The 46,282-nt window shown below is 63.2% G+C and carries 44 protein-coding genes and 3 pseudogenes; 28 read left to right on the forward strand and 19 right to left on the reverse strand.

Annotated elements, in window-relative coordinates:
* Positions 1-788: pseudogene (locus ABEA18_RS20365) on the reverse strand (transposase); the annotation flags it as partial.
* Between the two features lie 720 nt (positions 789-1,508).
* Between ABEA18_RS20365 and ABEA18_RS20370 the strand changes: the two are divergent.
* Complete coding sequence (locus ABEA18_RS20370; RefSeq protein ID WP_345452229.1) at positions 1,509-1,742, forward strand: hypothetical protein; 234 nt, start codon at positions 1,509-1,511, stop codon at positions 1,740-1,742.
* A 223-nt stretch (positions 1,743-1,965) separates the two neighbouring features.
* Here ABEA18_RS20370 and ABEA18_RS20375 read toward each other — a convergent pair whose 3' ends face one another.
* The 3 genes from ABEA18_RS20375 to ABEA18_RS20385 form a co-directional block, all read right to left on the reverse strand.
* A complete protein-coding gene (locus tag ABEA18_RS20375; RefSeq protein WP_345452231.1) occupies positions 1,966-2,343 on the reverse strand; it encodes a YybH family protein in 378 nt (125 codons plus the stop codon).
* Positions 2,344-2,639: 296 nt separating this feature from the next.
* Positions 2,640-3,008 carry a nuclear transport factor 2 family protein gene (locus ABEA18_RS20380; RefSeq protein ID WP_345452233.1) on the reverse strand — a complete coding sequence of 123 codons (369 nt, stop codon included), beginning with the start codon at positions 3,006-3,008 and terminating at the stop codon, positions 2,640-2,642.
* Between the two features lie 115 nt (positions 3,009-3,123).
* Positions 3,124-3,321, reverse strand: coding sequence for a hypothetical protein (locus tag ABEA18_RS20385; protein WP_345452235.1), 198 nt, complete (start codon positions 3,319-3,321; stop codon positions 3,124-3,126).
* A 62-nt stretch (positions 3,322-3,383) separates the two neighbouring features.
* On the opposite strand from ABEA18_RS20385, the gene ABEA18_RS20390 reads away from it, so the two are divergent.
* On the forward strand, positions 3,384-3,836 hold the full coding sequence (locus ABEA18_RS20390) for a hypothetical protein (protein WP_345452237.1): 453 nt from the start codon (positions 3,384-3,386) through the stop codon (positions 3,834-3,836).
* A 157-nt stretch (positions 3,837-3,993) separates the two neighbouring features.
* Here the strand turns inward: ABEA18_RS20390 and ABEA18_RS20395 are convergent, their stop codons facing one another.
* From ABEA18_RS20395 to ABEA18_RS20425, 7 genes are all read right to left on the reverse strand, one after another.
* Complete coding sequence (locus ABEA18_RS20395) at positions 3,994-4,308, reverse strand: hypothetical protein (protein WP_345452239.1); 315 nt, start codon at positions 4,306-4,308, stop codon at positions 3,994-3,996.
* Positions 4,309-4,504: 196 nt separating this feature from the next.
* Positions 4,505-5,206, reverse strand: coding sequence for an HAD family hydrolase (locus ABEA18_RS20400; protein ID WP_345452240.1), 702 nt, complete (start codon positions 5,204-5,206; stop codon positions 4,505-4,507).
* A 112-nt stretch (positions 5,207-5,318) separates the two neighbouring features.
* Positions 5,319-5,957 (reverse strand): bifunctional 4-hydroxy-2-oxoglutarate aldolase/2-dehydro-3-deoxy-phosphogluconate aldolase, encoded by a 639-nt coding sequence (locus tag ABEA18_RS20405; protein WP_345452241.1) that lies wholly within the window; start codon positions 5,955-5,957, stop codon positions 5,319-5,321.
* A gap of 54 nt (positions 5,958-6,011) precedes the next feature.
* A complete protein-coding gene (locus tag ABEA18_RS20410) occupies positions 6,012-6,974 on the reverse strand; it encodes a sugar kinase (protein WP_345452242.1) in 963 nt (320 codons plus the stop codon).
* Positions 6,971-7,879 (reverse strand): carbohydrate ABC transporter permease, encoded by a 909-nt coding sequence (locus tag ABEA18_RS20415; RefSeq protein ID WP_345452243.1) that lies wholly within the window; start codon positions 7,877-7,879, stop codon positions 6,971-6,973. Before ABEA18_RS20415 ends, ABEA18_RS20410 begins: the two co-directional genes overlap by 4 nt.
* Positions 7,880-7,881: 2 nt before the next feature.
* Positions 7,882-8,886, reverse strand: a complete 1,005-nt coding sequence (locus ABEA18_RS20420) for a carbohydrate ABC transporter permease (protein ID WP_345452245.1) — start codon at positions 8,884-8,886, stop codon at positions 7,882-7,884.
* A gap of 76 nt (positions 8,887-8,962) precedes the next feature.
* On the reverse strand, positions 8,963-10,258 hold the full coding sequence (locus ABEA18_RS20425; protein WP_345452247.1) for an ABC transporter substrate-binding protein: 1,296 nt from the start codon (positions 10,256-10,258) through the stop codon (positions 8,963-8,965).
* Between the two features lie 270 nt (positions 10,259-10,528).
* Here ABEA18_RS20425 and ABEA18_RS20430 point away from each other — a divergent pair, with 270 nt between their 5' ends.
* The 11 genes from ABEA18_RS20430 to ABEA18_RS20480 all read left to right on the forward strand — a co-directional run bounded on the left by ABEA18_RS20430 (position 10,529) and on the right by ABEA18_RS20480 (position 24,941).
* The gene (locus tag ABEA18_RS20430; protein ID WP_345452249.1) at positions 10,529-11,551 is read left to right on the forward strand and encodes a LacI family DNA-binding transcriptional regulator; all 1,023 of its coding nucleotides are present in this window, start codon (positions 10,529-10,531) and stop codon (positions 11,549-11,551) included.
* Between the two features lie 10 nt (positions 11,552-11,561).
* Positions 11,562-12,572, forward strand: coding sequence for a Gfo/Idh/MocA family protein (locus ABEA18_RS20435; RefSeq protein WP_345452251.1), 1,011 nt, complete (start codon positions 11,562-11,564; stop codon positions 12,570-12,572).
* Between the two features lie 18 nt (positions 12,573-12,590).
* Entirely contained in the window at positions 12,591-14,225 is a 1,635-nt protein-coding gene (locus ABEA18_RS20440; RefSeq protein WP_345452253.1) for an acyl CoA:acetate/3-ketoacid CoA transferase, read from the forward strand.
* Positions 14,226-14,258: 33 nt separating this feature from the next.
* Positions 14,259-16,526 carry a gluconate 2-dehydrogenase subunit 3 family protein gene (locus ABEA18_RS20445; RefSeq protein WP_345452255.1) on the forward strand — a complete coding sequence of 756 codons (2,268 nt, stop codon included), beginning with the start codon at positions 14,259-14,261 and terminating at the stop codon, positions 16,524-16,526.
* On the forward strand, positions 16,523-17,335 hold the full coding sequence (locus tag ABEA18_RS20450) for an enoyl-CoA hydratase/isomerase family protein (RefSeq protein ID WP_345452257.1): 813 nt from the start codon (positions 16,523-16,525) through the stop codon (positions 17,333-17,335). Before ABEA18_RS20445 ends, ABEA18_RS20450 begins: the two co-directional genes overlap by 4 nt.
* A gap of 46 nt (positions 17,336-17,381) precedes the next feature.
* Positions 17,382-18,899, forward strand: a complete 1,518-nt coding sequence (locus tag ABEA18_RS20455; protein WP_345452259.1) for an aldehyde dehydrogenase family protein — start codon at positions 17,382-17,384, stop codon at positions 18,897-18,899.
* Positions 18,900-18,927: 28 nt separating this feature from the next.
* A complete protein-coding gene (locus ABEA18_RS20460; protein ID WP_345452261.1) occupies positions 18,928-20,142 on the forward strand; it encodes a glycoside hydrolase family 88 protein in 1,215 nt (404 codons plus the stop codon).
* Between the two features lie 5 nt (positions 20,143-20,147).
* Positions 20,148-21,785 (forward strand): GMC oxidoreductase, encoded by a 1,638-nt coding sequence (locus tag ABEA18_RS20465; RefSeq protein ID WP_345452263.1) that lies wholly within the window; start codon positions 20,148-20,150, stop codon positions 21,783-21,785.
* Positions 21,775-23,223, forward strand: a complete 1,449-nt coding sequence (locus tag ABEA18_RS20470; protein ID WP_345452265.1) for an MFS transporter — start codon at positions 21,775-21,777, stop codon at positions 23,221-23,223. The genes ABEA18_RS20465 and ABEA18_RS20470 overlap by 11 nt, the downstream gene beginning before the upstream one ends.
* 74 nt (positions 23,224-23,297) lie before the next feature.
* Entirely contained in the window at positions 23,298-24,320 is a 1,023-nt protein-coding gene (locus ABEA18_RS20475) for a LacI family DNA-binding transcriptional regulator (RefSeq protein WP_345452267.1), read from the forward strand.
* A gap of 60 nt (positions 24,321-24,380) precedes the next feature.
* On the forward strand, positions 24,381-24,941 hold the full coding sequence (locus ABEA18_RS20480) for a heme-degrading domain-containing protein (protein ID WP_345452269.1): 561 nt from the start codon (positions 24,381-24,383) through the stop codon (positions 24,939-24,941).
* Between the two features lie 66 nt (positions 24,942-25,007).
* On the opposite strand, the gene ABEA18_RS20485 is transcribed toward ABEA18_RS20480, so the two are convergent.
* Together ABEA18_RS20485 and ABEA18_RS20490 are read right to left on the reverse strand one after the other, a co-directional pair.
* On the reverse strand, positions 25,008-25,130 hold the full coding sequence (locus ABEA18_RS20485) for a hypothetical protein (protein WP_345452271.1): 123 nt from the start codon (positions 25,128-25,130) through the stop codon (positions 25,008-25,010).
* Positions 25,131-25,529: 399 nt separating this feature from the next.
* Positions 25,530-25,817, reverse strand: a complete 288-nt coding sequence (locus ABEA18_RS20490) for an alpha/beta fold hydrolase (RefSeq protein WP_345452273.1) — start codon at positions 25,815-25,817, stop codon at positions 25,530-25,532.
* A 452-nt stretch (positions 25,818-26,269) separates the two neighbouring features.
* On the opposite strand from ABEA18_RS20490, the gene ABEA18_RS20495 reads away from it, so the two are divergent.
* The 6 genes and pseudogenes from ABEA18_RS20495 (at position 26,270) to ABEA18_RS20520 (ending at position 30,555) form a co-directional block, all read left to right on the forward strand.
* Entirely contained in the window at positions 26,270-27,025 is a 756-nt protein-coding gene (locus ABEA18_RS20495) for an HAD family hydrolase (RefSeq protein ID WP_345452275.1), read from the forward strand.
* A 208-nt stretch (positions 27,026-27,233) separates the two neighbouring features.
* Positions 27,234-28,193 (forward strand): ATP synthase subunit B family protein, encoded by a 960-nt coding sequence (locus tag ABEA18_RS20500; RefSeq protein WP_345452277.1) that lies wholly within the window; start codon positions 27,234-27,236, stop codon positions 28,191-28,193.
* A complete protein-coding gene (locus ABEA18_RS20505; protein ID WP_345452279.1) occupies positions 28,190-28,615 on the forward strand; it encodes a phage holin family protein in 426 nt (141 codons plus the stop codon). Before ABEA18_RS20500 ends, ABEA18_RS20505 begins: the two co-directional genes overlap by 4 nt.
* Complete coding sequence (locus ABEA18_RS20510; protein WP_345452281.1) at positions 28,612-29,187, forward strand: DUF3618 domain-containing protein; 576 nt, start codon at positions 28,612-28,614, stop codon at positions 29,185-29,187. The genes ABEA18_RS20505 and ABEA18_RS20510 overlap by 4 nt, the downstream gene beginning before the upstream one ends.
* A 90-nt stretch (positions 29,188-29,277) precedes the next feature.
* Positions 29,278-30,118: pseudogene (locus ABEA18_RS20515) on the forward strand (YihY/virulence factor BrkB family protein).
* A gap of 47 nt (positions 30,119-30,165) precedes the next feature.
* A complete protein-coding gene (locus ABEA18_RS20520; RefSeq protein WP_345452283.1) occupies positions 30,166-30,555 on the forward strand; it encodes a lipopolysaccharide assembly protein LapA domain-containing protein in 390 nt (129 codons plus the stop codon).
* 254 nt (positions 30,556-30,809) lie between these two features.
* Here the strand turns inward: ABEA18_RS20520 and ABEA18_RS20525 are convergent, their stop codons facing one another.
* Both ABEA18_RS20525 and ABEA18_RS20530 read right to left on the reverse strand, forming a co-directional pair.
* Positions 30,810-32,177: an MFS transporter gene (locus ABEA18_RS20525; RefSeq protein WP_345452285.1), complete on the reverse strand. Its 1,368-nt coding sequence runs from the start codon at positions 32,175-32,177 to the stop codon at positions 30,810-30,812.
* A 122-nt stretch (positions 32,178-32,299) separates the two neighbouring features.
* On the reverse strand, positions 32,300-33,235 hold the full coding sequence (locus tag ABEA18_RS20530) for a dihydrodipicolinate synthase family protein (protein WP_345452286.1): 936 nt from the start codon (positions 33,233-33,235) through the stop codon (positions 32,300-32,302).
* A gap of 162 nt (positions 33,236-33,397) precedes the next feature.
* Here ABEA18_RS20530 and ABEA18_RS20535 point away from each other — a divergent pair, with 162 nt between their 5' ends.
* A complete protein-coding gene (locus ABEA18_RS20535) occupies positions 33,398-34,420 on the forward strand; it encodes a LacI family DNA-binding transcriptional regulator (protein ID WP_345452288.1) in 1,023 nt (340 codons plus the stop codon).
* 190 nt (positions 34,421-34,610) lie between these two features.
* Here ABEA18_RS20535 and ABEA18_RS20540 read toward each other — a convergent pair whose 3' ends face one another.
* Positions 34,611-35,234, reverse strand: coding sequence for an NADPH-dependent F420 reductase (locus tag ABEA18_RS20540; protein ID WP_345452290.1), 624 nt, complete (start codon positions 35,232-35,234; stop codon positions 34,611-34,613).
* Positions 35,235-35,349: 115 nt separating this feature from the next.
* The gene (locus ABEA18_RS20545) at positions 35,350-36,084 is read right to left on the reverse strand and encodes an SDR family NAD(P)-dependent oxidoreductase (RefSeq protein WP_345452292.1); all 735 of its coding nucleotides are present in this window, start codon (positions 36,082-36,084) and stop codon (positions 35,350-35,352) included.
* A gap of 125 nt (positions 36,085-36,209) precedes the next feature.
* Here ABEA18_RS20545 and ABEA18_RS20550 point away from each other — a divergent pair, with 125 nt between their 5' ends.
* The gene (locus ABEA18_RS20550) at positions 36,210-36,809 is read left to right on the forward strand and encodes a TetR/AcrR family transcriptional regulator (protein ID WP_345452294.1); all 600 of its coding nucleotides are present in this window, start codon (positions 36,210-36,212) and stop codon (positions 36,807-36,809) included.
* Positions 36,810-36,862: 53 nt separating this feature from the next.
* Here ABEA18_RS20550 and ABEA18_RS20555 read toward each other — a convergent pair whose 3' ends face one another.
* Entirely contained in the window at positions 36,863-37,885 is a 1,023-nt protein-coding gene (locus tag ABEA18_RS20555; protein WP_345452296.1) for a helix-turn-helix transcriptional regulator, read from the reverse strand.
* A gap of 206 nt (positions 37,886-38,091) precedes the next feature.
* Positions 38,092-39,249 carry an ROK family transcriptional regulator gene (locus tag ABEA18_RS20560; RefSeq protein WP_345452298.1) on the reverse strand — a complete coding sequence of 386 codons (1,158 nt, stop codon included), beginning with the start codon at positions 39,247-39,249 and terminating at the stop codon, positions 38,092-38,094.
* A 250-nt stretch (positions 39,250-39,499) separates the two neighbouring features.
* Here ABEA18_RS20560 and ABEA18_RS20565 point away from each other — a divergent pair, with 250 nt between their 5' ends.
* The 7 genes and pseudogenes from ABEA18_RS20565 to ABEA18_RS20595 form a co-directional block, all read left to right on the forward strand.
* Positions 39,500-40,666: a Gfo/Idh/MocA family protein gene (locus ABEA18_RS20565; RefSeq protein ID WP_345452300.1), complete on the forward strand. Its 1,167-nt coding sequence runs from the start codon at positions 39,500-39,502 to the stop codon at positions 40,664-40,666.
* A 1-nt stretch (position 40,667) separates the two neighbouring features.
* Positions 40,668-42,095, forward strand: coding sequence for an ABC transporter substrate-binding protein (locus ABEA18_RS20570; RefSeq protein ID WP_345452302.1), 1,428 nt, complete (start codon positions 40,668-40,670; stop codon positions 42,093-42,095).
* A gap of 39 nt (positions 42,096-42,134) precedes the next feature.
* A complete protein-coding gene (locus tag ABEA18_RS20575) occupies positions 42,135-43,115 on the forward strand; it encodes a carbohydrate ABC transporter permease (RefSeq protein WP_345452304.1) in 981 nt (326 codons plus the stop codon).
* A complete protein-coding gene (locus ABEA18_RS20580) occupies positions 43,115-43,975 on the forward strand; it encodes a carbohydrate ABC transporter permease (protein WP_345452306.1) in 861 nt (286 codons plus the stop codon). The genes ABEA18_RS20575 and ABEA18_RS20580 overlap by 1 nt, the downstream gene beginning before the upstream one ends.
* The gene (locus tag ABEA18_RS20585) at positions 43,976-45,025 is read left to right on the forward strand and encodes a zinc-binding dehydrogenase (protein WP_345452308.1); all 1,050 of its coding nucleotides are present in this window, start codon (positions 43,976-43,978) and stop codon (positions 45,023-45,025) included. It abuts the gene before it with no gap.
* A 39-nt stretch (positions 45,026-45,064) separates the two neighbouring features.
* Positions 45,065-45,925: a sugar phosphate isomerase/epimerase family protein gene (locus tag ABEA18_RS20590; protein ID WP_345452310.1), complete on the forward strand. Its 861-nt coding sequence runs from the start codon at positions 45,065-45,067 to the stop codon at positions 45,923-45,925.
* A 117-nt stretch (positions 45,926-46,042) separates the two neighbouring features.
* A pseudogene (locus tag ABEA18_RS20595) lies at positions 46,043-46,282 on the forward strand (sugar phosphate isomerase/epimerase); the annotation flags it as partial.

Raw genomic sequence — 46,282 nt, forward strand, 5'->3', positions numbered from 1 at the left:
GACCACGTCGGAGGCCTTGAAGGACCGGCGCGGAATGACTGCCAGGGCGGTGCGGGTGTATTCGTCGATGACATTGAAGAACCGTATGTGCCGGCCGCAGGAGGTCACGTCGGACTGGAAGTCGAAGCTGACCACGTGCATCGGATACTGGGCGGTGAGGCGCTTCTGTTCCCGGGCGCCGGGCCCGGTCCTGCGCCTCTTCCGTGCCCTGGGTTTACAGGCCAGGCCTTCGTCACGCCAGAGTCGGCGGACCCGCTTCCTGTTCAGCGCCACCCCGTCCCATGAAGGCTGGGCCAGGAGGTGCCAGCGGGCCTTCCGCCAGCCCCACGCGGGATGCTTCACGGCCACGGCCCTCAGGTCCGCCCGCAGCTGGGCCTCCTGGAATCCCATGTCGGGTTTCTTCTTGCGGAACGCGGACCGGTTCTGGCCCAGAATTCTGCAGGCAAGGCGCTCGGACGCCCCGAACTTCTCCACTGCCATGCGCACGGCACGACGGCGCGGTTCGGGGCTCAGAATTTTCCCTTCGCGACCTCGTTCAGGATGTCGATGGCCAGTTCCTTCTCAGCCAGCAGCCGCTTGAGCCGGGCGTTCTCCTTCTCCAGTTCCCTGGTCCGCCTGGATGCCTCGGCGTTCTTCTCGGACCCGTACTGATTCAGCCACCGGTACCAGGTCGCCTCGGTGATCTGGAGTTCCTTGATGACTTCGACCATCGGGCGTCCGTCGTTGAGCATTTTCTGCCCCTGCCGGACCTTGGCGATGACCTGCTCGGGGGTGTGTCTGCGTGCCATGATGCGTGAAATTCCTCCTGCGTCCATTCTCGGACACGAAACTCACACAAACACTGGACTCCTACCCGGGGACCCAGCCAATAGCGCCACCCTCGACATTTAGGATGCTAGTCATGTTCACGTGCAAGTTGCCCGTTATCAGTCAGAGCGGCATAGACCTCACGGTCCAGACTTTGGAGACTACCGAGACCCATCTCCTCATTCGCCTCAGATCAGAGGCCCGAATTCCATCTAGGCATCGGGCCGAGACAACTCTTGCAGCGGCGCATGAGCGATTTACGATCACAGATGCGCACGGCACGACGCTGATGAAAGAGCATGGCAGCTCGCTTTCGGAGGGTCCGTTCGGAGGAATTCTCGACCTGGCCTTCCCTTCAGATGGCCGGCTCGATCTAGGCTCTCCGCTCACCCTCAAATCCGAGAATGCCCAAGTGACATTCCAACTCTTATGCAAGATTAGGTGTGGGGGCATACGGGTTGGCAGGGCCCAACACCTATCTTAAATCTGTGGCCGTTCCGTGCGCTGCACGAAGATATCTCGCCGAAGAGCCGCTGCCGATGATGGGCCGATGAGGACGTTATCGAGCTCTAGGCTCTTCTTGTTGAAGAGACCGTGACCCGGCTCCTCACTGGTCTGGCAGGGTATGGCCCTGCGTGTTCGGGCGCACTAGTGTGTCGCACATGAGGGTGGAAGCACGTCCTCGAAAGGATCAAGCGATCATGCAGTGGCTGTGGAACGCATACCGGTTCCCGAAACAGTCTGTCAGCGATCTCGTCTCGCTTGAATACGTGTATCTCATCATCGCTGTCGGCTGGACCGTGATCGGGATCTTTCGGCTTCCAGGGTGGCCGGGCTACTTGGACATCATTTATGCAATCTTCGTTGGCACCCTTTCTCTAGCGGCCAGAAAGGAGATCCGGCGGCGTCAGGAAAGTGGTCCACAGACAAAATGAATCCAGGGCCTACTACCTGGACCGGACCGACGGGGCGTGATCCGAGTCCTGTCGGGTTTGGAGTGCGCAGTTCACCGACGCCGCCAAGCAGCCGCTCTTCGACAGAGCCGCCCACGGAGACCGCAGCTTCGGATCAAGTCTTTCATGGTTCCGCTTCCCTGCTGCTCGTTCCAGCGGTGGCCGCCCGTCAGGTTTAGTGTTGGATCACAGAGTCAGCGGACTGTCACCCAACTCGTGGATCGGCGTGCCGGTGAAGGAGCTTCCACCCGTCCGCTTCGCGTCTGTATACGCACGTAACGCGGATCGCGACGTCGCTCAGGTCATCCTGTCCGCCGACCTTCACACGGAATCGTTCAATTTCCACGGTGTAGGCCAGAACCTCGCCGACATCCTTCGCGATCGTTTCGAAAGAGACCAGCTCTCCGTCCCGGAAGTAAGACGCCGCCCGTTCGAGCTGCTCGTAGACTGCAGCCTTGCCGCGCCCGAATCCACCGAAGGGATTCCCGAGCGTGATGTCTTCGCCCTCGGAGAAGATGGCCTTGTAGCCGCTCGGGTCGCCGTTGACGATGGCATTAAGCGCGGCCCTTGCCTGAACTAGCAATTCATCAAACTCGGTAGCTCCCTCGGCGCATCGTCTCCTTCGACCCCAACTTCCCACAGTTTGGCAGTGGTCAACAGCTCCTGCCCATAGATGATGGTCAAGTAGGAAAAGATGGTAGATCAGCAAGACGTCAGAGGCGACCCTGAGTGGCGCCGCGTCCGGTAAGGGATACCCTTACGGGCTGAAGGGTGACAAATAGCGTTGCGAAAAGACCACCACTTATCGCTGCGAGTCACAGGCGGGGGGAATCAATACAATCATTCCTCCCGGTGAGGATCTGCAGGAATTCCCAGCCTTCAGCTCAGCTGCGAGAACATGTCGTTCCCGCTTGCCGTCGTCGCTGGGACTTCCTGCAGCACGTCCCAGTGCTCGATGATCTTGCCGTCCTCACTGAACCGGAAAATGTCCACGCCTGCGGAGTTGAACGTCTTGTAGTGCGAGTGGACGGCGACGAAGTCACCTTCGGCGATCACACGATGAACTTCGACGTCGACCGGCCCGAACTGGGAGAAGAAGTCCTTTACCGCCTGCAAACCATCGCCGGCCTGCGGGTTGTGCTGCTTGTAGTCCTGCACGATCAGCTCGTTGAAGGCCTCGGTGTCTCCGGCCCGGAAGGCATCGAAGAGTCGCGCCACGGTCTCCTTGTTGGCTTCGCTTGTGGCCATGGTGAGTCCTCCTGACAGCCGGGGTGGTGTGGCTCATAGAGTACGCGCGACCTGCCTCGTCAACAAGGCTCCGCGTTGACTCATAAAAAACCTCCGCGTGGTCGGATACGTTGCCTCAGATCAAAACCTCCGGGAGGACCGGGGTGGAGATCCTTGAGGGATGGGATTGACGATGGGTGAACGGAAGGCTGCCTCGAAGCATCTGGCCGAGTCTTACCGGGCTGGTGACCGGGTCCGGATGGGGCGGATCCTGGACGAGCTGGTTGAGCTGACCGGCTGGCACCGGGACCACGCCCGGGCGGTGTTGCGGCATGCGCTGGATCCGCCGCGGCCCCGCGCGTGCGGCCCCGGCGCGTGCGGCCAGGACGTGCCCCGGTGTACGGGGCCGACCTGCAGGAGGGGCTGGTGATGTGCTGGGCGGTGCTGCGGGGGCCGGCGGGCGAGCTGCTGGCGCCGATGCTGCCGGATCTGGTGTCGATGCTGCGCGCCGAGAAGGCCCTGGACCTCACGGACGGGCAGGCGGAGCTGCTGGGACGGATGAGCGCGGCGACCATCGACCGTCGGCTGGCGGGGCGGCGGGCGAAGCTTTTACCGCGAGGCCGGTCCCATACCAAGCCCGGATCGCTGCTGAAGTCACAGATACCGGTGCGCACCTGGGCGCAGTGGGACAACGCGGTTCCGGGTTTCGTTGAGATCGATCTGGTCGGTCACGACAGCCGGCGTGCAACGCTCGACGGATACGACTACGGCGCGGAGGAGCAGCTCAACGAGGGTCGAATACGGAGCGCGTTTCGGGTCAGTAGAGGTGTCTGGCCAGCAAACGCTTAAGGCAGCAGCGGATCTGACGATCGGCGTTATCCGTGCCTATGACGGTGGCTATTTGGAGGAAACCTACACGGAGGTCCACCAACAAGCGTGGCCCGTGATTGGGCCCCAGTTTCCAGCATGCGATCGGACGATCCCGCGGCGGTATCGATTGACCTGATCAGGTGTGCATCACTTGTTGGTCGACCCAACGCTCCAACGGTGGCACGAGCAAGAGCACGAACACGCTGGCGACCATGAGGACATGGACGAAGGCGTTCCATGCCGTCGTGCCGACGGTTTCACCTCCGCCGACCGCCGCGATCCAGTACGGGACGAGAGTGATCAGACCCAATCCCGCTGAACTGATGGCAATCATCTCCCACCAGCCCTGACGCGCGAACAGCCCCCACGTGGCGATGACGAAGCCCACCATGGTCACCAGCCAGAGCACCAGCGTCACCACCCACAGCACGCCTCCCGCGAAAAGTTTCATGCTCAGAAGACGACTGCACTGAATCCCAGGCGTCTTACGGGCTATTGCCTGGACCTCCGAGCGGTGCGCTTGTCCACGTCGAGGGGGTCTCGTGGAGCGGATCTGGTCACTGGACTTCCCGCCGCGCCGACCATCAGGCGGGTGCCCAGCGGAATTGCGGGTTGAGAGTCTGACTTCAAAGAGTCCGGCTTCTTGTTCAACTGCCGGCTGCAGGCCGGTGGTCGCCGGCGCCCGGATCGCGGAGTATGCCGCGGAGGCTATCCACTGTAAGGTCCTCGAGTGACGCGATGAAGTGACGCCCGGGTCCGGGTGGCGGCTGCACGATCCCTGGCACAACTATGACTTCCATGCCAGCGGCTTGGGCGCTGGTGGTGCCACTGACTGAATCCTCCACGGCAACGCAGTTTGCGGGGTCAACGCCGAGGAGGTCTGCTGCGGCGAGGTATGGGGCCGGGTGGGGCTTACCCTGCGGGACGGAATCTCCGGCGACCACGGCGTGGAAGGTTCCGATGGGTGCGGCTGCGGCCACGCGGGTGGCGACGGGGCTGAAGGCCATGGTGACCAGCGCGGAAGGAATATGTTGGGCGACGAGTTCGCCGAGGATCCGTTCCGCACCCGGAAGCCAAGGGATCCCGCCCTGCAGGCTAGCGACAACGCGTTCGAGGAGGTCATCGATGATCTCGGTGACGGAGAGGGCCACCCCGCTTTCCCTTAGTATTGCCGCTGTCACGGGCATTGCCTGCCCGACTGTGGCCCGGGCGTCGTGGGTGGTCCACGTGATTCCGTGTTCTTGTGCGAGCTCTGTTTGGGCAGCCAGCCAGTAGGGCTCCGTGTCGACGAGCGTGCCGTCCATGTCCCACAGGACTGCCTGAAGGCGGTCCTCGTTGTCAGAGGTCATGGCGGTGTCCGTTCTTGGGATGCGAGGCTCTGCGGTCATGTCGCGTTGAAGTGATGATAGTCCCGCGACTGCGCGGTTCGGGACCCTCGCTGGAGTCCCGGTGTGGATGGGTTTAGTGGGGAGCGCTCGTGCCTGAGATCGACGCGAGGAGATCGCGCACGGATGCTGCGGCGGCGTCGGAGGAGAAATCTGAGCTTAGCCCGACGACGCTGACTCCCGCAGAGAGGTACGTCGTGGCTGTCGCGGCTTTCATGCCTCCGGTCGCGACGAACTGAACGTCCGGGAAGGGTCCTTTCATGGCCCTGATCCATTCGGGTCCGAGCCCAGAGGCCGGGAACGCCTTGAGCCAGGTCAATCGGAGGGCGTTCGCCCGGAGTATTTCACTGGGGGTGGCCACTCCCGGCAGGTGCGGGAGACCGCGTCGGATGCTCTCCCGGAGGACCGTTTCATCCAGGCCTGGCGAGACTGTGAACGATGCGCTGGCTGATGCTGCGGCGTCCAGTTGTTCGGGGCGGATGATAGTTCCGGCGCCGACGGCGAGCCCTCTTTCTGCGGCTGCGCTGGCCACCGCGGCCAGGGTAGGGACGGCGTCTGGTGTTTCGATGGTGACTTCGACGTGTTCGACGCCGGCGTCCCATGCCCGCGTGGCGGACTTGACGGCTTCGACGGGGGTGAGGCCGCGGAGCACGGCGATCACCGGGACGCTGAAGAAGTCATCGGCAAACCAGTCGTTGGGGTGTTTGTGTAGCAAGGTGTTCTCCTTGGGAGGTGGTTCCAGCGGGGGTTGGGTTTCCGGCGGTGAGTCTCAGTTGGCGGCTGCCGGCACCTGCTTGGCACCGTAGCTGCGCGGCTTCGTGCCGTGACCTGGCCTGAAGTCCGCGCGGGTACCCAGGGTCCACGCTGCGAAGGAGTGGCCGAGGGCCAATCTCTCGACCGGCTCGTCTCCGCGGAGCAGCCCGGCGAGGTAGCCGGCGGCGAACGCGTCACCGGCACCGACAGGTTCAACGACGTCCACCAGGTGTGCGGGAACCCGGAACATCTGCTCGTTCTTGCCTGGTTCGCGGATGAACTCCACGGCTTCGTTGGCCGAATCCTTGATGACCAGGTGCCGGGGCCCGGGAAGGAGTGCCGAGACGTCTTCCGCGGTGGAGCAGCCCCACAGGGTTTCGGCTTCATCGAGGCCCACGAGGACCACCGTAGCCATGGAGGCCAGCTCGAGAAGCCTAGGCCCAGCCATCTCCACGTTCCATAATGCCGGGCGGTAGTTGACGTCGAAGGACACCTCGTACCCTGCGGAGTGGGCGTGTTTGAGAAGCTGCTCGGTGAGTTCCGAGCAGGTGCCCGACAAGGCTGGGTTGATTCCGCTCGTGTGGATCCAGCCGGTCTGCTCCAGGACCCAAGCGCTTGAATCCTCCGGCGCCATGCGGGAGGCCGCGGAACCTGCCCTGTAATAGAGGGTGCGGGCTCCGTGACCAAGATCCGGGTCTTTAAAATACACTCCCGTACTGGACGCCGGATCCCGGACCACCCTGCTGACATCCACACCACGGGCGGTCAGGCCCTCCGCGATGCGGTCCCCGAACGGATCCATCCCTAACCGGCTGGCCCAGCCTGCACGGCACCCGAATTCGGCCAGGTGAGCGGCGACGTTGGACTCCGCTCCCCCGTAACCAAGCAGGCATTCCTCGGCTTCGCGTAGTGGTTCGGCTTTCGCAGGGGTGACGACGGCCATGGTTTCGCCGACACACAAGACATCAAGCACAGTCATTTCACGGCTCCAGCGGTGAGGCCGCTGACGAAGAACCTGCCCAGGACGAGGTAGAGCAGGACAGTGGGGGCGGCGACCAGCACGGCGCCGGCCATCAGTTCGGAGTAGTTGACGGTCGTCGTGCCGATGAGGTTGTTCAGCGTAACGGTGGCCGGCCATGCGGCCGGGGAAGCCAGGATGAACCCGAAGAGGAAGTCGTTCCAGATGTTCGTGCATTGGAAGATTCCTGCGACGACGAACCCGGGAACCGACAGCGGGAGCATCACCCGGAAGTACGTCTTCCAGATCCCGGCGCCGTCGATGGCTGCGGCCTCGATGATGGCGCTGGGGATACCTTCGTAGTAGTTGCGGAAGATCAGCGTGGTGATCGGGATGCCGTAGATGATGTGGACCACGATCAGGCCGGCGATGCTGCCTTGGAGGTGCAGCATGTTCAGGAACTGGAAGACCGGGATGATGACGGCCTGGAACGGGATGAACATCCCCACCAGGAGGACCGTGAAAAGGGCGTTGGACCCCTTGAACGGAAACTTGGACAGGATGTATCCGTTGATTGAACCGAGCAGGCACGAAATCAATGCCGCAGGGAGGGTGATCTGGAGTGAATTGATCAGGGATCCGTGAAGCTTTGTCCATGCCCCTTTGAAGGCGTCAAGGCTTGGCGCGTCGGGGAATGCGAGGAAGAAGTTGGGTGCTCCACTGCTTCCTGACAATGCCGTGGAGATGATGACATATACCGGCATGAACATGCCGAGGGTGGCTACGGCGCAGACTGCTAGGACGATCCAGCCTCCGGGGGTCTTGGGGATTTTCCACGAACGGGGCTTACGCCTACCTGGAGCCAAACGCCGGCGTGAGGAGTTGCTTGGGCTGGGCGTTGTCGGTTGAAGTGTTTCGACGGCCATTTCTATGCCTTCCGCTCTTTCCGGTAGCCGCGGATGAGGTAGGGGACAATCACCACGAGCGTCAGCAGGAGCAGGATGATCGCCATCGCTGAGGCTTTGTCGTAGCGGCTGGTGAGGTAGTTGTAGATGTAGATGCCGGGGACATCGGTGACGAATCCGGGGCCGGAGCCTGACATTGCTATGACGAGATCGAAGATCTTCAATGCCACGTGAAGCAGGAGCACGAAGCAGGTGATGGTTGAGGGCCACAGCTGGGGAAGGACGATGTGGCGTAGGCGTTGCCAGGTGTTGGCACCGTCGACGCTTGCGGCTTCAAGGTGTTCTTCCGGAATGGAGGCAAGCCCGGCCAGGTACATGGCCATGGCGAAGCCAACGAGCTGCCAGGCGGCGGCGAAGATGATGGGCAGCAGGGCGACGGGAATACCGAACTGGACCTTGAGGAAGTCGGTGCCGGTGGGGTCGTTCAAGGCACCTAGGACGGTGGTGTCGGTAGTCCAGCCGGGAGGATTCTGGATGCCCAGGTTCCGCAGGATTTCGTTGACGCCGGTGGAGGGCGAGAAGATCCAGCGCCAGGCGACACCGGTGACGATGAAGGACAAGGCATAGGGCAGGAGGAAAACGGTCCGGAAGAGGCCTTTGCCTACCGCGACGTGGTGGATGAAGAGGGCTGCAACGAGTCCGCCGAGGATGGCCAAGACCAGGAAGACAATTGTGAAGATCACGACGTTGCGGATATCGGCCTGGAAGCGTTGTTCCTGGACGATCTCGCCGTAGGTGCCACCGAACGGCTGGCGGATGCTCAGATCGGGACTTGTGCCGATCTTCCAGTTCGAAAGCGAGATATAGACGGTGATGCCGATGAAGACGTAGACGAAGACGAAGCTGACCAGGAGGCTGGGAGCGAAGATCCACGCGGCTCGCCGGGACGTCTTGACGTTGTGGGGTACCTGTTTCTTGGACCGGGGTGAGGGGCTGACCGGCGCTGGAGGTGCTGTTGAGGTTGTCATGTGTGAACTGATCCTGTCCGGGGGGTGGCTGCGGAGGCCCGCAGCCACACCCGTTACGACGTGGTTGGAGTGCCGGCTACTTCAGCTGGCTCTTCTGCGCCTGCGTCATGCTGGCGGTGAAGGCGGCAACGTTGCCGCTGCCGTTGAAGGTGGAGACGGCGTCGGCATAGGTCTGGGCGAATTCAGCCGGAGCTGCCTGGGCGTGCGCCAGTGAGGAGACCACCGCCGCGGACTTGAAGCTCTTGGCGGCGGATTGCTGGTACGGCGACAGCCCGGAGACGTCAGCGGTGCTCAGGGCTGGGATGGATCCCTTTTTGGCCGCGAAGGCTGTCTGGATCTTCGGATCCATCAAGGTCTTCAGCCACGCCTTTGCCGCATCGGCGTGCGGGATGTTGTTGGCGGGGATGGAGAAACCGTCACCCACGTAGTCGAAGATGTCTTCTTTCCCGGGGAACACCACCCATGCGAAGTCCGTCCCCGGCTTTTTGCCGGCGTTGAGAAGTTCTCCGTAGGCCCAGTCGCCCATGAGGTTGACGGCGCAAGCGCCGTTGGTCATCTTCTTGGCGGCCTCGTCCCAGGTGATGGCCGAGTGGTCCTTGTTGGCCAGGGAGAGGATCGTTTTGTAGTCTTCCAGCGCCTGTTTCACTTCGGGGGCGTCGAAGGAGTACTGGTTGGTGAAGAGTTTCTTCCAGTTATCCGCGCCTGCCCGGGACATGATGAGGGACTCCAGCAGTTCCGCGGAGGCAAAGATGTCCTTGTCCCCCAGGCAAACCGGCGTTACACCCGATGCTTGCACCCGCTTGAGGCTGCTGATCAGGCCGTCGACGCCGGCGGCCGGGTCGATTGTGACGTTCGCCTTGGCGAGCACTGAGGGATTGGTCCACAGGACATTGCCGCGGTGGACCCCGATGGGAACCGTGTAGTACTTGCCGTTGACCTGTTGTGCTTCGGCGACGTCTTTGGGCATCTGGGAAGCCCAGTTTCCCTCGGTCCAGAGTGCCGTCAAATCGGCGGCCTGGCCCCCATCGACGTAGCTCTTGAGTTGCCCTGCCGGGTGCACTTGCCACGTGTCGGGCGGGCTGCCGGCCTGGAGTCGTGCTGCCAGCGCCTGCCTGGCGTTGGATCCGCCGCCGCCGGACACTGCGGCGTTGTCGACAGAAAGGCCAGGCGAGGCCTTTTTCACCCCGTCAATGAGCACGTTGAGCGCGTCCGCCTCTGAACCGGAGGTCCACCAGGACGTGATCTCAAGTTTGTTGGTGCCGGCCCCGCTCGAGCTTCCGGCGGGAGTGTTGGCGGCGCATCCGGTGACGGCGATGAGGCTTGCCGCGGCCGTTGCGGCCATTGAGATCTTGAGTTTGTTGGAAGAACGCATGACTACTCTCCTTTGGGTTGTCAGACGCCGGACAAGGCCGGCTTCAGCCTGCGTTGTGGTTCAGGTTACATATTTAAGTAGATCGATGCAATACTTTTCTTCACAAGCGGGATCATGCAGCCCCAATCGGCGGATCGTGATGAAGCCACGATGCGAATTGTCTCGAATTTCAGCAAACTATTGGCGGTAGATTTCTAGTAGATCGATCTATCGCAGTGGATGGAAACATGATAGAAATGTGAGACCAAGCACGAAAGGAGGTGCGGATCGATGAATAAGGTGACCCTGAACGATGTCAGCCGAGCGGCTGGAGTATCTCGATCTACCGCTTCGCTGGTGCTGCGGGGAAGCTCCCGCATTCCGGAAGCGACCTCGGACCGCGTCCGGCTGGCGATGGCAGAGCTGGGCTACGTCTATAACCGGCACGCGGCCAACATGCGCCGCAGTCAGTCGATGACTCTCGGACTGATCGTGACGGACATCCGCAACCCCTACTTTGCCGGGCTGACCATGACCATCGAGGAAGCCGCGCATGAAGCCGGGTACACGCTCCTGGTCGGCTACAGCCGGGATGACGTCGAGCGGCAGGCCCTTCAGCTCGAGACGATGGTCCAGCAGCAGGTCGATGGAATCTTTCTACTGCCCGCTGAGGGAACCGAGCTGGCCCCGGTCTGCCAGATCGTTGACCGCTCCTCGGTACCGGTCCTGCAGCTGGCGCGCTATTTCTCCGAAGAAATGGACTACGTCGGCCCGGACAACATTCTGGCCGGGCAGCGGCTGGCCAGGCATGTGTCCTCCCTGGGTGCAGCGTCGGCGGTGCTCATTGGGGGCCCTGAATATTCTTCGGCGCGTACCGAACGTATCAAGGGCCTGGAAACCGGCTTTGCGGGAAGCAGCGTGGCTTTCGACGCATCCTTGTCCGCCGCTACCACCACGAACAATGCTGCCGGCGGTTCCGAGGGCGTGGCCCGGGTGCTTGACCAGGGGATCTGGCCAGACTGCATCATCGCCTACAGCGACGCGGTGGCGCTCGGGATCTATGCCGAGCTGCGTCGGCGGAACCTGGAACCGGGACGGGACGTCTCCGTGGCGAGCTTCGACGACATCGCCATGGCCGAACTGCTGCTCCCGCCGCTGACTTCTGTGGCCACCTACCCGGAACTCATCGCCCGCAAAGCAGCGGAGATGCTGTTGAACCGCATAAGGGACTCTTCGCTGGATCCCCAACGATCCCTCATCGAACCGGCGCTGAAGATCCGCGCTTCCACCGCCCAATGGCGACCTAGAACCTAAGGAGAAATCAATGACAGCACTGAAATGGGGCCTCATCGGCGCCAGCGACATCGCTGCGACCCGAGTCATCGGCGCCATCCGCGCAAGTGGAGGCGACGCCGTCGGGATCTACAGCGGATCCGGAGACCGGGCGCGGGACTTCGCGGCCAGCCACGAAATGCCCAATGTCACCACCGCTCTGGACGAGCTTCTGGGCTGGGACATTGACGCGGTCTACATTTCCTCCACCAACGACAAGCATTTCGACCAGGCCATCAGGGCACTTCGGGCCGGCAAGCATGTGCTGTGCGAGAAGCCACTGGCCCTGAGCGTCGAGGAGGCAAGGGCGATGGTGGATTTGGCGGAGCAACGGGACCTGATCCTGGCTGCGAACCACCACCTGCCAGGCAGCCCGCTGCATGCGAAAGTCCGGGAGCTCGTGAACGCCGGAACCATCGGTACCGTCCTGTCGGCAAAGGTTGCCCACGCCGTTCTCCTGCCGGAACGACTTCGCGGTTGGCGGCTCGGTCAAGGCACCCCCGGCAGCGGGGTGATCCTGGACATCACCTGCCACGACGCCTCGGTCCTCAACCCGCTGCTCGGCACTCCGGTGGCGGTCAGCGCCGTCGCCGTCCAGCAAGCAGCCTGGAACACGGGCGGCCAGGAAGACGCCGCCATGACCGTGATCCGGTACGAGCGGGACGGCCAGGCTCCCGTCCTCGCCCAGACCCATGATTCCTTCACGGTCGGCTACGCGAAGACTTCCCTGGAAGTCCACGGCACCGCCGGCACCCTCATTGTCACCGACGCCATGACGCAGGAGACCGAAGGCCAGCTGGTCCTGACTACCGAGTCAGGAAGCCAAACCATCGACGTCGACTGCTCCGATGATCTTTATGTCATCAACCTGCGCGCCTTCACGTCCGCCGTCGAGGGCACGGGCATCCCGACGGCGAGCGGCAAGGACGGGCTGCTGGCCCTCAAAGTCGCCCTCGCAGCCCAGGAATCCGCGCTCTCCGGATGCACCGTCCACATCAACTAAGACCCCAGAAAGAACACCATGCAGAAGGTACAGATCCTCACGGCCCGCGAGGCAGCGGAGCTCATCAACGACGACGACGTCATCACCGTCAGTTCTTCCAGCGCCCTCGGGTGCCCGGACAGCGTTTTGGCCGGGATCGGCCAGCGGTTCGAGGAAACCTCCCACCCGACGAACCTGACGTCCGTGCATCCCATTGCCGCGGGCGACATGTACGGAGTGAAGGGCATCGACCACATCGCCCGCCCCGGTCTGCTGCACAAAGTCATCGCCGGGTCTTACCCCTCGGGACCCTCCAGCGCGGAGCCGCCCTTGATCTGGCAGATGATCGAGAGCGAGGAAGTGGAGGCCTACAACTTCCCCTCGGGCGTCATCTACCAGATGCACCGCACCGCGGCGGCGAAACAACCGGGAGTCTTCACGCAGGTAGGCCTGGACACCTTCATCGACCCCCGCCTTCAAGGCGGACGGATGAACAACACCACCCCCGCCGCGCACGTCGAGACAACCACCCTGGCAGGGCAGGAATGGCTGTTCTTCCCCTCAGTTATCCCCAACGTCGCCATCATCCGGGCAACCACCGCCGATGAATACGGCAACCTGACCTTCGAAGACGAAGGATCACCACTTGGGGCCCTGGATCTTGCCTACGCTGCCCATAACAACGGTGGCGTCGTTATCGCCCAGGTCAAGCGTCTGGCCGAAGCAGGAAGCCTGCACCCGCAGCACGTGAAAGTTCCCGGGATCCTGGTCGACGCCATCGTCATCGCCGAGGACCAGCTCCAGACCACCCTGACCGCGAACGACCCCGCCATCTCGGGGCAACTGCGCAGGCCCCTGAGCTCGCTCCCCCACGTCGCCTTCTCCATCGAGAAGATCACCGCCCGTCGCGCCGCCCAGGAACTCAAGGCCGGCGAGATCGTCAACCTCGGCTTCGGCGTCTCGGCACTGGTCCCCCACGTCCTCGTCGAAGAAGAGCAGGGACGGGAAGTCAGCTGGGTCATCGAACAGGGCGCCGTAGGCGGCATCCCCCTGCTGGACTTCGCGTTCGGATGCGCCCAGAACCCTGACGCAATCATGCCCAGCATCGACCAATTCACCCTCCTGCAAGGCGGCGGCTTCCACCGCTCTTTGCTGTCCTTCCTGGAGATCGACCGGCTCGGCAATGTCAACGTCCACCACCTGCCCAAGAAGCGCCACGTCACCGCGGGCGTCGGCGGCTTCGCCGACATCACGTCCTCGGCTCCCGAGATCATTTTCATGGGCGCCTTCACCGCCGGACGCCGCGACATCGTGGCCGGCGGGAACGGCTTGGACATCCGCGCCGATGGCCCCTTCACCAAGCTGGTCAACGACGTTTCGGCCATCACCTTCTCTGGGCCCCGTGCCTTGGCGCGCGGCCAGAAGGTCAAATACATCACCGAACGCGCGGTGCTGGAGCTCACCAGCAAGGGACTCGTCGTCACTGAAATCGCCCCCGGCGTGGATCTCCAAAAAGACGTCCTGGACCGCAGCGAGTTCCCGCTGATCGTCTCCGACAATCTACGGACCATGGACCTCGCCCTCTTCGCCGACGCACCGGTCGGCATCCACCTCCCGACGCTGCCGCTGCACGAGCGGATCGAACAGCGCACCCCTTCACTGGCCGCGCACTGACGCACGGCCGAAACACTTGAAAGGACTCCCGCGATGAAAAGCTTCCGCATTCTCACGCCCTACGAAACCGAACTTGCCGACGCGCTGTTCGAAGCCATGTTCCCTTCCGACGGGGAAAGCCCCGACGTCCGCGACGCCGGAGTCACCACCTACCTGGATCTGACCTTGGAAGGCTACGGCCGGAAGGAACTGCCCCGGTACCAATGGCTCTTTGGTGCCTTGGACCGGTATGCGGAGGACAAGCACGGCCGGAACTTCGCCGCGCTAACACTGGACGAACGCACCGACGTGCTGGTCTTGCTCGAACAAGGCGAACTGACCGATCAGCTTCCTGCGAAGGAACAGCGGGAGCTCTTCGGGCTGGTCGTCGCGCACCTGCAGGAAGGCCTTTTCGCGGATCCTGCCCACGGTGGAAACAAGGACGGTGTCGGCTGGAAGTTCCTCAAGCACCCCGGCGTCTGGTTGGAAAACTCGGCCGAGGAAAACCTCAGCACCGAACATGTGACCAAGGGTGGAGTGATCAAGACCCTTGCCGATGCCATGCGGGGGATCCCCCGGGATACCGAAGGACACCGGCTCAAGCAGCTTGGCTACGAGAACGCCGTGAACCCGCAAATGACCGAGGAAGTCGACGTCCTCCTCATCGGCGTCGGAGCCATGGGCGGGCTGAGCGCCCAGGTCTTCGCCGAGGCCGGCCTGAACGTGGTGGGCCTGGAAGCCGGACCGTTCCGTCCCCTGGACGAATTCCTCCCCGACGAACTCGAACACGCCTACTACACGCGAGGCGGCCTGGGACCCAAGTTCCAACAGGAGACCCCCCGCTGGCGCGAAACCGCGGAGGAAGAGGACAGCCGCGAAGCCACCTTCTCCCTGGGCCGGATGGTCAACGGCGTCGGCGGCTCCGCAGGACACTACGGATCCTGGCTGCGGCGCTTCCACCCCTGGCAATTCGCCCCCAAGAGCCACTACGACGGCCTCTACGGACCGGAAGCGCTCCCCGAGGACTGCACCCTGGCCGACTGGCCCGTCAGCTACGAAGACCTGGAACCCTTCTACACGAAGCTCGAACACCTGATCGGCATCGCCGGTGACGAATCCAACCCCTTCGTGCGGCGCAGCAAGCCCCTGCCGCTGCCGCCCACCCGGCCGTTCATCCTGGGCAACAAGTTCACGGAGACAAGCAAGGCCGCCGGACTGCACCCGCACCCCGTTCCCGTCGGATTCACCACCGAGTCCTACGGCGGGCGGCCTGCCACCGGTTACAGCGCGTGGAACAACGGCCTTGGATCCTTCCGCGGCGACCGCTGGCACCCCGGCCTAGGCCCGGTGCCTGCCGCCATCGCCACCGGCAACTTCGAACTGCGCACCCACTCCCGCGTCACCCGGATCATCATGGATGAGTCAGGTGCCGCCCGCGGCGTCGAGTGGGTCGATCCCCTGGGCAGGGTCCGCCGCCAGTACGCCCGGGCCGTCATCCTCTCCGCGTACACCTACGAAAACCTGCGCCTGATGTACCTTTCGGCCGATTCCCGTCACGAAAACGGCCTCGGTAACAACACCGGCCAACTGGGGCTTCACTACATGACCAAGATGTTCGGCCACGTGGATGCCCTCTTCCCGGGTATCGAATTCAACCGCCACACCGGCCCTGCCGCCCAGGGCGTGGTCTTGGACGACTACCTCTCCCCCGAATTCAGGTCCCTGGACCACGGCTTCATCGGCGGTGCGACCCTCGGCGCCGAACAGCAGGCCCTGCCACTGCAGATCGCCCGCGAAACCCTCCCCGAAGACGTCCGCCGCTGGGGCGCCGGCTACCGCGACCATTTAAAACTGTGGTCCCAGCAAGGAGTCATCCGCATCCAGCCCGACGCCCTCCCATACGCCTCGCACCGCCTGGAAATCGACCCACGGCACCGTGACTCCTCCGGACTCGGCATGCCTTTGGTCCGGGTGACATACAGGCTGCGCGAGAATGAGCGCCGACTGGCCGCCTGGATGGCAGACCGCGCAACCGGCCTGCTGAAAGACATGGGAGCAACGAAGACCTGGCAAGGCCCCTACTTCACCGGGGTCGGCTCCAGTCACGACCTCGGCGGTGCCCGCTTCGGCCACGACCCTGCCGGTTCGGTCTTGGACGAGCATCTCGCGGTCCACGACACCCCCAACCTCTTCATGTACTCCGGCGCGGCGTTCCCCAGCTGCCCCGGCATCAACCCCACCCTGACCATCTGGGCTATCGTCCTGCGCGCCGCCGAGCACTTGGCCGGCGAACTCGGCGGCCTACGAAAGGAGCAGCCATGAGCACCGAAACAGCACCGGTTGCCAAAGAAGCGACCGAACAGGTGACCGTGGAGTACTCCGCTGATGGATACACCGCGAACATTCTGATCGACCGCTCGGCCAAGCTCAACGCACTTACCCTGGGCCTGCTGGAGGACCTGGCCGCGGCAACCCGCGAAGTCGCCGCCTCCACGGCCCGGCTCGTCATCGTGCGCACCGGCGGTCAAAAGGTCTTCTGCGTCGGCGCGGACATCAACCACTTCGCCGATCTCTCCGCCGCCGGCATGTGGCGGGACTGGATCGCCACCGGCCACCGGGCCTTCGATGCGCTCGCCGGACTCCGGCAGCCCAGTATCGCCGTCGTCGATGGCCTCGCGTTCGGCGGCGGGCTGGAACTTGCCTTGGCGTGCGACTTCCGCGTCATCGCCGCCGAAGCACGCGTTGCCCTTCCCGAAACCGGACTCGGCACCGTACCCGGCTGGGGTGGCACTGAACGCACCACGGAACTGGTGGGCCGCGCACGAACCAAGGAACTTGTCCTGACCCGGCGGCAACTCTCGGGCGAGGAAGCCGTCGGCTGGGGCCTGGCCACCGCCGTCGCGCCCCAAGCGGAGCTTGAAAAGGCCGTCGCAAAGCTCAGCGCTGACTTGCTGGCCGGAGCCCCGCTGGCCGTGCAACTGGGCAAGCAGCTCGTCGACGCGGCTGCCGACGGCGCTCCGTCCCGCGTGCTCGAGGCCCTGGCCGGCGGCCTCGCGGCCGCCACCGACGACCTGGCCGAGGGTGTCGCAGCGTTCCGGGAAAAGCGCTCCGCGCACTTCACGGACAACTGACACCACGAGCCGGACACCCACACAACATCTTCTAAGGACACCCGAAATGGAAACAAGGAACTACACGCTCGACGACGTCGAGCCCACCTACCGGCCGATGATCATCGACGGTGAAGACGTCCAGGCCCGCAGCGGCGAGACCTTCACCCGGCTGAGCCCCGCACACGAGGTCGAGGTGACCTCATTCCCCCAAGGCGGAAAGGACGACGTCGACCGTGCCGTTCTCGCCGCACGAAAGGCGCTGGAGGGCGGCTGGCGGAAGTCCAGCGGATCCGAGCGCTCCAAGCTGCTGCTGAAAGTCGCCGACCTTGTCCGCCGCGACGCGGAAGAACTGGCATTGGCTGAAACACTCGAAACCGGCAAGCCCATCACCCAGTCCCGCAACGAAGTCGCCGGCACCGCCGAGTTGTGGGAATACGCCGCCAGCCTGGCCAGGAACACCCAGGGCGACGCCCACAACGCCCTGGGGCCTGACACCCTGGCGCTTGTGGTCCACGAACCGATTGGCGTCGTCGGGATGATCACGCCGTGGAACTTCCCGCTCCTCATCATCAGCCAGAAGCTCCCGTTCGCCCTCGCCGCCGGAAACACCGCGGTCATCAAGCCGAGCGAAAGCACCTCCGCCACCACCGTGATGCTGGGCCGCCTCATCCGCGAAGCCGGCTTCCCCGCAGGCGTCGTGAACATCGTCACCGGCGACCGTGTGGTCGGTTCGGCCATCGCTGAACACCCCGGCATCGACATGGTCAGCTTCACGGGCTCAACAGGTGTCGGCAAGAACATCGCCGCCACGGCCGGCCGGGACCTGAAGAAGGTCGAACTCGAACTGGGCGGGAAGAACCCGCAAATCATCACGCCCAACGCCGACTTCACGGCCGCAGTGGACGCGGGCGTGTTCGGCGGGTACTTCAACGTGGGCCAGTGCTGCAACTCCGGCAGCCGCCTCATTGTGCACCGATCAATTGCCGACGAGTTCGCCGCCGCCGTCGTCGAACGGGCACAGCACATGCGCGTGGGCGATCCGCTCAAGTCCGACACGCTGGTAGGTTCGCTCGTCAACGACACCCAACTCGCCGTCGTCGAACGCTATGTGGCCGAGGGCCGCGCAGCCGGGGCCCACCTGCTCACCGGCGGCGGCCGCCTCGACACCGGCCTGGACGGCCGTTTCTACCAGCCCACCGTCTTCACGGACGTCACGGCACAGATGTCCATCGCCACCGATGAGATCTTCGGCCCTGTCCTTTCCGTACTCCCCTACGACACGCTCGAGGAAGCGATTGGCATCGCGAACTCCACGTCGTTCGGGCTGTCAGCCGGGATCTGGAGCAACGACATCAACGAGGCCCTCACGGCTGCCCGCGACCTGCGCGCAGGGACCGTCTGGGTCAACCGCTGGATGGACGGCTACCCCGAAGTGCCGTTCGGCGGTTACGGCCAGAGCGGTATCGGCCGTGAGCTTGGCCGCCAGGCCCTCGCAGAATTCAGCGAACTCAAGACCATCCAGTTGCAGGTCGGCACCCGGCACACCCGGTGGGTCGACGCCCCCGACGCGCCCCGCGCCTGACCCCCGGAACCCTCCAAAGGAAACGAACATGACTGCCACCACAACCACCGCACCGGCGCACGCATCCGCTGTGCTGCCCGCCATCCTGCCTCTCACGCTCCCGACAGGCTACGAAGTCCCGTCGGGCTTCGCCGAAGCCGCCTCCAAAGCCTGGAAAACCGCCTCAGCCAAACTGACCGGACTCATCACCGCGCACCCTGACCGGTTTCCGCTGTATACCGAGGAAGGCAAATGGGTCGTCGATGGCGAAGCCTGGACCAACTGGTGCGAGGGCTTCCTCGGCGGCCAGCTCTGGATGCTCTCCCGCCGCGCCGACGAGGCAGACCGGCCACGCTTCCGCGCCGCCGCCGAGCACTACTCCGAACTCATCGAAGAACGAAAGAGCGATGACACCGTCCACGACCTCGGATTCCTGTTCTGGTCCACGTACCGTCGCTGGTTCGAAGCAACCGGTGACACCACCAAGCGCGACGTTGTGGTCGAGGCCGGTCGCACCACCGCAAGCCGCTACCGCGAAGCCGGAAAGTACATGCCCAGCTTCCGCCAGCCTGACAGCTTGTTCATCGACATCATGATGAACATCCATATGGCCCTCTACGCCGCCCAGCAAACCGGGGACCAGGACATGGCCCGCAAAGCCGTGGACCACTGCCTTACCACCCGGCGCTTCCTGATGCGCGGCGACGGTTCCGCTTCCCACGAAGGAATGTTCGACGTCGAAACCGGCGCGTTCCTGAAGCAGACCACCCAACAGGGCTACGCCGACGACGGCTCCTGGGCACGCGGGCAGGCCTGGGCCCTCTACGGTTTCGGCACCGTTTACCGCTTCACGGGCGACCGCCGCTTCCTCGAAACCGCCATCGCGGCAGCTGACTTCTACATCGAAAAGACCGGCGACCGTCTCGTGCCGCCGAACGACTGGGAAGAACCCAACCCCGTCCGCCTGTACGAGACCTCCGCTGCGGCCGCGGCGGCCGGCGGTTTCTGGCAGCTCGCAGGCCTCGTCCAGGACCGCACCAAAGCCGGAATCTATGCCGACTACGCAGTGAACATCCTGCAACGCCTGAGCGAGGACGACTTCCTGGCCAGTCCGGACGAGGGCTGGGAAGGCGTGCTCAAGCACGGCAGCTACCACGAAGGCAAGGACCTGGGCGTCGACGAATCCGTCATGTGGGGCGACTACTGGTTCCTGGACACCATGGACCAGATCCAGCAGTACGCCGAGGCACGGCAAGGCCGGTAAGCACCATGTCCTGGAAAACCATCGACGAGTCACCTCGTCCGGAGACGCCGGCAGAACCGGCGTACCCGGACGAGGTGATCCATACCGACATCGCCATCATCGGATCCGGCATGGGCGGCGGCACCATGGCCTACGCCCTGAAGGACTCCGGTGCCAAGGTCCTGCTGATCGAACGTGGCCACCGCCTGCCAGCTGAGCCGCAAAACTCCGATCTGGACGAGGTCTATCTCAAGGGCCGGTACAAGAACGCGGAGTCCTGGTTCAATGGCCGCACCGGCGAATCCTTCAAACCCGGCGTCTACTACTGGGTCGGAGGCAACACGAAGGTCTACGGCGCCTGCCTGCCCAGGTTCCGTGCCAGCGACTTCGAGGAAACACGGCATGCAGATGGGATATCGCCGGCGTGGCCTTTCAACTACGCGGACCTTGAACCGTATTACACCCGGGCCGAAAAGCTCTTCAAGGTCCGGGGCCAGATCGGCGAAGATCCCACCGAACCGGTTCACTCCGAGGGCTACCCCTATCCTGCGCTGGACCACGAACCCGCCATCCAGGGCCTGGCGGATTCCCTGCGGAGCCAAGGGCTCCATCCCTTCAGGATGGCCAACGGGCTCGACGCCGACACTCCGGAGAAGCGTGCTTTGTGCGCCACGAGCGACGGCGCGCCGAATGAAGCGGGACTGAAGTCCGACGCCGAGAAAGTCGCCATCGACCCCGCAGTGGAAGCCGGCGTCGCGCTGATGACAGACACCAAAGTCACCCGGCTGGTTCTCGGGGCCGACGGACGCACGATTGTCGCCGCCCTGGCAGAACGCAACGACCAAGTCATCCGCATCGAGGCTGCCAGGTTCATACTCGCTGCCGGGGCAGTCAACTCCGCGGCCTTGCTGTTGGGTTCCGCGACCACTGAACATCCGCGAGGACTGGCCAATTCCTCAGGGCTTGTGGGCAGGAACTACATGGTCCACAACAGCACCTTCTTCATCGGAATCAATCCATTCAAGGTCAACCGGACCCTCTGGCAGAAGACCCTCGGTCTCAACGATTGGTATGAGGCCGGCCCTACCACCCCCTATCCGCTGGGCAACCTGCAGATGCTCGGCAAGCTGCGGGCGAGCATGCTGAAAATGGCCCGCACCTGGGCGCCCACCCCGATCCTGAAGGCGATATCGGACCGCAGCATCGACATCTACCTCACCACCGAAGACCTGCCGCGGCGAAGCAACGGCATCAGCATCGTCAACGGCAAAATCCACGTCTGGTGGGAGCCGAACAACCTCGAGCCGCATGCAGAGCTGGTAAGGCGCGTCCGCCGGGCCGTCCGCAAAGCCGGATATCCCGCGGCCTTAACCCAACGCATGGGCATCGAGACCAACTCCCACCAATGCGGCACGGCCGTCGCCGGCGACGACCCCCGCACGAGTGTCCTCACCCCTGACTGCCGGGCACACGATCTGGAGAACCTCTGGATCGTCGACAGTTCCTTCTTCCCCTCCTCGGCAGCCCTCAACCCGGCCTTGACCATCGCAGCCAACGCACTTCGCGTCGCAGACACCATCCTCAAGGACCTCAGTCCCCGAACAGGTTCCGTTCATCAACCACATCCCACCCCACAGTTAGGTGCACTCCGTCGTGAGCCTTAGTCCCCCAACAACCCACCCGCAGGCGGTAGCCGCCAGAATTTCGACCCGGGACCTCGCCAGGGCAGCCTGGGCGAGCTCCCTCGGCAGCGCCCTGGAATACTACGACTTCGCCCTGTACAGCCTGGCCTCCGCCCTGGTGTTCAGCCCGCTGTTCTTCCCCGGAAACAACCCCGCGACCGGCCTGGTCCTTAGCTTCGGCACCTACTTTCTGGGCTTTGCCATCAGGCCTCTCGGCGGCATCATCTTCGGCCGCCTCGGCGACCGGCTCGGGCGAAAGTTCGTGCTGCTTACCACCGTCCTCCTCATGGGAGGAGCCAGCACGCTCATCGGCGTCCTGCCCACCTACAACGGCTCGGCCGCCGACTGGTACGGAACGGGCGCCGGAATCCTGGCGCCGATCCTGCTCATCGTGTTGCGCCTGATGCAGGGCCTGGGAGCCGGAGCTGAAATGGCCGGGGCATCCATCCTGATGACCGAATACGCTCCCGCACGCCGACGCGGTTTCGTCGCTTCCCTGCCCTTCCTGGGCGTCCAAATGGGCACCGTCGCCGCGGCGCTGGTGTACTTCCTGCTGTTGAACACCAACCAGGCCATCAAGATCACCGACACGTGGCTGTGGCGGGTACCGTTCCTCGCCAGCGTCGTGATCCTCGGCGTCGCTATCTACATCCGGCTGCGCCTCAAGGAATCCCCCACCTTCGCCAAGCTGGAACGGCACGAGCAGGTCACCGAAAGGCCCCTCAGGACCCTCATCAACCGCTCGGGGAAGACCGTCCTGCTGGGAATCGGACTGCGCATGGCCGAAAACGGCGGCTCGTCCATCTACCAGGCACTTGCGATTGCGTACGTTTCCAGTGCCGCGATCGGCATGAAGGGACCCATCGGGGCACTCTCGCTCGTCTTCGCCGCCGCGGTGGGCGCCGCCGTCGTGCCCCTCGCCGGCTGGCTGACCGACAAATACGGCCGCGTCCGCACCTACCGCGCCTTCGCCATCTTCCAACTGATCGCAGCCTTTCCCATCTGGTACGCGCTCAGCTTCGGCGACACCGTGCTGACCATCTTCGTGGTCTCCATCGGACTCGGTGTTGGCACATGGGGAATGTTCGGCGCGCAAAGCGCCCTCATGTGCGAACTCTTCGGCTCCCGGCAGCGATATTTGGGAGTGTCGGTCGCCCGGGAAGGATCCGCGGTCATCGCCGGCGGCATCGCTCCCCTGATTGGCGCCTGGCTGATGTCGCTCGCGGTCACCGCCGAAGGCGGGAGCGCGGTCCATGGTGCCGGGACCGGAGCCTGGCTCCCCATCGCGGGATACCTGGCACTCCTGACGGCCATCACCGTTGCAGCCACCTTCGCAGTCCCCGAAACCAAAGGGCGAAGCCTGGAAGACCCCAGGGACGCAATCCACGAGGAGCACGCCGCGCAGCTACAAGGTTCCTAGACCGCGGATTGGTAAGGTCGATAGGCGGGCAGCACCGCTATCCCGCCTATCGACCTCACCGGCAGGAACCTGGAATGACCCCGCGCATCACCCTCGAAGACGTCAGCAAAGCAGCTGGAGTCTCAAAGTCGACCGCGTCACTCGTTGTTCGGGGCAGCTCCCGTATCCCGGAAAGCACGGCCGCCAAAGTGCGCGACGCCATGGATCAACTCGGCTATGTCTACAACCGCTCGGCCGCGAACCTGAGGCAAAGCCGGTCCATGACCATCGGATTGGTCGTCACCGAGATCATCAATCCCTATTTCGCCGAACTGGCAATGGCCGTCGACGAGATCACCCACGATGCCGGGTACACGATCTTCATCGGCTACAGCCGTGACCTTGCCGACCGTCAGCACGAAATCATTGCGTCCATGATCGAACGGCAGGTCGATGGGCTCCTGCTGCTCCCGGCCCCGGACACCGACCCCCAAAAGCTCGCCAAACAGGTCAACGCGGCAGGTGTCCCGCTCGCACTGCTCGCCCGGCGATTCCCTGGATTTGACTACGTCGGCAGCAACAACGTCAAGGGCGCCACACTACTCGGGGAGCACCTGGCCGCTTTGGGTTGCAGAAGCGTCGCCTTCCTCGGGGGCCGCAGCGCTTCTTCCCTCACGGAACGGGAAGAAGGACTCCGCAAGTCGCTGGAACCAAACGGTTGCGAAGTATGGAGTTCGGATGAATTGCGCAGCCCCATCACTCCCGAGGGTGGCTCGGACGCCGTCAGCCGGCTCTTCGACTTGGGCAGGCTACCGGACGCGATCATTGCGTACAACGACATCGTCGCCCAAGGAATCTACGATGAAATGCGCAGGCGTGGCCTCGAACCCGGCCGCGACATCGCCGTCGCATCCTTCGATGACACACGCATCGCCGCCGGCCAAGTCCCTCCCCTGACGTCCGTCGCGGGATTCCCGCAACAGGTCGGCGCGAAAGGCGCCGAGATGCTCATGACCCGCCTTGCTGACGGCAACGCGGACATCCCCACCCAGCTGGCCCTCATCCAGCCCCAGCTCAAGATCCGGTCCTCAACCGCAACCTGGCGTACCCGCACCTAGGCACACCGAGTTATTGCTGAGGACTGCAGCTCGCTCCACCCGAGAGGAACAAAACCACTCATGGTCCACCACGCAATCCCTGGCTCCGAGCCGGAATTCGACCCGGACTCTCACGACGAACAACCCGAAGCCGCGCTGCACTCACTGATCGAACGCCTCGAAAACGAGGTCAGCGCCCTTCATCTGAACAGCTTCAACCAGGCTGACGCCCTGGCCCTGGGTCTATTGCTCGTGGAGCTCGCTACCAAGCGGAACCTCCCGGTCGCCATCGACATCCGCCGAAACGAACACGTCCTCTTCCACGTCTCCCTCCCCGGGGCGACTCCCGACAACGAGCTTTGGGTTCAGAGGAAGAGCAGAACGACTGAGCGGTACGCAGAACCATCACTGCTCGTTGGACTCAAAGGCCGGCTCGGCGGAGGCAGACTGGAAGACAACGGATGGTTCGATGAAGCGCGCTACGCCTCCCACGGCGGAGCATTCCCGATATTCGTCGAAGGCACCGGGCACGTCGCCACCGCAACAGTCTCTGGACTCCCGCAAAAGGCCGACCACGACCTCGTCGTCGAAGCACTGACCACATGGCGTCAATCAATAACGGTGGATTCAGGGTTGGCCTGACACTCCGGGCAGCGTGCCTTATTCAAAATGCGAGGTGGCCATTTTTGCGGTTCTCCCTTTCCAGTGTCACCAGGAGCGGCGGTCGGCGTAGCTCAGCGAGTCGGCGGCATCGAGGACCTCGAGCGATGTCATGCGTGCGGCGTTCGCGACGTCTTTGATAGGGGCTCCGCCCGTGACGGCCCTGGCCACCGCAGCCTGCAGTTCGGGCGCGGAATGCTCGGGTCGAAGTCCGCCGACATAGTAAAAGCAGCGGCCTCTTCCACTGCCCGGAGAGGATCAGTAGTCATGGCCTGGACTCGTTGACTTGCATTGGGTCTCCTCCGGAACGCGCGCCTGTAGAAAGCACTGCCGGGGTCCGGGGCAACAAATCCAATCCTAGGGGCACCGCGCGTCCCTGAAAAGGCCGCGGCCGGGAATATCCTCGATTAATAAATGTGCTTACTATGTCCCTAAGCGTGACTTTGGCGCTACGGCCCCTCGCACCAGACCTGGGGCGCCGGTTCTGCCTTCGATCCCCACTTCATGTAAGCAAGTCGAGCAGATGGCAGACGAAGGCGCGCGTGGTGCCACCGAGCCCCGCGTGTAGATTCAAACGCGGGAGATTGCGAGTATTCCAGCCGCCATCCGCACGGGCGCCCCGTGCTGGACGACGTGCGGTTTGCCGGGTATCTCAAGGAAACGCCCCTCCGGAACGATCGCGGCCAGTCTTTGGCACCCTATCGCTGCCAGCGTCCCGGCTATGACTTCGGCGCACTCGGCGACGGTAATCTGCCGGTCGGGTTTGGGGGTCCCGCCGAAACCGGGCAGATCGATAGCGTGAGTGTCCCCGTGCCCGGCCAAGACCGCTTGAAGCCTGCGGTGGTAGCGGTGGGACATTCCGATGCCGTGCAGCAGTACGAAAACCGGCCTCACCGAGCTGGGGGGCCGTCAGGGAGTACACATGCGACGTCCGGGAGCCCGTGGAGACGATCCGGACCGTCATTTTCGGCCTGGGACCGGCCAGGCGGCGGCCGTTGGATACGGGCTTTACACTTGGGCCTTGCGCCCGGACACTTTCATGCTCCACTGGATCTCCTTACGGCAACGGGTTCCTTGCCGGCGCCTTGCTATCCCTGGGTGGAGCGGGCCGCCGGGGCGCACTCGATCCTGACCGGCATGTCCGCGTCAACGGATTTCACTTCACCGTCGATCGCATTTGCAGTAAGTATACTTACCATATCCTGCCGCCCTAGGGGCTGGTGGGGCGGGCGCGGACCGTCGGCCCATGGTTGCCTCACCCGGAATCGCGTCCTGGCCGGGGCCTGCCAGCCAGAGAAAGGTTGCCGTTCATGAAGGACCAAACGAAGAGCGCGAAAGACGTCGGAGTCCTGTTCGATGTTGACGGAACCTTGGTTGACTCCACCTATTTCCACACAATGGCGTGGTGGCAGGCCTTCCGGCAACAGGGCCTGGAGGTGCCTATGGCCTCAATCCACCGCCACATTGGCATGGGTGGGGACAAACTGCTTGAGCGCCTACTCCCTGCGAACGCCGATCGAGAGACCCGCGTTACCGTCGAGCGCGCTCACGGCGCAATATTCTCGACATTTTGGCCGGCGATCCGACCCTTCGAATCGGCAAGGACGCTCCTGCGGGCGTGCGCGGAATCCGGTTTGGCCGTGGCGCTGGCTTCCTCGGCACATGAGCGCGATCTTCGGGTGCTCCGAAGCGTTCTCGATGCCGAACCCTGGATCGACTGCGCGACGAGTTCGGCCGACGTTGCTGAGAGCAAGCCTTCCCCCGACATTCTCCTGGCCGCACTTGAGAAGCTGCACTTAGAGGCGGCGGATGTGGCATTTGTCGGCGACTCCGTCTGGGACGTCAAGGCTGCCTCCCGGCTCGGCATCGAAACTATCGGGCTCACATGCGGAGGAACCAGCGCAGCCGAGCTTTTCGAGGCAGGAGCGGTCGAAGTCTATTCAGGACCAAGAGCGCTCCTCCAGCGTCTGGACGCCAGCTCCATTGGAAAACTTGCGCACCGAAACGATGGCGCGGAACCCAGCGGAGCCGGCCCAGGCACGCCCACGGACGATGCGTCGCGATAGTCGCTGCAGGAAGCATCGCCGATCGCCCTCCCCAACCCTCGACCGCGAACGCCCCGTAGGCCGGGGCCAATCCCCGGTTCGGTTCGTGGACCTCTCCGGCCATTCGTGGACAGGGGGTTACGCTCAGATGGTAAGCATGCTTACTATCTTAACTGCCAGTATTTCTGGTTCTTGATCCGCAGCAGACCTTCTTGGAAAGAGAGCGAAGATGACAGAGAACCAATGGGACGGGAACTACACGCCCCCGCCGGCCACCGCGCAACGAGCGGATGCGCAAATTCACCCGCCGCATACCCAGAACAGCGGCATGCCGACGACGGAAACCATCAAGGACGAAGCAGGGAACGTGGCCAAGCAGGCCGAGGACTCTGCGAAGAACGTCGTCGAAACCGCGAAATCCGAAATCGCGAACGTTGCCTCTGAAGTGAACTCAAGCGCAAGGGATCTGCTGGAGCAGGCCAGGCTGGACCTCACGGACCAAGCCGGAAAGCAGCAGCAAAAAGTCGCCGAAGGCCTTCGGTCCATCTCGGAGGAACTGCAATCCATGGCCAGCGCCTCGGAGCAACCCGGCGTTGCAACGGATTTGGTGCGGCAAGCCGCCGAACGGTCTTCATCCGTGGCGACCTGGCTGGAGGACCGGGATCCGGGCTCCCTGCTGGATGAAGTGAAGACCTTCGCGCGACAACGTCCTGGCACGTTTCTCCTCTTGGCCGCCGGGGCAGGCGTCCTGGCCGGCCGCCTGAGCCGCGGACTGGGCGCAAGCGCTGACGGCTCCTCACAAGGAACGGCCACCGGACGTGCCCCCGCCCAACCCGTCCAACCCACCGGCGACGAAGCCAAACCTTTCGTCCCCGGGCCAGGGATGACAGTGACCCCTCCCCGGGTCCAGCTCCCCGGCCCAACGGCCACGACTGCTGGATACTCGAACCCCGGCACCCTCCCGGGGAACGGGACCGTTGCGCCCACCGGCGCGCATGCCACCCTGCCTCAACCCGCACCGGTCAGCGAGCCGGAAGCCGATCCCTGGCCTAACGGCGGGATAAGCGAGGATCCACTCACCCGTGACCGTTCGCATCGTCTCGGTCCTCCTGCTCCCTTGGCGGGAAACGACGAGATCGACGGCGCAAGCAGGCCCGGCGTCGACCCCGCCAGCGGTGAGTCGCGATGACCGAGAGCCAAATCCCGCCGACGCCTGCGCACGCCAAAGCGGAATCGACATCGCTGGGAGACCTTCTGGGCGAAGTCACGCGGGATATTTCCACGCTGATGCGCCAGGAAGTAGAGCTGGCCAAGGCTGAACTGAAGCAGTCCACGGCGCAGGCAGGCAAAGGCGCCGGAATGCTGGCAGGCGCCGGCGTTGCCGGACATTTCGTGCTCCTATTCCTCTCCCTCGCCCTTTGGTACGCACTGGGCGAGCTGATGGGCTTGGGCTGGTCCGCCGTCGTCGTGGCTGTCCTGTGGGCGATCGCGGCGGCTGTCCTGGCGTCGATTGGCCGCAAGGAACTCAAAGCCGTCAAAGGCATGCCCCAGACGGCGGCAACAATCCAGGAAATCCCAGAAACACTCAAACCACGCGAGGAGCAACGATGAGTGAAAATCCGGATGATATCCGTTCCGAGATCGAGGAAACCCGCCGGCGCCTTGGCACCAACGTTGACGCAATGGCCGATAAGGTGACGCCGTCACACGTGGTCCGACGCCAAACCGAGAAAGTCAAAGATGCCGTCTTCGGCGTGAAGGAGAACGTCATGGGTACCGCTGATGAGCTGGCAGACGGCGGCCGATCAGCAATCGACGACGTCGGTGCGGCCATAGGTGACGCGCCCCACCGCCTCGCCGGCAAAACGCAAGGCAATCCGCTGGCTGCCGGGTTGATTGCCTTCGGGGCCGGGCTGCTGGTGGCTTCCCTGATCCCGGCAAGTGAGAAGGAAAAGGAGGCATCCGCGGCCCTGAAGGAAGCGGCCGAACCCCTGACCACCGAACTTGCCGCCGCGGCTCAGGACGTCGCCCGGGATCTCCAGGAACCAGCCCAGGAAGCGCTGGACAACCTGAAGTCCGCTTCGACTGAGGCAGTCGAAAACGTCAAGGAAGAATCCCAGACCGCTGTCTCAGACGTAACGGACAGCACCACAGCGGCCAGGGACAGGATCCAGCCCGCCTGATCCACACGGATCCACACGGAGGCGTGCTATCCGGCCAATACGGCATAAAGGACAGCGCGCCTCCAGCCCGCTTTGGAATGAGGGACATCCATGACGACGAACAGCCCCGCCGAAAGAAGCAAGGCCAAGGCAGCAACAGCCCCGGATGCCGATGATGCCAGAAAACCGGACAGGCCCACGGACATCGCCAAGCCAACCTGGACCTACATAACCAAGAGGACTTTCCGGGAGTTCGGCAAGGACCAGTGCCCGGACGCCGCCGCAGGGCTGACCTACTACGCGGTCCTTTCCCTTCCCATTGAAGAGCTCACCACCTCGACATCGGCCGGTTTCGCCCTGGTACTCGGTCTCATCGCCGCCCTGTGGTCCGCGTCCGGATATGTCGGAGCCTTCAGCAGGGCCATGAACCGCGTCTACGAAGTGGACGAAGGGCGCGGATTCATCAAACTCCGGGCAACCATGCTCGGAGTCACCGTGTTCGCGGTGATGCTCGTGGCCCCCTAATGTGAAGCAGCCGCGGTTCCGTTGGATGAGCATCGGCTCCTTCATCGCTTTGCTGGCATTCATCCTCGCATCGCTGGGCTTTGGCTTCTACGTGGCAAACTTCAGCAACTACAACAAGACCTACGGTGCAATAGGCGGCGTCATCGTGATGCTCCTGTGGTTATGGATATTGAACATGTCCCTCCTGTTCGGCGCAGAGTTCGACGCCGAAATGGAACGCGGGCGGGAACTGCAGGCAGGAATCGACGCCGAAGAAACCATCCAGCTCCCACCCCGCGGAACCAAGCGCAGCGAGAAACTAGAGAAACACGAAGAAGAAATCGTCGACGGCGAGAGGCTTAGCGCCCAGCACACCCGGGTGCGGACTGACCCGTCCCGGGACCGGGCAAAGACTCAATCGCACGACATATCTCCTGGAGCCGGCTAGGCGATGCTTGATAAGCAGGCAAAAAATCGACAAAAGGATGACCAATCATGACCTCGAACCAAGCGATACCCGAGAGACCCGATCCGCAGCCCGGCGGTCCCCCATTCTCTGGATCCACCTCACCGCCAGCCGGCGCGCCGCAGGGCGCTTCCGCTGCCCCAAAGCCGAGAACCACCCGTGCCGGCGTCGTTTGGGCCGCAGTCGTCGTGGGTTTGCTCGCGCTGATATTGCTGATCATCTTCATCCTGCAGAACCAGCAGCCGGTCAACGTCTTTTTCCTCGGACTGGCTGTCACGGTCCCTCTGGGCATGGCGTTGTTCATCGCCGCTGTCGCCGGAGGCGTCCTCGTAGCCGCGGCCGGTGCAGCACGGATCATTCAGCTCCGGTCCGACGCCCGCAAAATACGAAAGACGCGCAACAAGCCGAATCCAGAGTGAGTCGCAACTAGGTAGCTCGTCCTGCGTTGGCCTGTTGACAGGGCATTCCGCTGATTGAGACCGGGCCATCGGGGCGATCATTCACCTGTGGCCGGACGACAAAACGTCCGTTATCGCGGGTCATCCGCCAGGATACCCAGGATAATGCGCAGTCCCCACGGTCCCTTACGAGACGTTTGTTCCGTTGTTCACGGTGGAGCGCGAACAACGGAACAAACGAGTGCCTGGGTTTTCCTTTCTCCTACTTGTTGCCGCTATTCGAGGTCGGCGATGGTGCGGCCCGTGCGGTCGGGCGTGAGGACGGAGAAGAGCACGCCTGCCACGGGGCCGATGATGCCGAGTGCGAGGGCGAACGGGACGGTGCCGGCGAGGGTGAGTGCGAAGAGGGGGAAGACTCCGGCGCCAAGGCCACGTCCTACGTAGTAGCTGGCGCTGGATCCGGTGGAGCGGATGCGGGTGGGGAAGAATTCGGACATCCAGACACCGAGTACGCCGAATCCTCCGGCGCCGCCGGCGCACATCATGAGTGCCCAGAACGCGGGTGCTGTCCAGAACGCGCCGGTGATGTGTGCGTGTCCCGAGGTGAGCAGGGACAGGAACCAGACGAAGCCGACTGTTCCGAACACACAGGCTGCCGTGAATGCGTACTTGCGGCGGATGCGGTCGGAGATGAAACCGGTGGTCGAGTAGGTGATGATCGTGGAGACGTAGCCGAGAAGCACGATCAGGCTCGCGGTGTCCAGGGGCAGTTGCTGGGTCTTGAGCAAGTAGGTGGACAGGTAGGCCCCCACCGAGTTGGTGGTCAGGAACATCGCCGTCGAAAGGATCATGAACAGGACGGTCCCATAAGCGAAACGCGGGCGGAAGATGTCGATGACCGGAACTTTAGAGCGGTGCAGTTCCGGCGGGAGCGTGCCGTTCCTGCGGTGTTCCTGATAGGCGAGCCATTGCTTGGATTCGGGCAGCAGCTTCAGTGATGCTGCCCCGATCACGAGGCTGATCAGGCCGATCGCGATGTATCCGGCCCGCCAGCCCAGGTCGTGGCCCAGGGTGGACAGGAACAGGTAAATGAGGCCTGCCGTGAGGATTTCGCCGACGAAGTACATGGACTGGATGATGCCGCCCATGGTGCCGCGCTTTTTGGTCTGCCAGCATTCGGTAAACATCGAGAATGAAAGCCCGAAGAGGCCACCCATGCCGATGCCGGCGAGCACCCGGGTCAGAAGGAAGATTTCATAGTTGGTGGCCAGCCCGCCGAGGGTAGCGGCGACGCCGAATGCCAGGACGGAGATGGCGAAGGTGCGGCGCCGGCCGAGGGTGTCCCCGAGGGTGCCGAAAACGAATCCGCCCAAGATGGAGGCGAAGCCTTGCACCGTGGCGACCGTGATCAGGGCGATGGTGGAGACGTGCAGGCTGTCGGAGATGTACGCGAGCGGGAAACCGATCAGGTTCAGCTCGGCACCGTCGAACAGGGTTCCCAGCAGGGCGAAGGCCAGGATGAACCGGATTTCCCTGCGGGTGTAGAACGTGGACGTGCCGCCCGAGGGTGCGGCACCTGCTGCGGAGGCCGCCTGCGCCGGGTGGTCCTTGAGGGCGGGGGCGGTCTTGTTCAGCTCGCGCATTTGCGAGTCCTCCTTCTCCAGCTGCGGTGCTGGGGGTCGTCGTTGACCAAGATTGGAGAGAGTGAAACTTGGGGGGAAGGATGGCGGGCGCTTGGGCCCGCCATCCTTGGGATCGGGGAGGATCAGGCGGGAACGGTGACGCTGCCCAGGCTGGCGGACTTCAGGGCCCGTGCGATTTCATCGCCGGCGCCTTCGGCCAGGGGAAGCAGCGGGGGCCGGACGGTAGCGTGCTCAAGGATGCCGCGGGCGACGAGGCCTTCCTTGAGGGCGACGGTGCCTTCCATGTGGGACCCGCGGTGGTAGACGTTCTTGGTCACCGGCAGGAGGCGGTCGTGAATGGCGCGCGCCGCGGCGTAGTCCTTGGCCTTGCCGGCTGCGATTAGCTCCACGAGCGGCTCGGGGGCGAGTCCGCCGTAGCCGACCAGTGCGCCGTCGACGTCGAACATCGTGTGCAGCAGGTACTCGTCATGGCAGGTCAGGATCTGCAGCTCCGGGTAGGTAGCACGGAGAACGGGGATTTCGGTGTCCCAGCGCTTCATGTTCCGCACGCCGTTCTTGGTGGCGAACACCCCTTCCTGGCCGGCGATCTCCAGCTGGGTCTCAAGATCGTAGGTGGCCTTCGTGGCGTCCGGGTACTGGAAGAGAATGAGCGGCAGCCCGGACGTTTCGTAGATTTCCTTGTAGCGGGTCTGCGGTGCGCCCTTTTGGTATCCGAAGCGCAGCCAGCCGTGCGAGGGGTAGACGAGACCGGCAGATGCTCCGGCTTCGACCGCGCGCTTGGCTTCAAGGGCGGCAACCATGTTGCCCTCCCCCGTGATGCCGGCGATGATCGGGATTTCGCCATTGACGGCGTTCTTGAATTCCCGGATAACAAGGGCCTGCTCCTCCTGGGTGAGGAAGGTCCCTTCGCCTGCGTGGCCGAGGACCACCAGGCCTTTGACGCCCTCGACGCCGGCGAGCCAGCCACCCAGGCGGTGGATCGCGTCGACGTCGACGCTGCCGTCCCGGTTGAACGGGGTTACAGGTGCGGGAACGAGCCCGCGAAGATCGATGGTCATGAGAGCTTCCTCTGTTTTCTTGATCGTAGTCCCGCTACAATGTGAGAACGTTTGCGGGAACGTTTTCATTGTGTGGTGTGGTCCTGCTCACTGTCAAGGCCCTGCCAATCACAAGGAGGAAATAGAGTGTCTTCTAGGACAATCCCGAACAGGAGTATTCACATGGAACCGGCTGCATCAGGCGCAAGCGTCACATTGCGGGACGTTGCCGCGGCCAGTGGCGTGAGTCTTTCCACCGCCAGCCGTGCCCTTGACGAGCGAGGGCCGGTATCGCGCTCGGCGGCGGCCCAGCACGTACGGAAGATTGCCGAGGAACTCGGCTACCGCCGGAACTCCTTCGCATCAAGCCTGCGCCGCGGGGAGACCCGGACGCTAGGGGTGCTCGTGCCGCGCCTGAGCGACACCGTCATGGCACTGATGTTCGAGGAACTGGAACGCGCGGCGTCGGATCGCGGCTACTTTGCCATGGTCGCCACCAGCGGCGATGATCCCGAAGACGAACGCCGCGCCGCCGAAACCCTGCTGGACCGCAACGTCGACGGGCTGATCCTGGCAACAGCCCGGCTCGACGACGACCTGCCCCGCCTGCTGCGCAAACGCGGCGTCACGCACGCCCTGGTCCTGCGCACCGACGGCGTGAGCCCCTCCGCAATCGGCGACGACGAAGTAGGCGGATACCTCGCCGTCCGGCACCTCCTCGATCTGGGACACCGCCACATCGCGGTGGTGACCGGACCCTCCTTCACCTCCAGCGGCGTCGGGCGTCTCGCAGGCGCACGCCGGGCATTCGACGAAGCCGGCATCAACCCTCGCCAGGAATGGTTGATCGCGGCCGGCTACGGAATAGAGAACGGATTCACGGCCGGAGAGGCGCTGCTAGGCGGAGGCTCCGGGAAACGACCGACGGCCGTGTTCGCGGCCAACGACAACATAGCGCTGGGCATCATCGCTGCAGCGCACCGCTTCGGGATCACCGTCGGGAAGGAGCTGGCGCTCGTCGGATACAACGACACTCCCCTTTCGGCCAGGCTCTCCACCCCGCTGTCGTCGGTCCGGGTGCCCCTAGCCCAGATCGCCGGCACCGCCATCGATCTCATCGTCAACCCGGGCAAGGAACCCCACATCCGGAAATCCATGCCCACCCTTATCCCCAGAGAATCCAGCGGCGCCCCAAGACGCGCGTGAATGAAGAAACAAGAACACAGACCTACCGCCCTGCGCATACGAAAGGGGCACCCGCACCAACGGCCACCAACAAAAGCGGCGACGAAAGGGCCCATAAAGAAGCTGATTTGCGCACAGCCAGAGGGCCAAAGACCCCCTGACCTGCGGAAACCGGGCCGAACTCTTCGGGCTCGGCCCGGGGCCCAGGGGCTCAGCCGGTGAATTCGTTGGCACCGAGAGCGAAGTCCCAGTGGCCGACCCCGCTGCCGGCAAGGCCGACCGTGACCACACCCATTCCTTCTAGCCAGTGCGCCATTTTCAGGCCGCCGACGTCCAAGGGGCGTAGCCCGAGGCTCCCGATGAATGCCGCCACATCCGCCTTGGCGTGCGCATTGTCGCCTGCGATGAAGACGTCGGGCCGGCCCTTCTCCAGGACATTGCGGAAGACGGTATTGAATGCCTTCACCACGCTCGCCCCGGCCGGGGCCACCTTGGCGACTTCCTGCGCGATCGAGGTCTCCTCGCTGTGGGCCAGTCCGTCGAACGTGGCGTTGAAGGGGTTGCTGATGTCCACGATGACCTTGCGTGCGAGGGCGTCTCCGTACTCAAAGACGACCGGAAGGACTCCGTCGTACAACAGGGCCGTGATCACAATGTCCCCGGCGGGGACGGCGCCCCACTTGCCTGTCGTCGCACCGCCGCCCAGAGCCTTGGCCAAGCCATCGGCCTTGGACTGATCGCGTCCCATAACCTCGACGGTATTGCCGCCCGCCACCGCGAGCGTGCCGATGGTACGGGCCATGTTCCCCGTACCGATTAGTGTGATGCTGCTCATGAGGTGTGCTCTTTTCTTGTTCTCGAGTTGTCGATCTGTCTCATTCGTGCGCGTTCGAGGTCTGTAGTGGCGACGGGGTTGTTGAGGGGGTATGCCGCGGCATTCCTGGCGTGGTTCAGATCACTGTGGTGCCGCCGTCGACCACCAGCTCCATGCCATTGACGTAGCTCGAGTCATCGGAAGCGAGGAACAACGCGACCGACGCGATCTCTTCAGGGTGGCCCATCTCTCGCCGTGGGATCACGGATTCGAACTGCCCCTTCATCTGCGCGTCCATCACCTCCAGCATCATCGGCGTGGCGACCTGGCCCGGGGTCAGCACGTTCACGCGGATCTTCCTGTCCCTCAGTTCGGACACCCACACCCGTGCGTAGGCGGGCAGCACGGCCTTGCTCGCTGCGTACACACTCCAATCGGGGTAGCCCCGGAGGGACGCGTTTGACCCGGTCATGAAGATCGAGCCTCCGTCGTTGAACAGCGGCAGCGCCTTCTGGACCGTGAAGAGCGTGCCGCGCGCGTTCAGCGAGAAGGCGGCATCGAACTGCTCCTCGGTGATCTCGCCGAGTCTGCCCTGCTCTCCCGTCCCGGCACTTGCCCACAGCACGTCGATCGTGCCCTTTTCCTGCTTGACCATCTCGAACAAACGGTCCAGATCATCGAGGTCGGCCGAATCGCCCTGCACGCCGGTCACGTTCCGGCCGATCAGCTTGACGGCTTCGTCCAGCGCGTCCTTCCGCCGGCCCGAAATGAAGACGTGGGCCCCTTCGTCAACGAACAACTTCGCACCGGCCAGCGCCATCCCACTAGTCGCGCCTGTGATCACTGCAACCTTGCCATCGAGCTTTCCCATGATTACTCCATTCATGTGACTTGCCGATGTTATGTACACCGATCTGCGTACTTAACGTATCAACCGGTCGCGTGGGGCGCAAGCTATGCACACAGATCGGTACCCGATTGGGCTAAGCTGGGTGTATGACACAGTTGGAAAAGGGGCCGCGAGGCCTGCGAAGCGGCCGGGGCGCACGAGAGCGCATCCTCAGCACCTCACAACAACTGTTCCGAGACCAAGGCATCAACTGCACCGGCGTGGACCAGCTCTGCGCGGTGGCTCAGGTGTCCAAGCGGACGCTCTACCAGCACTTCGCCGGCAAGGACGAGTTGATCGCCGAGTACCTACGCCGATTCGATCCGGACATCCTGCCCGAAGTCTTCGACCGCACAGACCTCACACCCCGCGAACGGCTCCTCGCCGTCTTCGATATCCACTCGCCCTTGTGCCCGTTCATCGCGGCGGCCGTCGAGATCCCCGACCCGGGTCACCCGGCACGCGTACTCGCCAGTGACTACAAGAGGGCATTTGCCGGACGGCTCACCGAAACGGCCCGCGAGGCCGGCGCCACCAACCCCGAGCGGCTCGGCGAGCAACTGGCGCTGCTCCTGGACGGCGCCTCGGCCCGCAGCCGGGTCCTCAACACCGACACCTTCGCCACCGCCGCCGCCATCGCCGTCGCGCTCGTTGACAACGCCGTCCCCGCAGCATCGGCACCGGCCGCCGCTCCGCTCAGGAACTGACCAGCCTGCAACGCCGCCCAGAACCTGGGAAATCGGTCCTGCGGGCTCAGGCGCTAGGGGATCAGCGACTCCCGCAGCTGTTGCAGCGCAACACGAACTACGGTCTCGGATCGGTGGATCTCCCTCACATTCATCCCGGTAAACTCTTTCACGGCACGACGCATGCTTTGCACGTTGCTGAATCCGCACGAAGTCGCGATTTCTGAGAAGGTTATTTTTTGCGCGTCGGCCTGAAGGAGAAGCTCCAGCGCTCTTCGAGTTCTCAAGGCGCGTATACGCTCACCCAAGTGGAGTTCTTCATTCTCGAAAAAGTAGAACAGGGAGCGACGGGAGAGATTGAACTTTTCAGCGACCATTGCCACGTCCAGATCGGGGTTGTCGTAGCTGGCATCAAGGTATTTCTTCACAGCCCTGCTTAGAGCTGGTTTCTGCGCCTCATCGTCGACCGGCGTTTCGAGCAGGGAGCCCACCAGGGTCGCCATCACGGATCGAAGGATGTCTGCGGTTCCCGATGCCACCCGGTCGATGCCCGGCCGCTTCCAACTCAACAGCGCCGGGATCACGAAAGTGCCGACAATGGGGTGCTTCGCGAGGTCAGGCAGGCGAAGCAGGGAGCCTAGCGCGGCCTCGCTCACCTCCAGGCTGCTGCGGGCGATGTTGATCTGTAAGGCGTGAAAGCCCTCAGGCGCATCGAAACCGCCGCCCAGCGAGGTATCGATGAACCTGACGGAGCCCGGTGGTACTGGCTCAGACACGCCGTTGAGGGCGAGGGTTAGGGCGGGCGCTTTCCTGAAGTAGGCCAGTCGCAGATCCCTGGTGTCGGGATTTGGCGCCCACGAGCCCACTGCGGGGGCGTTGTACATTTCTATGAGGCTGAAGCCTGGCCCGGCAAGACTAATGGCTGAAGGAGTGAAAAACAGGGGCGCAGCATCTTTCGACTTTTCCAACCGCATCGGAGTTTCGACAGCACTGCCGTACCACGTTCGCCAGTGTTCGAACCTTTGTTCGGGACTGAGCCCCTCCGGCACTGCATATCGTCGCAGCTGACCGCTGTTCTCAGTCGCAGATTGAGGCATGCCATCCTCCTTTTTCGCCAGCGTGAACCTTCATGGCGGTGCCTTGGAATGGCCGGGACGTTTTGAGGTAGCGGTCGCGGTGGCAAACAAGGCCGGTCAGAAATGACGTCAGCTGTTAGGCGTATTTTAGCCGTGTGCATCTCTATTTGGTACGTTGATGCTTTCGGTCCCGGAGCCCCGATATTTTGGTGTCCGCCGGGATGCAGCTAGGTTGCGAGATCATTGAGTCGGTGAGGGGCGAGGGCATGTTCGATGGCCAAGATGCCGGCCCCAACCACTCCAGCTTCCGGGCCGGTTTCGGATCGGGTGATATTCAGGTGCTGAGTCGCCAAGGGCGTTGAGCGTGCATAGACGGTTTCACGGATTCCGGCGATCAGATGTTCTCCGGATTGGGCAAGGGATCCGCCAACGACAATCAGGGAAGGGTTGATGAGGCTCACACACATGTTGAGCATTTCTCCAATGTCGCGGCCGGCCTGCCGGACGGCTTGAATAGCAGCCAAATCGCCGGAACGGACAAGCGAGACGACATCGTTTGCGGTGGTTGCTTCGAGTCCGTTTTCGCGGAGATGGGCGGCGACGGCCGGACCGCCTGCGATGGCCTCCAGACAGGCAGTCTTGCCACACCGGCATTGAATTCCGGCCGCCTTGGAAACGGCAATATGACCGACGTCTCCAGCGACTCCTGCCGCTCCCCGCTGCAATACTCCTCCACTGATAATCCCGGAGCCGATGCCGGTGGCGACTTTAAGGAAGATCATGTTGTCCTCGTTGGGCCAGCGTGTGGCACGCTCGCCGAGGGCCATGATGTTGACATCGTTGTCGACCAGTACGGGGACGTCAAAAGTCTGCCGAACGTAAGCGGGGACATCGAATCCGTCCCATCCCGGCATGATCGGGGGGCTGGTCGGTTTTCCCGTGGAGTGTTCAACGGGACCGGGGAGCCCGATGCCGACAGCGACGATGTCCGCTGCTGGACGCTTCACCGTTTCCAAATGACCCTGCAGCGTCATTGCTAGCTGGTCCAGAACAGCTTCCGGTCCGCAGGAAATCTCAAGTCGTTCAGTGGTTTCCAAGAGAATCCTTCCCGACAGGTCCGTGAGAGCCACGGTCGCGTGCGTAGCGCCGACGTCGGCGGCAGCGGCTAGCCTTGCACCCGGATTGAAGGCTAGCCGCGCCGAGGGGCGGCCTCCGGTGGAAGCCGCATCAGACACCGGTACAACCAGCCCGAGTTCCAGGAGCGCCTCGAGGCGGGAACTGATGGCAGCTCGTCCCAACCCTGTTATCGCAGCCAGGTCGGCCCTGGTTCGCGGGCGTCCGTCCCGCAGAATACGCAAGAGTTCGCCGGGGCCGCCGTTGTCCATATCTCTCCATTTCGGGGGGCTTGAAAGAGGTGAGTGGTGAGCTTGAGGTTTGACACATCACGCTCACGTGCCCCGAAAGGGCCTCGCCTCCACTCAGTGTTAGGTGCCCACTCGTTCCCGTCCACTCGGCGACGCCCGTAGCATCAAAAGGTGCAACTTCGGTGTGCATTCCATCGCCAAGAGCGTCAAAAGGTGCAGACTTTTGCTTGGTGACTGACTAAAGCCACGGGGTGCGTGTCACTGTTTCGGCATGGAAAACGACAGAACCACGACAGCCCCTTCCCGGTTACGGGCCGGGTTCGTCGGTGCCGGGTTCATGGCTGAGGTGCATAGCAGAGCCGCCCGTGCCGCAGGGGCGGAAATCGCCGGCATCGCGTCCTCGAGCCATGCCAGCGCCCGCCGCGCCAAAGACCGTCTGGGAGCCATGAAGGCTTACGCCTCCGTCCAGGACCTCGTCGAGGACGACGCGATCGATGTCGTCCACGTGTGCACTCCGAATACCACCCACGGCGCGATAGCAGAGGCAGCGCTGAATGCAGGCAAGCATGTTGTCTGTGAAAAGCCTCTGGCTACGAATGTGACGGACGCTGCGGCAATGACCGCACTGGCGCGCACCTTGGGCCGCACCGCCGCCGTACCGTTTATCTACCGGTTTCATCCCATGGTCCGGGAGGCCCGGGCCAGGGTGCGCCACGGCCAGACCGGACGTGTCCTGACCATCCAGGGTTCATTTCTTCAGGATTGGCTTCTGTCCAGCGAAGACGACGACTGGAGGCTCGATGAAACCCTCGGAGGCCCTTCACGGGCCTTCGCCGATATCGGTTCCCATCTATGCGACGTCATCGAATTCATTCTTGATGACCGGATAAGCCGCGTGGCCGCCCTGACCCGGACCGCCTTCAGTCAACGGGGCGGCCGGGATGTCCGAACCGAGGACATCGTCTCGGTGATGTTCGAGACCAGCGGCGGCGCCGTGGGGACGCTCCTGATCAGCCAGGTCGCCCCGGGGCGTAAGAACCGCCTCGCCGTGGAAATTTCGGGAACGATGGAAACACTGACCTTTGATCAGGAGCAACCGGAAACTCTGTGGGTCGGGCGCCGCGCCGGATCCCAATTGCTGGTCCGCGATCCGGCCGCCCTTGACCCATCAGCTGCCCGATACTGCAGCCTGCCGGCTGGCCATCCGCAGGGCTATCAGGATGCCTTCAACTCCTTCATATCCGATGTCTACCTCGCGGTGAGATCCGGTACGGTTCCGGATGGCCTGCCCCTGTTCGAGGACGGCCTGCGGGCTGCCTGTCTCACAGCCGCCGTCCAACGCTCTGTGCAGAAGGGCGGCTGGCAAGAAGTTCCTCCGAACGACCCCGAATCGACCGGGCACAAAGCACCTCTATTAACCCTTAAGGAAAGGCAGTAGGATGATCCGATCTCTCTCTCGCGTCAAGCGATCCCGCATCGTAGCGGGCCTAGGAGCCGCACTCACCGTCACCTTGTTGGCAACCGCATGCACGGGCGGGTCATCAACACCCAGCACCGCCGCGGCCAAACCGACAGAGTTGCGGATGCTCTACACCACCGATGAAGCCAACAGTGCCGCCGTTGCATCGCTGGTACCCCAATTCAAGGAAAAATTCGGCATCGATCTGAAGATCGACAACCAGCCGTACGACGCATTGCAGCAGAAGGTCTTCTCGGAATTCGCGTCCAGCAGCAGCTACTACGACATTGTCGTCGTCGACACCCCGTGGGCGCCGGCCCTGGTGCAGAACCTCGAACCCCTGAGCCAGTACATCCAGAACGACGCCCTGAACCCTGGCAGCCCGCAATCCAACGTGGGCGACTTCATCCCCAAGGTGTTCTACGACACCGCCGTCTACAACGCCGATTCCCCGATCAAACGCTACCCCGATCCCACCGCGAAGCCGGACGTGTCCGCTATCAAAAACGCCGGATTCGACGTGTACGGAATGCCGATCCAGTCGAATGTGGCGGTCATGGCCTACCGCAGTGACCTGTTCAACGACCCGACCCAAAAGGCGAACTTCAAAGCCAAGTACGGTAAGGACCTCACCGTCCCGAAGACCTGGGACGACTATGCCCAGGTAGCAGGGTTCTTCACGCAGCCCGACAAGAAGCTCTACGGCACGACGGCCATGGCAGGCGTCGGAGACTGGGCCACGGACGACTTCAAGACCCTTCTGGCATCATACGGCGGAGACGGGACACTCGCGGACGAGAGCGGCAAGCCCGCGTTCAACACCCCCGAAGGAACCCAGGCACTGGACTACTACGCCAAGCTCGCGCAAAGCGGACACGTCCCCCCGGGCAGCACATCAGCTGATTGGGGCACGACAGCCGAATCGTTCGGCAGCGGGCTGACCGCCATGACGATCAATTACCACGACCTCAAGCTCGCTGACAACGTCAATGGCGGCACCATCGGCTACGCCCCCGTCCCTACCGCCAAGGCTGCCGGCCCCCACTTCGGTACCTGGATGCTGAGCGTAAACAAGAATTCCAAGAACAAGGAATGGGCCTACCAGGCGATTAGCTGGTTGACCGCAGCCGAACAGCAAACGACGATGACCGCCAAGTCCCTGCACCCCAGCCGGGCCTCCGTCTTTGCCGGTATCAAGAGCGATAACCCCCTCGCACCCTTCTACGACACCCTCGGGAAATCCCTCGCAGTCGGCGTTGGCCGTGCCCGGCTGACCAACTACACCGAAGTCAGCCATGAAGTGGCCGTCGCGGTGAACAACGCAGCAACAGGCGCTTCCTCACCATCGGACGCCCTCAAATCCGCGTCAGACAAGGTCTCGGCCCTCCTCAAATCGGCCGGCTACTAACACAACGGACCGCCCAAGGTCGCCCAAGGAGTATCGACAATGAAAGCAACCGCCGCACCATCGGATGCGACCTTGACGGTTGACGCTTCCCGCCGCGTGGCCGGCCGTACCACGGCCGGTCCACGCGGCAGGAAGCCGCTGACCTGGAAAAAACGTTCGACCCCATGGATCTACATGGCCCCATCCATGGTTGTCCTGCTGCTGATGACGGTGGCCCCGGCCATCTTCATCTTCTACTCGGCCTTCCGCAACGACAAGATCCTCGGAGGAGTGGGCAAATTCGTCGGACTGGACAACTTCATCGAGGCGGTCACCAATGCCTCGGTCCAGCACGCATTCCTGATCACTTTCGGTTTCGTCGCGGTCGCAGTGATCCTGGAGATGATCTTGGGCTTCGCCCTGGCACTCCCGCTGGCCGCCCAGACCCGCGCCAACAAAGTCGGGGCCGCTGTCATGCTGCTTCCGTTCGCCGTCACCCCGGCGGTCGCGGCCATGGTCTTTAAACAGTTGCTGAACCCCAACTACGGTTGGGTAGGTTACTACCTCGGCGTCTTCGGATTCCCCAAAGGCATCGACCTGCTCGGTGATCCGACATCGGCATGGATCGTCCTGGTCATTCTCGACATGTGGCAGTGGACCCCGTTCATCGCCCTCATCCTGATGGCCGGCCTCCAGTCCCTGCCGGGAGAACCCCGGGAAGCAGCCATGGTCGACGGAGCGACCCCATGGCAGATGTTCCGGCACATCACTTTTCCAGCCATGGTGCCGTTCATTGCCATCGCTGCCGTGCTGCGGACCATCCAAGCCTTCAAAACCTTCGATTCCTTCAAGATCCTCACTGGTGGCGGTCCCGGCGAGTCCACCGAGATCATCAACCTGGGCATTTTCCGCGTCGGACTTCAAAGCTTCAACGTCGGTCTCGCCTGCGCCTTGGGCGTGGTATTCCTGATCATCCTCTCGCTTCTTATCCCCTTCATGCTGCGTATCATCGGCCGCCGAGCAGACCCTGAGGAAATGTAATGACAACAACATCATCAACCAGCCGCGGGGGTACCGTGGCACGCGTCATCATCGGACGTACCTTCCTCTGGACATGGCTCCTGATCGGCCTCGTGCCGCTCCTGTTCATGTTCATCACGTCCATCAAGCCGGCAGGGATCGCCAACCAGATCCCCCCGGCCTGGATCTTCCATCCCACTCTGGACAACTACGCCTCCGTACTGTCAGCGGGCGACGGCAAATCCGAAAGCTTCGGTCAGCTGCTCACCAATAGTGCAATCGTCAGTCTCGGTGCCACCGCCCTGGCCATCGTCGTCGGGGTCCCTGCCGCATATGCCCTGACTATGAGGGATTTCCGGGCCCGCAAGGGGCTTTCATCCTGGATCCTGTCCACCTACATGTTCCCTCCCATCGTCGCCGTCATCCCGGTCTTCGTCTTCGCCGGCAAGCTCGGGCTCATGGACACCTATCCGGCCCTGATCATCCCGTACGCTGCCTTCAACCTGCCCATCGTGGTGTGGATCCTGCGCAGCTCGATCCTGCAGCTGCCCTATGAGATCCAGGAAGCAGCCATGGTCGACGGCGCCTCGACTTGGAACGTGCTCCGCCGGATTATTTGGCCCCTGCTCGTGCCGTCCGTCGCGACGGCCGCTGTACTGACGATCGTCCTGTCATGGAATGAATTTCTGTTCGCCCTGTCCCTGACCCGCAGTGGAGCGAAGACCGCTCCGGTGGGCCTGCAGCAGTTCACGGGTATGTACGGTACGGACTGGGGCAACATCACCGCGGCCGCAACCCTGATCGTTGCGCCCATCTTGGTGCTCATGGTCGTGCTGCGCCGCCAGATGGTCGCCGGCCTCACCTTCGGTGCAGTCAAGTAAATGAGTATTGGAGAAGAGAAGATGAAAGCAGTCATCCTCCCCGGTGACAAAAGAGTCACCGTCGTCGAACGCGACGTCCCGGAGCCGGGACCGCACGAGGTGCTGGTGAGGACCCGTGCCTCCGCGATCTGCCGCAGCGACATGAGCATTTACTACGGCACCCCGATCGTAGGCGGCGAAGGCGCCAGCCACGGCTCGGTGATACCCGGGCACGAGGCAGCCGGCGAAGTCGTCAAGGTCGGGAACGCAGTGACCCACGTCAAGGAAGGCGACCGCGTTGCGGGCTACCTTGCCCTGGGCTGCGGATTCTGCGAGTACTGCCTCAGCGGCTACATGATGCTGTGTGATGAGTGGAAATGCTTCGGTTTCGACGTCCACGGCGGTGACGCCGACTACTTTGTGCTCCCCGAACGCAACTGTCTTCAGCTCCCTGGTGAACTCAGCTTCCGCGCCGGGGCGGTCATGACGGACATGGTCGGCAGCCAGTACCACGTGCAGAAGCAGCTCGGCGTGGCTGGCGGAAAAACCGTCGCCGTATTTGGCTTGGGACCAATGGGATCCGCCGCGGTACTCATCGGCAAGGCCTTCGGCGCCCGCGTCATCGCCGTCGACGTCATCGACCACCGGCTCGAACAGGCCAGCTCCCTTGGCGCGGACGCCGTCATCAACAGCACAACATCCGACGCCGTCCAGCAGATCCGGCGCCTCACCCAGGGCCGCGGAGCCGACATCTGCATCGATTGTTCCGGCAACCCGGCCGGGCAGAATTCGGCATTGGACGCCGCCGCCAAACTAGGCGCCGTCGCTTTCGTCGGTGAGTCGCGGGCCACTCAGATCAACCCCAGCGAACAGATGCTCAGAAAGCTGCTCACCGTCGTCGGCGGCTGGTACTTCCCCATCAGCGATTGGGAGGAAATCGTTCGCCTTGTCATCGACCAGAAAATTCCAGTCGAAAAGCTCATTAGCCACGACTTTTCCATCGAGCAGGCCGAGGAAGCCTTCCGCGCCTTCGACCAGCGCGAAACCGAAAAAGCCGTCTTCGTCTGGTAAACCCCGTCAGACCGTCAGACCCTCCCAAGGAGAGAACCCATGTTCAGATATGCCGCCGAGCTCGTCCCCTACCACGACCACAGCTTCGAAGACTCGATCCGCGACCTTGCCGACATCGGCTTCAAGGAAGTCAACCTCTGGTCCTCCGCAGCGCCGCTTGCCCACCACGTCAACCCGGGAGATGACCCCGGCAAAATCCTCGGAGTGCTGGACAAATACGGGGTCAAACCCTGTGGCCTCACCGTATATGGAAAGACCCAGGAAGAGATCCTTGAACGCGTCGAATTCGCCGCAGACCTCGGAATCGACACCCTCATCTTCGACTGCGAAGCCAACTACCCAGACTTCGTCTCCACCTTCCTGCCGCCCATCGTCGAAGCAGGAGCGCGCCGAGGAGTCCGGATCGCTGTCGAAAACCACCTCACCGTCCCTTTCGCGGCCGATTTCGAATCCGGTGCCAACGAAGACCAGCGATGGGACGAAGGCGTTGACACGCTCGCGCAGATGAAACGGCTCATCCGCGACATCGACGACCCCTACCTCGGCGTCTGCATCGCTCCCCCGCACCTGTGGGTGATGCAGGACACCATCAGCGACGCGATCACTTTCCTCGCCGAACGCAAGCGGCTCTTCTACTACTACATCTGGGACATCGATCGCGCCTACCTCCACGGCACCGACGGGCTGAACTTCGGTCCCGCCGACCAGCAACTCCCCCGCCCCGACGGAACACTTGACCATTCCGTAATGCTGGGAGCGCTGGAGAGGGTCGGGTATGAAGGCGTCGCCAGTCTCAAATGCCACGGAACGCAGGGATGGAGCTTCGAAAAAATCGGTGAACACCTTCGCGCGTCCGACGCCTATGTCAGGGACTGCATGAAAAAATCCCACGCCCTCTGAGGATCCCGGACTCACCTCATGGTCCGGGGTCTGCGACACCCGTTGATCCGGACGCGTTGGCTCGAAGCCGGCGATCCGGCCCAAACCGGACAATCCAGTAAAGCCAAGGAGCCTGACATGCCCCGCCCGTACACCCTGTTCACCGGCCAGTGGGCCGACCTGCCCTTCGAGGAAGTCGCGCGCCTGGCCTCCGGCTGGGGCTATGACGGCCTGGAAATCGCCGTGTCCGGGGACCACCTGGACGCCTGGCGCTGGGACGAACCCGGCTACGTCGAATCCAAGCTCGCCATCCTGGACAAATACAACCTCAAGGTCTGGGCCATCTCCAATCACCTCAAGGGCCAGGCCGTGTGCGAT

Origin of the sequence: Arthrobacter gyeryongensis (assembly GCF_039543785.1) — a bacterium.
Taxonomy (GTDB): Bacteria; Actinomycetota; Actinomycetes; order Actinomycetales; family Micrococcaceae; genus Arthrobacter; species Arthrobacter gyeryongensis.

Bases quoted from the DNA above. Each gene is read 5' to 3' on its own strand.
- ABEA18_RS20370 (WP_345452229.1), top strand. From the start codon at position 1,509: ATGCAGTGGCTGTGGAACGCATACCGGTTCCCGAAACAGTCTGTCAGC.
- ABEA18_RS20380 (WP_345452233.1), bottom strand. From the start codon at position 3,008: ATGGCCACAAGCGAAGCCAACAAGGAGACCGTGGCGCGACTCTTCGAT.
- ABEA18_RS20385 (WP_345452235.1), bottom strand. From the start codon at position 3,321: ATGCCGCAACACCGCCCGGGCGTGGTCCCGGTGCCAGCCGGTCAGCTC.
- ABEA18_RS20395 (WP_345452239.1), bottom strand. From the start codon at position 4,308: ATGAAACTTTTCGCGGGAGGCGTGCTGTGGGTGGTGACGCTGGTGCTC.
- ABEA18_RS20400 (WP_345452240.1), bottom strand. From the start codon at position 5,206: ATGACCTCTGACAACGAGGACCGCCTTCAGGCAGTCCTGTGGGACATG.
- ABEA18_RS20410 (WP_345452242.1), bottom strand. From the start codon at position 6,974: ATGACTGTGCTTGATGTCTTGTGTGTCGGCGAAACCATGGCCGTCGTC.
- ABEA18_RS20415 (WP_345452243.1), bottom strand. From the start codon at position 7,879: ATGGCCGTCGAAACACTTCAACCGACAACGCCCAGCCCAAGCAACTCC.
- ABEA18_RS20420 (WP_345452245.1), bottom strand. From the start codon at position 8,886: ATGACAACCTCAACAGCACCTCCAGCGCCGGTCAGCCCCTCACCCCGG.
- ABEA18_RS20425 (WP_345452247.1), bottom strand. From the start codon at position 10,258: ATGCGTTCTTCCAACAAACTCAAGATCTCAATGGCCGCAACGGCCGCG.
- ABEA18_RS20430 (WP_345452249.1), top strand. From the start codon at position 10,529: ATGAATAAGGTGACCCTGAACGATGTCAGCCGAGCGGCTGGAGTATCT.
- ABEA18_RS20435 (WP_345452251.1), top strand. From the start codon at position 11,562: ATGACAGCACTGAAATGGGGCCTCATCGGCGCCAGCGACATCGCTGCG.
- ABEA18_RS20440 (WP_345452253.1), top strand. From the start codon at position 12,591: ATGCAGAAGGTACAGATCCTCACGGCCCGCGAGGCAGCGGAGCTCATC.
- ABEA18_RS20445 (WP_345452255.1), top strand. From the start codon at position 14,259: ATGAAAAGCTTCCGCATTCTCACGCCCTACGAAACCGAACTTGCCGAC.
- ABEA18_RS20450 (WP_345452257.1), top strand. From the start codon at position 16,523: ATGAGCACCGAAACAGCACCGGTTGCCAAAGAAGCGACCGAACAGGTG.
- ABEA18_RS20455 (WP_345452259.1), top strand. From the start codon at position 17,382: ATGGAAACAAGGAACTACACGCTCGACGACGTCGAGCCCACCTACCGG.
- ABEA18_RS20460 (WP_345452261.1), top strand. From the start codon at position 18,928: ATGACTGCCACCACAACCACCGCACCGGCGCACGCATCCGCTGTGCTG.
- ABEA18_RS20465 (WP_345452263.1), top strand. From the start codon at position 20,148: ATGTCCTGGAAAACCATCGACGAGTCACCTCGTCCGGAGACGCCGGCA.
- ABEA18_RS20475 (WP_345452267.1), top strand. From the start codon at position 23,298: ATGACCCCGCGCATCACCCTCGAAGACGTCAGCAAAGCAGCTGGAGTC.
- ABEA18_RS20480 (WP_345452269.1), top strand. From the start codon at position 24,381: ATGGTCCACCACGCAATCCCTGGCTCCGAGCCGGAATTCGACCCGGAC.
- ABEA18_RS20490 (WP_345452273.1), bottom strand. From the start codon at position 25,817: ATGTCCCACCGCTACCACCGCAGGCTTCAAGCGGTCTTGGCCGGGCAC.
- ABEA18_RS20495 (WP_345452275.1), top strand. From the start codon at position 26,270: ATGAAGGACCAAACGAAGAGCGCGAAAGACGTCGGAGTCCTGTTCGAT.
- ABEA18_RS20500 (WP_345452277.1), top strand. From the start codon at position 27,234: ATGACAGAGAACCAATGGGACGGGAACTACACGCCCCCGCCGGCCACC.
- ABEA18_RS20505 (WP_345452279.1), top strand. From the start codon at position 28,190: ATGACCGAGAGCCAAATCCCGCCGACGCCTGCGCACGCCAAAGCGGAA.
- ABEA18_RS20510 (WP_345452281.1), top strand. From the start codon at position 28,612: ATGAGTGAAAATCCGGATGATATCCGTTCCGAGATCGAGGAAACCCGC.
- ABEA18_RS20520 (WP_345452283.1), top strand. From the start codon at position 30,166: ATGACCTCGAACCAAGCGATACCCGAGAGACCCGATCCGCAGCCCGGC.
- ABEA18_RS20525 (WP_345452285.1), bottom strand. From the start codon at position 32,177: ATGCGCGAGCTGAACAAGACCGCCCCCGCCCTCAAGGACCACCCGGCG.
- ABEA18_RS20530 (WP_345452286.1), bottom strand. From the start codon at position 33,235: ATGACCATCGATCTTCGCGGGCTCGTTCCCGCACCTGTAACCCCGTTC.
- ABEA18_RS20535 (WP_345452288.1), top strand. From the start codon at position 33,398: ATGGAACCGGCTGCATCAGGCGCAAGCGTCACATTGCGGGACGTTGCC.
- ABEA18_RS20540 (WP_345452290.1), bottom strand. From the start codon at position 35,234: ATGAGCAGCATCACACTAATCGGTACGGGGAACATGGCCCGTACCATC.
- ABEA18_RS20545 (WP_345452292.1), bottom strand. From the start codon at position 36,084: ATGGGAAAGCTCGATGGCAAGGTTGCAGTGATCACAGGCGCGACTAGT.
- ABEA18_RS20550 (WP_345452294.1), top strand. From the start codon at position 36,210: ATGACACAGTTGGAAAAGGGGCCGCGAGGCCTGCGAAGCGGCCGGGGC.
- ABEA18_RS20555 (WP_345452296.1), bottom strand. From the start codon at position 37,885: ATGCCTCAATCTGCGACTGAGAACAGCGGTCAGCTGCGACGATATGCA.
- ABEA18_RS20560 (WP_345452298.1), bottom strand. From the start codon at position 39,249: ATGGACAACGGCGGCCCCGGCGAACTCTTGCGTATTCTGCGGGACGGA.
- ABEA18_RS20565 (WP_345452300.1), top strand. From the start codon at position 39,500: ATGGAAAACGACAGAACCACGACAGCCCCTTCCCGGTTACGGGCCGGG.
- ABEA18_RS20570 (WP_345452302.1), top strand. From the start codon at position 40,668: ATGATCCGATCTCTCTCTCGCGTCAAGCGATCCCGCATCGTAGCGGGC.
- ABEA18_RS20575 (WP_345452304.1), top strand. From the start codon at position 42,135: ATGAAAGCAACCGCCGCACCATCGGATGCGACCTTGACGGTTGACGCT.
- ABEA18_RS20580 (WP_345452306.1), top strand. From the start codon at position 43,115: ATGACAACAACATCATCAACCAGCCGCGGGGGTACCGTGGCACGCGTC.
- ABEA18_RS20585 (WP_345452308.1), top strand. From the start codon at position 43,976: ATGAGTATTGGAGAAGAGAAGATGAAAGCAGTCATCCTCCCCGGTGAC.
- ABEA18_RS20590 (WP_345452310.1), top strand. From the start codon at position 45,065: ATGTTCAGATATGCCGCCGAGCTCGTCCCCTACCACGACCACAGCTTC.